Source organism: Paenibacillus hemerocallicola, from assembly GCF_006265175.1.
GTDB classification, from domain to species: Bacteria; Bacillota; Bacilli; order Paenibacillales; family NBRC-103111; genus Paenibacillus_AB; species Paenibacillus_AB hemerocallicola.
This window is the reverse complement of sequence record NZ_VDCQ01000060.1, coordinates 1-57,671: the sequence shown is the minus strand read 5'-3', so window position 1 is coordinate 57,671 and position 57,671 is coordinate 1. Positions and strand designations below refer to the sequence as shown.

Genomic DNA, 57,671 nt, shown 5'->3' with positions numbered 1-57,671 from the left:
CTATCTTTCAACCAATTCCTTAAGTGATTCCCTGAAGTATGATCTTTTAATTCCCATTGTTGAAACACTTTGTTTTATAGCTGCGATATTACTGCTCCTAAAAGTCAGGAACTCCCGTTCAGCTCAATTTTTAGCGCTTGTATTTGTTGTTACCGGTATTACGTTCATGAGTCTTGCAGGTTCGATGAGAGGGGATGCGACTGGTAAACTCTTACTTACAAACTCGCTTATTACTATCCCTATTGTATTTCTTCACTTTCTAATTGTTCTTTATAATGAAAAAGGTGGGTTGTCCTACAAGGAGCACTACTTTAAATACCTGTATTTTATAGTGCTTATAGGCGTTTTTGTTAGAATTAGCTTCTACTACGATTCAACGATAAGTTTCCTTATTTACAGATCGAGCTCCTCGTTGAGTCTTTTGTTATTTTTAGTGGGAATTATTTTGGTATTTGCTTTCTTGCTCAATGTATATCTTCAAAATCGAACTAAAAATTCGTACATCAGAACAATTACAAAATTTGTTTGCGGGTCTTTGTTCCTTTCGTTCTTTCCGATTATTTTCTTTTCTTTTATTCCACATATTATCTATGGAAAAGAATTTATTAATTCTTTATACACAAGTTGGTTTGTGCTTATTCTTCCGCTAGCATTTGCCTATCTTATTGGTACTAAGCAACTCTACGACATTGATATGGCTCTTAGAAGAATTGGATTCACCATCATTTTAGCGTCTGCTCCAAGCATTTTGGTGATAGCTGCGGTCTACTTGCTGTTCCCGCATCAACCGTCTCCCAAAAACTACATTTTGTTGTTTTTTGTTATTTTGTTGATTTTCACATTTTTTCTATACTCTACTGAAAACATCTTTACTCGAATGGAAAGATTTATGTTTCCACGAAAACACATACTGCAGGCGGCACTTAAAAAAATCGCAAAGGATTTGACATCCACATCAAGCTTCAGAGAATTAAAAGACTTGATTCTGGTGGATATAGTAAGCACACTGGAGGTTTACGGCGGAGCCATCGCGTTCAAATACAGAGACAGCATAGAAATCATCAGCGAGGGGGATATTGACGAATCAGCAGTGAAGGATATGATCGGTCGTGAAGCCCAACTCGATCATCCGGACTTTATAAGCTTCGAGATCAATAAGCACGAAGAATATACGAGTTATTTAATCATGACGCACAAACGCTCCAACACGCTGCTCGTTCTCGAAGAGGTGCAGTGGCTCGGCCTGATCGTTTCTTATTTGGCGGTAAGTCTCGAGAACGTGTATTTGATCCGCAAGCTGACGGACAAGATGAACCGGATGTCCTCCCAGTCGATGGGGGAGCAGGACACGCAAGATATGAGTTGGTTCCGGAAGCTGTCGTTTGAGCTGCAGGAGCGGGAGCGGATGCGGATAGCCGCCGATATGCACGATACGACGATGCAGGACTTGTTCCACCTGAAACGGAAAATTGCCGCGTTGGGCGATAAGTACGCACTCCCCGCAGAAGCGAAGGAAAACGTCCGCAGTCTTGTCGAGTATGTCGAGATCATCAATGTTACTCTGCGCCAAAACTGCTTCGACCTGCATCCGTATTTGCTGCAGGAAATCGGTTTTATCCGGACTGTCGAAAAAATTGTCGAGCGAGAATCTTACGCTTGTCCGTTCGAAATTCGTTTCGAGGCGGCCGGGGCATACGCGATCGAGCGCCAACAATTGGAAACGAAACGTCATCTGTTCCGGATCGTGCAAGAACTGCTCAATAACGCCAGAAAGCATTCGGAAGCTTCGGTCGTAAGCCTTCGCTTGTCGATGTCGAACGGCTCGTTTCATCTGCACTACCGGGACGACGGAGTCGGCTTCGAGCCGGAGCGCTTGCAGGCGATGTCCGATATTCGGACGTCCGGCGTGGGCATGGAGCAGCTGCGGAGCCGCATATTGCATTTGCACGGACATTTGGAGCTTGAAGCGCACAAAGGAGAAGGGGTTCGCATGAACATTTCTTTTCCGATGAAGGAAGGCATTTCCGCTTAAAGAATGGCTTGTTGCCGGAAAGGGCGATTGATGGTTGAAAGCGACGGAAGAACGGATGCATGTAACAAAAACTAACCCTACCCCGCACGACGAGGCGTTCAAGAAGCTCCTTCAAACGTTTTTCAAGGAATTTATCGAGTTGTTTTTCCCAGAGCTAGATCAAGTGCTGGATCATGGTCAAACCCGCTTTCTCATGCAGGAGCTGCTTGTCGATATCGTTGGGGAGGAGGCGCGCAAGCTGGATTTGCTGCTGGAAACCCGCTACAAGGCGTTGGACGCCTTCGTGCTTGTGCATTTCGAGCCGCAGTCCTACAAGGAAGCCGATTTCCACGAGCGGATGTACATTTACTTTAGCCGCCTTTTCGAGCGGCACCGGAAAGAGCATAGGCTGATTATTCCGATCGCGATCTTCACATCGGACGATTCGAAGAATGAGCCGGATACGCTTGCAATGACGATTGCGGAGCACGACATCCTGCATTTCCGTTTTCTGAAGGTAGAGCTTAGAAACAAAAATTGGCGTACTTTCGTCGACTCGACCAACCCGGTTGCTGCTGCGTTGCTGGCCAAAATGGGATATAATCAAAAAGAGAGGCGCGAGATGCGGCTGACCTACTTGCGTATGCTGCTGCGATTGCGGCACCAATGGGACGAAGCTCGGTTAGCTCTTATCATGTCGGTGGCTGATTTATATTTTCAGCCGAGCAAAGAGGAAGACGAAGCGATCTTCCGGGAAATTCGCAGTCACGATCCCGAGGAAGGAGAGAAGATTATGGAGCTGATGCCTGCATGGAAGAAATGGGGCATGGAGGAAGGCATTGAAATCGGTTTTGAAAAGGGCAAGGTAGAAGGCAAAGCGGAAGAACGTCATTCAATCATCAGAAAGCTGCTCGATAAGGGCTTCTCGCCGGAGGAAGTGGCCGAGACGATCGAGGTTCCGGTGGATGAAGTACGGAAATTGATAAAACAACAGTAAAGTTACGCCTCTTCACCGTAATTTACGGGAGGTGACGGCTATGAATGGACGTTTACCCAAAAAGATTGGCAGAAGGAGCTTTCTCGGCATATCCGGCAAATTGGGACTGGGGATAACGGGGATTTTGGCCGGGAGTACGGGGTTGTTTTACTATGGAGAGACCCAGCGGAGAAAACGGGCGACACCCAAGGAGCGCCCGGGCAACATCATCGAGCTCGGCAAGCTTGAACGGCTATCAGCCATTGCGGGTATCGAGAAGGTCGAGTACGAGGCGACGATTCAAGACGCTTGGGTCGCGAAATCGATAAAAGGCTTCGTATATATAACTAACGATACAAACGGTCAGCTGCTCATATTGTCCCCTATATGCACACACTTGGGGTGTACGGTAGAACCGACTTCCGATAAGGAGCGAGGCGCAATAGATCCTATAGGTTACCGTTGTCCATGTCATGGCGCCGAGTTCGACTCGATCGGAAATGCAACCGGTAGCGGCAGAGGCTTGCAAGGATTGGCCACATTCAAACCTTTAATCGCCGACGGTAGTGTGTATATCAATCTTTTATCGCCAGTAGAGGGACGAGCCTCTACCAGAAGAACATAGTATAATTGGTGACTGCGGAAGACGAGTTGGAGAAATATGTGCCTCGTTTCCATCCCGCATTACCCGTTTGTAACCTTCCCGAAAACAACAAACAGGCTGCCGATCAACAACGATCGGCAGCCTTCTTTTACCCGCCTTCTACTGCTGCAGCTCCTTCGACGCACCGACGCCGGTATCCGCAACCGGAGCCGAGACGGAGAAGCGGGGCAGGCGTACGATCATGGCCACGCCGAACAGAAACACGCCGGTCAGCACGAAGACGGCGGGGATCGGAAGCTGGCTGCCGAGCAGGCCGCCGAGCAGAGGGCCAGCCATGAGCCCCATCGCATTGGCCGACTGGTTCAGGCTGAACGCCCGGCTGCGGAAGGCGTGGTCCGTATTCTGGGCAATAATCGCATTGAGCGCCGGGAATACGGCCGCGAAAAACAAGCCGTACCCGAACCGCAGCGTACCGAAGCCGAGCAGATTGTGAAACGCGACCTGGAGCACATTGCCGATCGCGCCGCCCAAGAGTCCGATGAACAGCACTTTCTCATAACCGATCCGCATGCCGAGCCTGCCCCAGCGGGGAGCGGCCAGCAGCGTGGCGACGCCGACCGCCGAGAAAATAATGCCGGCATGCAGCGAAGCCGAGGAAGCGCTGGAGCCGAGCTGCAGCACGTAGATCGTAAGCAGCGGCTCGGCGATCATGACCGAGGTCGTCGTAACGAACACGATGGCGATGGCGATCATGAGCCGGCGGTTCCGCGCCGCTTCCCTCAGGTCGCTGATGACCGAGGAGCGTTTGCCTTCCGGCTTCACGAAGGAAGGCTCCTTGACCCAGATCAGAGCGATCAGAAAAGCGATGAACACCATGACTCCAGCGGCGAAAAAGGTCTCGCGGGTGCCGATGATGTGGCTGATGACTCCGCCTGCCAGCGGTCCGATAATGGCTGCCGCCGCCGAGGCGGTCGAAATGATGCCCAGCGCGTATCCGACCTGCTTCTCCGGCGTATTGGTGGCGATCATCGCGATAGCCGACGGAATATAACCCGCGAGCAAGCCCTCCACCACTCTGGCGATCAGAAGCATATAAGGATCGTCTACGATAAAATACATGAAATAAGAGGCCGACAAGCATATGCCCGCCCGCAGCATCATCGGTTTCCTGCCGTATTTGTCGGCCATGGAGCCCCAGAACGGAGCGATCAGGGAGCTGGCCAGAAACGTAATGGCGAAGACGCCGCCGGTCCAAGTCTCGAGGTGATCGGTTACGCCCAAATCCTCTTGAAGAAAAATAGGCATGAACGGAATCGATACCGAATACGCCATGCTGACCAGAAAACAGCCCAGCCATAGAATGAACAAGTTGCGTTTCCAGGAGTAAGTCACGACCGAAGGCACTTCCTAACTGTTATTCTGCGTTCCATCGTCATCATATCATGTAATATCGGATATACCCGATAAGAGGTTGTTGTCGCCTCGATAAAAAGTTGTGATGGATGCGGCTTCACAACGACCCGGATTCTCGATTAAACTGATAGAAGAGAGAGGGGGTGTGGACGCTTGCGCAATCCTTTAATTCAAGATGTCCCGGAGGGTACGCCCGTCGAGGAAGGCTATTCGCGCGTATGGGAGCATTACGCCGACGAGCTTCGCCTGCTGGACCTGAAGCTGAGGCTGATGTTCGTTCGCCGCAGAATGTCGGCGCCGGACCCGCAGGCGGACGCGTTCCGGGGCATGTATGTGTCGGAAGACGAGTTCATGCGGATGGTCGGAGATTGGAATGAAGAAGAGGAGGAAGACGGCGATGACGGCGAGCTGGCCTTCACGGCTGCGGAAATACGCAGGCTGCAGGACGAAATAGCGGCCCGCAAGGCGGCAAGCGCCGAACGGCACGTCTTTCTTCCTACTGTTTACATAAGCTCCGTTTTTGCTTTAAGCGAAGTGGAGCAGCAGGTGGTCATGCTGTGCTTGGCCGTCGAGCTGGATCGCAAATACGAGCGGATGTTCGGATTTTTGGCCGACGATTTGACAGTGCGACTGCCGAATGTAGGGCTGGCGCTTCAATTGGTATGCCGTTCGGCCGACGATATGAGGGCGGCGCGCCTCTCCTTCGTACCGGATGGGAAGCTGGCCCGCTATATGCTGGCGAAGGAGGACGGCGAGCCGTTCGGCCGAACGCTTCTGGCCAAGCCTCTTTCCCTTGACCGCAGAATGGCGACGTTTCTGCTCGATACCGGTTCGTTGGACCAAGCCCTTCAGTCGACCGTATCGATTCATTATCCGGACGGCCCGTTAGAGAAGCTGCTCGTTCATGAAGAAGTGCAGGAGCAGTTGGCCTCGTTCGTTTCGATTATGGGCAAATCGCGAAGAGAGGGCGAGGCGGCGGTCGGAGTTCATCTATACGGCTTGTCCGGATCCGGCAAAAAGCTGCATCTGCGGCATTTATGCGCGAATTGGGGCAAAAGCCTGCTGTTCGCCGACCTGCGCCTGATCGCGGCCGATTCCGACCGTTTCGGGGAGACGCTCTCGCGGGTTTTGCGGGAGGCGATGCTTCACCAGACGGCACTAGCCTTTACGCATACGGAGCTGCTGTATCCGGAAGAGCCCGACAAAGGGGCTGTGGAACGTCTGCGAACGTTTCAGGACATGCTGGACGAATTCCGGCTGCCGCTCTTTTTGCTGTCCGAGACAAAGATCCGGCTCGAATGGCATTCCCGCAAAAGAGTTTGGCTGGAGAAGGAGCTGCCCGTCCCCGACGAACGGGAGCGACAATCGCTTTGGCGCGTCCTCGGCGAGACGGCGGAGCTAACGGCCGGCGGGGGCTGGTCCGGAATGGCCGCCAAATTCCGCTTCACGCCGGGGCAAATCCGCGGAGCCATCGACGATGCGGCGGTTTTGGCCGTCTGGGAGAGCAAAGCGATCCTAGACGTGCTCGAACAGGCATGTTACCGTCAAATCCGGCATAGGCTGGAGCGAAAGGCTGTCCGGATCGAGCCCCGCTATACATGGGACGACATCGTGCTGCCCGATGAGCAGAAGGATCTGTTGAGGAATGCCTGCAACCAGATCAAGTACCGGGCGCTCGTGTACGGGGAGTGGGGATTCGAGCGAAAGCTCGCTTACGGCAAAGGGCTATCGATGCTGTACGCGGGACCGCCCGGCACGGGGAAGACGATGTCCGCGCAGGTCGTGGCCAAGGAGCTGCGCATGGAGCTGTACAAGATCGACCTGTCGCAGGTGATCAGCAAATATATCGGGGAAACGGAAAAAAACCTGCACGAGATATTTCGCGAGGCGCAAAAAAGCGGCGCGATCCTGTTTTTCGACGAGACGGACGCCTTATTCGGCAAACGGTCGGAGGTGAAGGACGCCCACGATAAATATGCCAACATCGAGACCGCCTACTTGCTGCAGAAGATGGAGGAGTACGAAGGGATATCCGTTCTGGCGACGAATTTGCTGAACAATATCGACGAGGCGTTTTTGCGCAGGATCAATTACGTGATCAAATTTCCGTTTCCCGATGCGGAATACCGGGAGAAAATTTGGCAGGCTACCTTCCCCAAGGAAACGCCGTTATCCGACGAGCTGGACTTCAAATGGCTGGCCCAAAAATACGAGATCGCCGGCGGAAATATTAAGAACGTGGTCCTTTCCGCGGCATTTCTCGCGGCGGAAAAGGGAGAAAAAATAAACATGCGCCACATCGTGCATGCCGTACGCCACGAGCTGCAAAAATCGGGAAAAATTATATCCCGCAACGACCTGGAAGACTATTGACAGATAGAAATCTATACCATATTTCCTATAGTCAGTCCGGGAGATTACCAGTATAATATACTCGAGTCGGAAAATGTCAGCCGGGCGGCACCTAGCGTATATTTTCCGACATTCCACCAGCGGGATGGGAGAGATTACCTATAGGCGATTATTCCGTCATAGCCGATGTTAGCGCTTCTCTGATCAAGCTGCTGAGGGAGCAGATGACGCCCGATCCGATTCCCCAGCCCGAATTGATCGGTCTTGGCAATCCGGTCGACAAGGGCGATTTTTACTTGTCCCTGTTTCTGTACAATGTCAAAGAAAGCGGTGACAACCGGAAAACCCAGATGATTTCGCGCGGAACGGGCGAAATCCAGTATCCGCCGATGGCGGTCGACCTGCACTACATGATGACCGTCCAGTCTCCGGCAGACTTGCAGTCCCGCGCATTGGACGAACAGCGCATATTGGGACGTGCCATGCAGGTGCTCTACGACAACTCCGTGCTCCGCGGTTCGACAGTAGTCGGGACGCTGGCGGAACATGGAGAAGAGGTGCGTGTCGTGATGGACAGCATATCCGGTGACGGAATGCTGAACATGTGGAACTTCGCGGACACCCCTTACCGGCTTACCGTCAGCTATATAGTAGGACCGGTCATGATCGATTCGACCCGTATCAAGACGACCAAACGGGTTCTCGAGCGCGACGTTTCGATTCAAGGCTAGCTGGGGGGAGTCAGTATGGAACAACTGCGTGTCGTCCGCATGAAATCGCGGGTTTCGCTCGTAATCGCGCTGCGCGACGGCTACGTTTCCGGACCGCCCTCCGACCGCAATATGGAGGTGCGACTGGTTCAATATCCGAGAAAGCCGATCGGCAAGCCGGACGGCACTTACATATTCGTTGACTTGGATCCGGGTACATATCGTTTGGACATTAGCTCTACTTATTACTTTCGCGAGACCAGGGACATTTCGGTCGGTTCCTCCAATCGCGTCATTCATATTCCTCTAATCCCGATTCCATCTTATCCGTATAAGCCGAACGATACGCTCGTGCGGGCGATCGTGGCGGAAGCTTCCGGCGCCCCTTTGCGGCATGCGGGCGTGACGGCTACCCTGTTATCCGACGACTGCGTCAAAGGGCGCATATCCGAGGACAAAACGGTGAAAGGAAGCGACGAGATTACGGTCGCGTCCCTTACCGGGAAAATCGAGATCGGCGACCGTTTCTTGCTGGTCGGGCGAGGCTCCAAGGAAGGCCGCGAAATCGTATGCATTCGCGAAGTGCTCGAGCATCAGAAACGGTTTCGGCTGGAAAGCGTCCTCACTTCCTCGTATTCGCGGGGATCGCTGCTGTATCCCATATACGCGACGAAGACGACCGAACGGGGCGAGCTGGCAGTCGCCTTTCCGGGGGGGAAGTCGAATTCGTTCAAGGCCGAGCTCCGCATCGAGCGCGAGCCGGGCGTAACGATCGCGGCCCAAGAAATTACCGTAGCAGAAGGCCAAACCGTCAATCTTGGAACATGGACCGTCTAGCATCCGGGCTCATTTCCATTTTGAATACTAAAAACCGAAGCCGAAAGGAGAGAACTGGTCCGAGTTTACGGCATGGCGGACAATGCAAATCGTCCCATGCCGTCGAATATGACCGGGAAACAATGGCAGAATATTTATCGCCAGGCGTGTATGTGGAAGAGTTTGACAGTGGCGCGGCTCCGTTGGAAGGGGCAAGCACAAGCACGGCCGGATTCATCGGCTTGGCGCAACGGGGGGAAATTGAAGGACTTCCTCAACTCGTAACGAGCGTAGCCGATTTCCATCGCATCTTCGGCAGCTATTTGTCCGAGAACGCCTTCGGCGACTATCGTTTCTTGTCCTACGCCGTCGAGCATTTCTTCCTGAACGGCGGAGCGCGTGCATTCGTTATGCGCGTAGCGCCATCCGACGCCAAGCTGGCCAACAACCAGTCCGCGTCGAATAAGGAATCCTCCATCCTGAACATTCAATCCAAAAATCCGGGAGCATGGGGAAATCAAGTTCGCATCGCGGTCGTTCCATCGAGCAAAGCCAAAACCCAAATTTACGAAATATTGGGCGATGCCGAGCAATCCAAGCAATACCGCGTGAAAAACAATGCAGGTTTCAACGTTGGCGATGTAGTCGCTTTCGAAGCGAACGGCGAGAAGCAGTACAATAAAATCGTATCCTCGCAGGACAACATTATCGAGCTGGAAACGCCGCTCGAAGGCGGAGAAGCGGTTATCGATCAAAACCTGCTGCCTGCGAAGGTGTTGACGACCAGCGAGTTTACGATGCACGTGTTCTACGGCGACGAGGCGGAAACGTTCGAAAGAATGTCCCTGAACGTATCGGCCGCCAACCATATCGAGAAAGTGATGGCCCGCTCCAATATCGTCAAGGTGCAGGACATATCCGGCGGCGGCAGCGGCGCGGTAGCTCCGTTCGAAGTCATTTCCGGACAGGAAGAGACGGCAGGCAAATACCAAATCGCACTTTCCGGCGGCAGCGACGGCTCCGTGGCCAACTTGTCCGCATCCGATTTCATGGGCCAGGATCGGGGACCGGGTAAACGGACCGGCATCCAGGCGTTTATCGACAACGACTTCGTCAGCATTATGGCCGTGCCCGGCGTTACCGATCCCAACGTACAGTTGGCTCTCGTAGCGCATTGCGAAAACTTGGGCAGCCGTTTCGCGGTGCTTGACATTCCGCGCGACAAAACGAAGGTAACGGACGTCATGACGCACCGCAACATTTTCGACAGCCAATACGCGGCGATGTACAATCCGTGGCTGCAAGTATTCGACCCGCTCGACAAACGCAACATCTATATCCCGCCATCGGGCTCGATGGTCGGTATCTACGCCCGTTCCGACAATACGCGCGGCGTACATAAAGCTCCGGCGAACGAAGTCGTGCGAGGCGTGGTAGGTCTCGATTGCCAGTACAACAAGGGCGAGCAGGACATCCTGAATCCTCAAGGGGTCAACCTGATCCGCCAATTCGCCGGGCAAGGCATCCGCGTCTGGGGCGCCCGCACTTGCTCCTCCAACGGGCTGTGGAAGTACATCAACGTAAGAAGACTGTTCATATTCCTCGAAGAATCGATCCGCAACGGCACGAACTGGGTCGTCTTCGAGCCGAACGACGAGCAGCTGTGGGCCCGCGTACAGCGGACGATCGATGCTTTCCTGACACGCGTATGGAGAGACGGAGCCCTCACGGGCAGCAGTCCGGGCGAAGCGTTCTATATCAATATCGGACGGAGCACGATGACGCAGGACGATATCGATAACGGCCGCCTCATTTGCGTAATCGGCGTAGCTCCGGTGAAGCCCGCCGAGTTCGTCATCTTCCGGATTACGCAAAAAACGAGAGAAGAATAAATAAAACGTCCTTCATTCTTAACGTTCAGGAAAGGGGTATAGTATGGCAGGCGAACGCAAAGATCCATACCGCAATTTTAGATTCCGCGTCGAAGTGGCCGGTATTCAGCAGGCCGGGTTCAGCGAAGTGTCCGGTTTCGACGCCAGTTTATCCGTAATCGAATACCGGGAGGGCAATCAGGTTATCACTCCCCGCAAGCTGCCCGGGTTGGCCAAATACGGCAATATCACGCTCAAATGGGGCGTTACGGATTCGTTGGATATGTACAACTGGATGGCCGAATCGATTCAAGGCAAAATTACGCGCAAAACGGTTACGATTATCGCCATCAATGAAGAAGGCGCGGACGTAGCCACCTGGCAAGTTATCGAGGCATGGCCTTCCAAATATTCGGCGCCCGGCTTCAACGGCTCGGGCAACGAAGTGGCGATCGAAAACCTGGAGCTGGCTCACGAAGGAATGACACGCACGAAGTAACGATTTGCGGACCAGCGGGAAGCGGCGTCGGGCTACGCCCTGCTCTTCCCGCCTCCGTTTTTCATGGCCTTGGTTGCGAAGCGAGTTTTGCATACGCGATATGTTTAGGAGGACTTTAGAGATGGCTTTTCAAACCGAATACGAATTCGAGCTTCCCCGCGGATATGTCGACGATAGCGGAACGCTTCACAAGCGGGGCGTCATGCGCCTTGCGACGGCTGCGGACGAAATATTGCCGATGCGCGACCAACGGGTGCAGCAAAACCCCGGCTACCTCAGCATTATATTGTTGGCCCGCGTCGTCATCAAGCTGGGCGAGCTGCGTGCGATCGACACCCGCACGGTCGAAGGGCTGTTTACCGCCGATCTCGCTTACTTGCAAAATCTGTATCGTACGATCAATGAGGTGGAAGCTCCGAAGGTTCATTGCATTTGCCCGAAATGCGAGCATGAATTCGATGTGGACGTGTCTTTTTTGGACGAGACGGCGGAGGCATAACCGGATACCCCATTGACAAGATTTACGAGGAGGCCGGCTTTATCGCCTATTATTTTCACTGGCCGCACGAGCAGATCATGTCGATGGAGCATCGGGAACGCAGACGCTGGTGCGAGGAAATTTCCAAAATCAACCGAAATTTGAACGACGACGGTCAGGAGAAGCCGCCCAATCCGTTCGACGTGTTTAACAAGAGGTGATGACGTCTGTGACTACGCAGCGCACGAACGATGCGATCGGAGCTTTCCGTTTCAAGGTGGAGCTCGACGGATTGCTGGTAGGCGGTTTTTCCGAGGTCACCGGCATCCAGTCAGAGACCGAAGTGATGGAATACCCCGAAGGGGGACTGAACACCCATGTGCATATATTGCCGAAGCATACGAAGTACTCCCGCATCGTGCTGAAGAGAGGGATTACCCAATCCAGCGAGCTGTGGGATTGGTATGACGGCGTGGCGGGAGGCACGATCAAGCGGAAGAGCGGTTCCGTTATTTTGCACAATCATGCCGCCAAAGAGCTTTGCCGCTGGAATTTTTTCGAAGCGTATCCCGTCAAGTGGCACGGTCCGGATCTGAATGCGACGAGCGGCAATGTGGCGGTCGAATCGATCGAGATCGTCCATAACGGGTTAAAGACCATCTTCAGCAAGTCATAAGAACGGCGCATCGTTCTTGAAGCCGCATGCGGGAGGGATTCCATATGGCACCACCAAAACCGTATAAGTCCCGAATCCTCGGCGGTCCCTCGAAAACGGCCGGCGTGCAGGCCGATGTCCGTGTCGCGGACAAAGGCATGGCGGGGAATGACCCGGACCGGTTTGCGTCCGGAATTATGAGCAAGTACGGGTTCACGCGGGGCAATTATTTGGGCCGCCTGTCGCTCGTGTTCAAGCAGCAGCGCGAGCTGGTCCGGCAAATCATGCGCGGCGCGAAGAGCTCGGACGTCATGACGGCGCAATGGCTGATTCGTCTGCAGCAGCTGCAGCAAGCGATGCCGGCGACGCCGCGAGAGCGCATGGTCGTCTCGGAAACGACCCGGCTTGTGGAGCGGATCATCGTCGAGAAGGAAACGGCCCAGACGGGTAATGGTCAGTCGGCCGATAAATCGGCCTTAATTCCCGACTCGAAACCGACCGGGCATGCTTCCGAAGAACGCTCGGATGCTCCGAACACCGGACGGAGCGGTCGTTCGGGAGACGAGAAAACGGATCGTTCCGAACGCAGCCGCGACAAACAAGCGAAGACGACCAAAACGCGGAACTCCCGTAAATCGTCCGATCCAGACGGCACGACCCCAGCTTCACCGGACGGGAAATCGAAACGCAAGCGTAAAGCGAATCAGGAAGCAGTCAACAAGGATACGAAAGCCGCCGATCCGGCAACGGAAATTGCGCCGCCGATCAGGGCGGAGGTACCCGGAGGCAAGGGAGTCGTCATCATTCGGGCGAAGCCGTTCGCTGACGGATCGATGTTCACGCAGCTCGAAGCTGCCGGTCCGAAGCACGGTCTGGGCATGCGGACGGGGCTCGGAGTGAAATCGGCCATGGTGCACTTAGCCGGTCGCCGCCAAACCGACGGCAATCCGGGATCGCGACGGGCTCGAAATGAGCAGCCTGGCCGTTTAGGGGCCAAAAGCGTATATTTACACCCTTTCGAAACGATATACCGTTCGACCCGCACGAATACTTATGCGGAATCCGTAATCGACAAATATGCGCGAGCTTCGGATCCTGCCAGCCGCAACACATTAACCCGGAATGATTCGGTTCAGCTTCGCGGAACGCCGCGACTCGATCGAAATTCCTTGCAAGCGAAGCAAGCAAACCGCGAACATAACGAAGGATACTCCGCGGAAACTGTGCGGCCAATGGACCGAGACAGTGGACACCCGGCGGTGGAGAGCCTTTTCCCGTCCAACCGGGCCGCGGATTCGATCCGACTACCATATAAGCTCCCGGCACAAGCGAAAATCGGAGCAGCTCCGGTGGAGCGAAAGCATACGTCTCTAAAACCGTTTCCGTTGTCCGGAAACAACTCGGCTGTCGCGGCAGTAGACGGACACAGTCCGGGGCATACCGTACAACGGCTTTTAAGGAAGCCGATCGGCGGCCGCTCCATAAATCCCGCCATCGATCGGGATTTCTCGTCTTCGCTTGGGAACATGCATGTATTTCGGCGACCCTTGCAGGGAAACGGGCATTCGATTCCCGGAGCACGGGCGATTCGACATGCCATTGTATTTGCGAGGCCGGAGACGGTCGATCCATACATAATGATTAACCGGTTCGCATTCCGTCGTTCTCCGCTGCATGGGAATCAAGCGGTGAGGCCGAATACCCATGGGCCATTTATCGCGCGCAAGTCCGAACGATTGAATAGCCAAGCGTGGTCGTTCGGCCGTCCGGGATCAAGCGATCAAGTAGTCGGCGCGGGACCGGCCAGACGCGGCGTCCAAACATTTGATCATTTCTACGGAGTATCAGCCGGTAGCCGGGTCAGACCGGTTGGCGGGCAATTAACCTTGCTTATGCACCGGCATGATAAGAAAGGCAAGGAAACCGTACATCGTCGTACGATGCATCCGAGCCATGTTTCTTACGACGCTAACGGGCGTCAACCGGTATTTTCGAAGGGCGTATTATCGAACTCGACTCAATCGAGTATACCGCGCTTCCTGAGCATGCGTATCGATACGGCTTTCAGGCCTATGGCGTCGACTCTCCGTTCACGGCTCGATACGCCGGCCGTGCGAGCTTTTGACGACCTGTTAACGGATATTTCGACGGACAATCGACTCTTTGCGGCAATGCTGTCGAGCGCCGGGCACACGAACGCGCTCTCGCGGCAAAGTGGCAATCAGTCGTCTGACGCGATCATTCGCAGAAAACAACGGTTTGAAAAGGAGGAAGATGACAAGCCTTTCCGAACCGTGCATCGATTCGGAAACGAGAGGGAACGGGGCACTGCTTCGATGCCGGGAAGGGTTCCGACCGGACGCCGTTTGACCGGCAGAACGATTATACCGTCAGCGGAGTCGGACGATTCCGGAATGGCGAATACAGCCAGTCCGTTCGCTATCGGTCGGGGATCGACTGCCGGCTTTATCCGGGCACCTTCCATGGAAACGATTGTGGCGCGGGCCCGCAGAGCCGTGACGGCAAACGAAAGGGAAACGTCGATCTTGCCGTCGAGTATGGCGCTTCGCCGCGAGGTAGGGATACGAAGGAATTTGCTTGATCCGACCGCCATGCCGGAAAAAAATGCATGGCAAATGTCCCTTTTCTCCCGGGATTTGCGCATACATCGCGAGAGGGGCGGTTCTCTCCGTTCCATCGGCGATAAGCCGCCGACGGTTCGAAATCGACATATTCGCAACGATGACGTTTCTTCCGATTTTGTCGAGGATGGAGCTATACAAGCAAATCGCTCTCAACCTCGACAGAACGAACGCGGCAAGCGATCGGCCGTGTTTCGTTCAACCATACATAGTTCGACTCAATCGCCAATAGGCTTCAGTTCCGGTCAGTATACCGCAATCCGACAATTTCCGTACGGGATCGGCGCTTCGGAATTCACACCTCCCACATCCCGACAGTTGCGGCGGATGATGTCCGCTGCGGCATACCCGACAATAAAACGGAATTCGCGGCATCCGGAGCCGCGGCATCGATTTGACCGTCTTGCCGGCACGCAATCGGAGGATGCAGTTTACTCGCCTCGCGCCTCCGCTGCGGCTTCGCTAGTGTCGAGACTCGTACTCCGTCGGTCGTCTGCCGACCATGCGGAGTCGGATGCTCCGTCGCGAATAGGCTTCAGTTTCGGTCAGTCTACCGCAATCCGACAATTTCCGTACGGGACTGGCGTTTCGGAATTCGCTCCTCCCACATCTCGACAGCTGCGGCGAATGATTTCCAATGCGGCATATCCGACAATAAAACGGATTTCGCGGCATCCGGAGCCGCGGCATCGATTTGACCGTCTTGCCGGCACGCAATCGGAGGATGCAGTTTACTCGCCTCGCGCCTCCGCTGCGGCTTCGCTAGTGTCGAGACTCGTACTCCGTCAATCGTCTGCCGACCATGCAGAGTCGGATGGAGGGATTTCTTACGGACCTCGTTCCCCGGTGCGAGGGAAGCCGTATACGGAGGAAACGTTTCAAAAGTATGCGACGTCTCGTATGGGGCATGATTCCGGCATCGGCCCTCGATCGGGTCCGTATGAGGAAGATAAAAAGGCGTTCGTGTTCGGCATCAAGCTTCGTCCCGCGATGACATCCATTTCCGGCGGAATTTCAGCCGATCATGCCGACAATGCGGAGGACTTCCCTTCTGCGCGTCGACCGATTAGGCTGAAGCGGACGGCTGCTCCGGGGACACCGATGGGGCATATTCGCGATCCGCTGTCTGTGGAATCGTTCGGTAGGCGATTTCCGTTACGGATACAAGCGGCGCGCCCCCGTCATGTTAACAGTTCCGGATCGAGCCCGGAACCGACGAGCGTTATTCGGATGTTCGTGCAAAGGAGTGACCGAGGGGAACCAGGTCAAGCTCGTATGCTTCGTATGCCGTCGAAGTCTGGCATCATTCCTTCCGCAATGCCGGTCGGCAGCATTTCCCGGCCGCAGGCGGATCGCATGCGTTTGATCTACGGCAATTACGACGGAACGTACGGTTTGGCGGATTTGCGGAATACGTTACGGAAGTATGCGTTAGATGCGGGCAGCGGGGTTGGTTCCACACGAGCTTTCACTCAAGCCGTGCCTAATCGACTTGCAGTCGGCAGGAGCATTTCCGCCGCCTCAGCCATCGACAGGCTTAACGTTCGACTGAATCCGGCCAAACCGCAGACGATTCGAACGATCGAGGATCGATTCATGCCGATGTCGAGCGCTGACAAGGCGTCCGATCGGACTGGTTCCGGTCCTTCTTATCCGGCGACGATTGGCCTTATGCTAAAACGGCTTCTTCGCGGACGGCAAGACCCGGAAGCGGGACCGTTCGGTATGGAACGCGGAGCCCAGTCCGACAAAAGCGGTACGGTACGCATGCGCCCCCTTTACGGATCGGGCGTGGCCGACGGTGCGCGAAGTTATAGCGGTTTGCAATCCGTTCGTCAGAACGGAGTCATCCATAGACGTAACGGATATGGGGCGAGCGCAGCTTCCTCATACGGGCAAAATGCGAAAATGTTTCGTGCGGCAGCGGACATTTCGGGCGCGACGGATCGGAGCCGGAATGGATTCCCGTCTACGGAATCCGGAGCGGTGCGGCATCGGCCCGCATTATTTTCCTCTGCGTCGGATAGGCGCCGGAGCTCGGTACGAGCAAGCCTATCGTTCTTGCTGAAGCGACATGCGGAAATCGAAACGGATGTATCGGAGTCGTGGCCGGAGCTGTCGACCGGAACGATTCGCAGGCAATCGGGCGAATTAAACGTTCTGACGAACCGAATGCCGACATCGGCATGGATACCGGCAGTGGATGATCCGAATGCGGAATTCGCGATTAGCCGCAGCGATGTGAGCAATATATTATCACACTCCCGTAAGCAAACGTCGTCAAGACGAGACGGGCCAGACGCGTTCGTCAATCGTTTATCGGCGTATGGGGATAGCGGCAGCGGGAACGCCGTCGAACGGATGATTCCGATCCGTCGGAGATACGTGCCGACAGCCAATGGATCGGACTTATCGGCGGGAAAAGACGGGCTGACTCCATTTGTCGTCGGAGCCGATTCGCACCGACGTCCTTCAAGAGGAGCGCAGCAAGACTTGGAGCGGTGGACGCGGCCCGGCTCCGACCGAACGTTGTTACGTTATAGGAGTCATTTTACCGATCGGACGGATCGAATACATACGGCAGTTTCATTCCAATCTGGTATTGCCCGGGAGCACGCTTCGGCAGCAAGGAGTAGCGGGGAGATCAGGCGAACGGCGCCGTTGAAGCGGAACGAAACGGCAAGGGCTGCACCTGTTTCGTCGGCCCGTTCTGTCGGAATGACCGGGGAGAAGCTTGTTTTCCCCTATCGCTCCAGGGAGGCCGCAGCGGACGGAATGGAACGGATTCAGCGAAGATGGAGCGGGTCCAACGCAAATGTCCGAACGTCGATCGTTCGCAATGTGAATCGATTCACGTCTTCGCCGGGAATAATCCGCTCCGCGGCCCCTATCGTATCCTTATATACGCTTGACCGGGCGGCGGGCGAGAACGGCGGAGGCTTTGCCATCGTGCAACGAGCGCCGGGCCCGATAAGCGGCACCGCGAATAGTGCGGTGCGCACGATACGCGACGGCTATCAAGCGTGGTACAACTATTACTTTGCCAAAACGGGCACCGCGCGTATGGAAAGCCCGGAAAAGCGACCGCCTGATCGCATTCGTCCGTCTGCGGCGGCGGAGCTCCGTCTCGTGCGTACCGCAATGAACCCGGGTGCCGCGGCTGCGGGAACGCTTCGGATGAATAAATCGGGCGGGAGGAGTCCGGTCCGGTCTGAGCGACGCGGCATTCCGCAGCAGCAGACGGCAATTTCCGCAGCGTCGGAGAACGTTTTGAGGATGAGGCAAAGCGATACCCGGCATACGGATCCGATGTTCCAGCTGGAGCACAAGCTGAAGGCGGCGGTTCCGGGCGCGCTCGGATCGGACCCGGCGGATCTGGACTATCGACGGCAAATGAAGCCGGCCGCCCCGCCCGAACAGGCGCCGGCCGCCGAGCCCGTCCCGCCGCAGGTCGATATGGCGGAGCTTCAGGAGATGGTTAAGAAGCTGCCCCAATTCGATATTAAGAAAATCGTCGATCGCGTCTATCGGGAGATCGAACGAAAAATCCGCTTCGACAGGCAGACGCGAGGACTGTAGGGCGTTATATCGCAGCAAGGGAAAGCGGGGGAGCAGCGTTGGCGCTAAAGAAAGCCAAAATCGTCGTAGACCGCGGCAACAAAAAGGAAGATATCGAGGTGCTGTTCAATCCGACCGAATACGGCATGGAGTCCAGCAACCACTACAATTGGGAGAAAGTACCCGGGCTGTCGATGCCGGTCGGGCAATTCGTAAGCGGCAATACGACGACGCTCACGCTGGATTTGTTTTTCGATACGTATGAGAAAAAGACGGATGTCCGCGATTACACGAAGAAAATTTCCGGCCTGCTCGATGTCGAGAAGGAGCTGCATGCGCCGCCGGTATGCCGGTTCGTATGGGGCTCGATCGATTTCAAAGGCGTCGTCGAGAAAGTGACCCAGACGTTCACGATGTTTCTCGACACCGGAATTCCGGTCCGGGCAAAGCTGAAGGTGACATTCCGCTCCTGGTATACGAAGGAGGAGCAGCTCCAGAACATCCCGCGCCATTCGGCCGATCGGACGAAGCAGAAAATGCTGAAGCAGGGCGAGGAGCTGTGGATGATCGCCGCCGACGAATACCAGGACCCGGGTCTGTGGAGAGAAATCGCCAAGGCGAACCGGATCGACAATCCGGCCAAGATGCAGACCGGGAAACGAATAACCGTACCGAGGTTGGATTAACGATATGGCACAATTGCAGCTCGAGAGCAATTCATTCTCCTACGCCGATCTGGAGAAAAAGTACGGCAACTTCTTCGCGCCGGCCGCCGAAATTTCCGTCAACGGAAGCAAGTTGTCCGATAAAATCGCGATTGCGTCGGTTCGTGTCGATACGACGATCGATTCGACGGCCGACTCGTTCACGATCCGCGTCACGAACGCGTTCGACTGGAAAACGAGCGAATGGCTGTGGAAGAACGTATTCGCCATCGGCAATCCGATCGATATCCAGCTCGGCTATGTCGACAAATTCGCGCCGGTATTCAGCGGATATATTACGGCGATCACGGCCGAATTTCAAGAAGCCGAAGGCGCCACGCTCATCGTGAGCGGCATGGATTTAAGCTTCTTCATGATGAAGGGCACGCGGATGCAGACGTGGAACGAGAAAAAATATAGCGAGGTCGTCCAGGAAATCGCCTCCCGCCATAAAGCTACGCCGCACATCGACGCTACGCCGGATAAGCTGCCGACGATATCGCAAAACATGATGGACGATTTCCATTTTGTCCAGCATTTGGCCAGGCTGATGAATTACGACTTCTTCGTCGTCGGCAAGCATTTGTACTTTCGCAAGCCGCTCACCCAGACGACGCCGGTCGTGACGCTGGCCTGGGGCAAGGAGATCCGCTCCCTCTCCATCGAGCATAATTTGTCAGAGCAGCTGACAGGGGTGAAGATCCGGTTTTGGGACGACAAGGAGCAGAAGGTCGTCTTGAACGAAGCCGGGGCGATCGCGAAGCTGGGGGGCAATTCCAAGACGGGCAAAGACGTATTGGCCAAAATCGGCGATTACACGGAAACGCTGTATATGAACGCGAGCTCCGCGAGCGAAGCGAAAAATTATGCGGACGCCTATATCAATCACAGGTCGATGAAGCTGGTTACGGGAACGGGAGAATGCAACGGCATTCCGGAAATACGCGCGGGCCGTTATTTGAAATTGACCGGAGCCGGCGCTTCGTACAACCAGCCCTACTATGTGACGGCAGCCAGTCACATCTTGGACGGGGAAGGCTACGTGACACGGTTCAGGCTGGGGGGGAACGCCGTATGATGGAATTTCCCATTGACGTCATGACGCATGCGCTCAATCCGCGCATAGACGGTGTCATGATCGGAGTGGTGACGAACAACAACGATCCCGACAAGCTCGGAAGGGTCAAGCTGCACTTGCCGCTGCATGACGAGAAGGCGGAGACGGATTGGGTGCGGATCGCCACGATGATGGCGGGCAAGGAGATGGGCAGCTTGTTCATCCCCGAGGTCGGAGACGAGGTGCTGGTCGCATTCCACTTGGGCCAAATCCGTTACCCGATCGTCATCGGCATGCTGTGGAACAAAAAGCATACGCCCCCTCCGCCCGCCGACAAAAACGACGAGCGAAAAATCATTTCCCGATCGGGCAACCAGATCGTGTTTACCGACAAGTCCGGAGAGGAAACGATTACGGTCAAGACAAAAAAAGGTCAGACGGTCGTGCTGGCGGACAAGGACGACTCGCTCAAAATCGCCGATCAGAGCGGCAACAATACGATTCTGATCAAGGGCGGTTCCGCCAACGAGATTTCGATCACGAGCAGCTCCACCAAAATTACGCTCGACGCGAAAGGAAACGTCGCGATCGAGAGCGCCAAAGAAATCAAAATCAAATCGACGCAGGTCAATATCGAAGCGTCCGCGACGATGGCGATCAAAGCGGGCGCCTCGCTGGATCTGAAATCGGACGGCATGATCAATATCAAAGGCTCGATCGTCAAAATCAATTAAGCAGGGGAGTCGAACGCGAATGTCCAGCGAATTTTTGGGACGGGGCTGGAAATTCCCGGTACAGGTCGATCCGGCGACCGGCCGCATCCGAATGTCCGAATACGAGGAAGATATCGCCGAATCGATCCGGATCATCCTCGGCACGTCCAAAGGGGAGCGGGTCATGAGGCCTGGCTTCGGATGCGACATGAGGGAATTCGTGTTCGGGACGACGGACGATACGACGCTTCGCATGCTGGAAGGCAGCATCGTCGAGGCGATTCGCATCTGGGAGCCGCGGGTGGAGGAAGTGGAAGTCAACGCCATTCCGGACCGGACCGATCCGGGCAAGGTGCAAATCCGGATCCAATATTTGGTCCGGACGACCAACAACCTGTTCAACCAGGTATATCCGTTCTACTTGTACGAAGGAACGAACTGACCGCGAATGAAGGAGCCGGACGCCATGTCGAACGATAAAGACGGAGAGGAGGTGGAACAGTGAACCCTCCGCAGCTTGATACCCGCACAAGGGCGGATCTTATTGCCCGGATGAAGGAGCTGGCGCCTTATTATACGCCGGAATGGAGATTTACTCCGGACGATCCCGATCCGGGTACGGCATTGTTTTTGCTGTTCGCGGACATGTACCACGAGAATGTCAAAAGGTTGAACCGGGTTCCTGCCAAAAACCTCGTCGCCTTCCTGAACATGTTCGACGTATCGCTGCTGCCGGCGCGGCCTTCCGTCAGCTATGTCACCTTTTCGTTGAACGAAGGAACGAGGGAGCCGGTTTTGATCATGTCCGGCACGCGGATCAATGCCGTCGGACCGGACGGAGATATTCCTTACGAGACGGACCGGACCGTGCTTCTTACGCCTTCCCGGTGGCATTCGGCTTATTTGTCGAGCAAGACGCACGATAGCATTGTCCGCATTCCCCAGCGGCTTATGACGGATCCGACGATAGGCAAGGCGGAGCCGACGCCGCTGTTCCGGCTGAAGGGCGAGCCCAATCTGCAAGAGCATGCGCTGTACTTGGCCCATGCCTCCATGCTGACCGTATACGAAACGGCGATCATCGAAGTGGAGATCGGCAATTCCTCACGACGATATGACGAGACAGGCATGTGCAATCAATTGACGGACAGCTCCTTGACGGAATGGTCGTATGCAACTCCCGACGGCGGCTGGCGACCGTTCGATACGGTAACGGCACGCAATAACCGGATCGTGCTCACGAAGTCGGAGCCGGGGGAAATCGCCGAAAGGGAGCTGAACGGAGTCGCCAGCCGGTGGATCCGGTGCCAACTGACCCCTCATATTCCCGGCCGAAAATCGCTCGCCGACGGGGGGCTGGCGCTGGATCGGATCGCGATCAAGACCGACTACGACGATAGCTTGAACCGGGGCGGCTTGGATCCGGATTTGATGTTCTATAACGACATCCAGACCGATCCCGCCGGGTTTTATCCGTTCGGGGACCAGTTCGTGCAGTACGGCACGTTTTATATGGCGAGCCGAGAAGCTCTTACCAAAAGGGACGGCTGGGTTCGCCTCGACTTCACGCTGAAGGCGGTCGAGAACCGGTTCATGCCCGAACCGGATAAGCAGATCGACTGGAAGATGATTATGAAGAAGTCGCAATTCGAGAAATCCAAAGTGCCGATCGTCTCGATTACCCATGTGGCATGGGAATATTGGAACGGGAATGCCTGGGTGCGGCTGAATGCGGGCAAGGATGCGGAGAAGCTGTTTTATCACCCGTCGGTGGAAGGCGCACGGAAAACGATCGCATTTCGCTGCCCGAACGATATGGACTCCGTCTATGTGAACGGGCATGACAACTTCTGGATTCGCGGACGCATTTTGCAGATCGAGAACGCCTATGCGCCCTTGCCGATCTACTTATCTCCCTGGCTGGAGAACGTCAAGGTCACCTACGGCTTCGACGAACGGGTATACGGTTTGGAGCGGTGCCTAACGCTCAACAATACGGTGTTCGAGGATAAGACTCTGCACAGCCGTTCGGGATTGGGCGGCTTCGAACCGTTCGTGCCGCTCGGTGTCGATCATCCGACGCTGCATATCGGCTTCGACGCGCCGCCCGTGCGCGGGCCGATCTCGATATACGCCTCGATCGTGCCGCAGCGGCTGAAGGGTGAAGTTTCGCCGTGGCTCGAATGGGAATATTTGCGGACGTCGTCCGGATCGGGCAGTCGTTCGGAATGGGCTGCTCTGAAAGTCATCGACGGAACGAAGGGATTGACCGAGAGCGGTACGATCCAGTTTGCCGGACCGGCCGATTTTGCGGAGGACACGGTCTTTGGCTCCAGAGGCTATTGGATACGCGCGGTCAACCGGGACGACCGATACGACGATTTGAACGGCCAGGAGGCTGCCCCCAGGCTGAACGGGCTGTTTCTTAATACGGTGCAGGCTATCCAGCAGGAATCCGTGCCAACGGAATATCCGGAGAGCAGGGAGCTGGACGAGGGCGTCTATTCGCTTACGAGAAGGAACGTCGTATCGGAAGAAGTATGGGTGGACGAAACGGGCAGAGTGTCGGAGGAGGATTTGACATCGTTCGAAGAGCTGGGCGATCCTTTGTTCGAAGCGGTCCGGGATAGCGACGGTCAAATCCAGCGCGTCTGGGTACGTTGGTCGGAGGCGCCGAATTTGGCCGACTCTTCGGCCAAAGCTCGTCATTATACGATCGACCGGACGCTCGGCAAGCTCCGGTTCGGCGACGGAATATACGGAATGGAGCCGCCGAAGGACGGGCTCGAGAAAATTAGAGTGTCTTATCGGGTTACGCTCGGGAGGCAAGGCAATACGGAAGCCGGAACGATCAAGAATTTGCAAAACTCGATCGCTTTCGTCGGCGGAGTGACGAACGTCGAGCCGGCTGCCGGCGGGTGCGATCCGGAATCGATGGAATCCGCCGTCCGTCGCGGACCGCAGCTGCTGAAGCATCGCGGCAGGGCGGTGACGGCCGAAGACTTCGAATGGCTTGCCAGGGAAGCTTACCCGAATATCGCCAAAGTGAAATGCATGGCCAACCGGAACGCGTTCATGGAGGCGGCCCCCGCTTCGATGACGATCGTCGTTCTCCCGAAGGAAGGCCGGGCCGGCCTGCCGGCGTTCGGCGAGCTTCGCAAAAAAGTGGAGTCCTACTTGCTTCAGCGCGCCTCGAGTCTAGTCGCCTGGCCGGAGCAAATACGCGTCGTACCTCCGGTCTTTCTCGAAATCTCGATTGCCGCGGTAGTCGCGGTCGAGCAATTCGACGAAGTACTGCCGACGGAGCTTGCCGCGCTCCAAAGGCTGGAACGGTTTCTCGATCCGCTGACGGGCAACTTCGACGGCAAAGGCTGGGAGATCGGCCAGACGATCCATCCGTCCGTTTTCTATGCGCTGTTGAAAACGATCCGTACGATTTCATTCGTGGAAAAGCTGTACATGTCCGTCTATTTGCTGGAAGACGACCGCCGGATCGAAATAGACGGCAGTCGGCCGCTCAACATTCCCCACGGAGTCATCGTAAGCGGCAAGCATAAAGTATCCGTACACGCTGTATAGCCGTAATAAAGAGGTGAAAAGAAGTGCTGCCGCTGCCGAATTTGGACGATCGGTTATACGAGCAAATGCTGCAAGAAGCCCGTAAGGCGATTCCGAAGCTGTTTCCGCAATGGACGGACGAGAACGCCCACGACCCCGGCATGACCATGCTTGAGCTTTTGACATGGATGACGGAGATGCAGCAATATTATTTAAACCGGATTACGGCCAACAACGAGCGCAAGTTTCTCAAGCTGCTGGGCGTCAGACCCCGCGACGAAAGTTCCGCCTCGGTCGTCGTCTCCTTTGCCGGCGCGCCGATCCCGCTTACGATTCCGCGGGGGACGCCGCTTCGAGCTTACGACCAGACATTCGAGACGGATGAAACGCTCCGGTTCGTTCCCGCAGTGCTGGACAAAGTCATCGTCCGTACCGATACGGCGGTCGGAGATTTCACGTCGAACCTGAAATCGGGGATCGCGTTTTACGCTTTCGGACCGGATGCGAGTGCGGGCAGCAGGCTGTTCGTCGGCTTTGACCGCGAGCTGCCGGTCGATACCGATATCGTGCTGTCGATCCGATTGTCGGATCGTTATCCCGTGCCGATCGGCCGGGGCGGCGTCGGAACGGAGGAAGAGCAGCCGATGGTTGCACCGTCATCGGTTTCGTGGAAATTTGCGACAGGCGACGATGGAGACGGTTGGATGCCGATTACGACGGTTATGGATACGACCGCCCATTTGTCGCAAACCGGAGAGATCGTATTCCGGCTTCATGATCGGATGAAGCCGCTGTCCATGTACCCCGCCGACGACAAGAAGCGATACTGGCTAAGCTGTACGCTGGAGCAGGAAGGATACGAGCTGTCCCCGAAGCTCGAGAGCTTGTGCATTAACGCGGTCCGGGCGGTGCAGCGGCAAACGGTTTGCGAAAGCGTGCCGTTCAGGCCGACCGGCGAAGCGGACTTTGCATGCGAGACGATCGGGCACTTGGCCTATACGGGAAATGTATCCGTTCAGGTCATGGACGATAAGGGACGCTGGCGCGAGTGGAAGCGGACGACTAGGCTGTTGGAGGATTGCGGTCCCGGAGATCGCTGCTACGAGCTGGAGCGGGACCCTTCCGCGAAATCTGTCAAGCTGCGTTTCGGCGATGGCGAACATGGGGTCATGCCGGCAAGGGAGCATACGGTCAGACTGATTGCCTGGGATCCGGCAAAGGAAGATCGCTTATGGGTCGGTACAAGCAACGGACTACCGGAGCAGGAATTCGACATCTCCAGATCCGGTACGTTCCGCAGATCCGGAATGGGGCTTCAAGTCGCCGTACGGGACTCCGCAGCTGATGAATGGATGTGGGAAGATTGGGAGCTCGTGGACGATTTCGACAACTCGAGGTCGACGGACCGCCATTATACGTATGACCGGTCGGAAGGGTTGATCCGGTTCGGCAATAACGAGCAGGGCGCCATTCCCGCGAAATGCGGCATCCCCAACATCCGGTTCGTCTCTCTGCAGACGGGGGGCGGCGTCCGGGGCAACGTCAAGAAGGAAATGATCAACGCTTTTGCGGAGTTCGCGCCCGAATGGGAAGGGATATCCGTAGCGAATCCGGCGGCGGCGTCCGGAGGCGACGAGGAAGAGTCGCTGGAGGAAGCGAAGCTGCGCGTGCAGCAGGAGCTGAACGCGCCGACCCGCGCGGTGACCGCGGAGGACTACGAAGCGATCGCGAGCGATACGCCCGGATTGCGGGTCGCCCGCGTAAAAGCGATTCCGCAATATAAGCCCGGATTGAGGGACTACCCGCGGGAGAAGGCGCCGGCGCAGATGACGGTCGTCGTCGTGCCCTACAGCGAGCGGGATCGGCCGAAAGCGGGCCCCGCTTTTCTGGAAAACGTACGCCGGCATCTCGAGCGGCACCGGCTGTTGTCCACCGAGCTGCACGTCATTTCGGCGGCCTATATCAAAGTAACCGTTCACGCGGTCGTCGTGGTAGAGCCGTCGCATAAGGATGACGCCTCTATCATAGCTGCCGTATTGAAGCGGCTGCTTCGTCCGATGGGCCATGGCGACGGCGAAGGCTGGAGGTTCGGCAGATCGGTGCACAAGGGCGATATTTACGGGGCGATCAGCCGGTTGAAGGGCGTCGTATATGTGCAGGATTTGTGGATTGATGCGGAAGGGCCTTCGGTTCGGAAAGACGGTGGCGGAGACATTCATTTGCCGCCCTATGGGCTCGTCTACTCGGGCGAGCATGAGGTCGAGCTGATCGGCGTAACGGATTTGTAGCGGCACAGCACCAAACTGCGGACAGGAGGGACTTTATGCGGCGAACGGCACGGTTTTTCTCATTCAACAAACCGTCGGACTGGGGAGCCGGAACGGCGGCGAACCTGAACATCCGCCAAGAAGGCGTATCGATCGAACGGACGGAGAAATATTCGGTATACCGGACCGTGCAAGCGGGCGAAATCGACGGCGCGGATGCCGTTACCGACTTCGCCGTCGGTCCCGGGAGCAAGCTGTACGTATTGGATGCGAAAGCTTCCTTGTGGGTGCACGATTACGAAAACCGGCATACGGAGCCGTTGTATTCTCCGGGCCACCGGTTGTTTTCGAACCATTCGATGCTTGCGGCCGAAGGAGATTCTCTCTACATCGTCGATACGGTCGGCGAAAGGAGGATCGTTTCCGTGTCTCCGTCTAACGGCCAGCTCCTTTGGGCTGTGCAAGAGTGGGGAGGACTGGAGCTGTTCCCTCTTGCGGTAGCGGTCGACGACAACCGGAATTTGTATACGGCCGTTCCGTTGGACGTTCGGCCGGAAGCCTCCGGGGGCCCGGATATTCCGGCAGGCGGACGAATCGCGGTTCTGCAATGGAATGCATCAGGCGAAGCGGTACAGCTGTATGAGCACGAACCGCTCAGATTGGAGCAGTCCGCCCCGATAGAAGCGCTGCGGAATCGTTTTTTCCTCGCGATCGCCGGCAGCGGGGAGCCCGTACTGTTGGACGCGGACGCCAAGAATGCGGTCGTGTTCCGGAAGGACGGCTCGGTCCGTGACGAATTTGCGGTTGACCGGGAAGGGACCTTTGCCGGTCTGACGGTCGATTCGGCGCGGGGGCTGTATATCGGGGATTCGGGCCGCGGCGAATCCGCCCAAGACGAACGGTTTATTTTAAAATATTCGGAGCGCGGAGAGTTTCTGACGGTCGTATCCGGCTACCGCTCGAGAGCCGACAAGCTCTTGCACGACGGCATAGACCGGATGTACGCGCTCGATTTGGAGAAAGGCACGATAACGCTGCTCGACCTGCAGACGCGGACGATGACGATGGCGGACACCGGGCTGCCGGAGGCCTGGTACGTTTCGGCCGAGCTAGACAGCGCGGAGGATGAGACGGAGTGGCACAAGGTCGAGCTGCTCGCGGCAATTCCCGAGGAAACGCAAATCCGCATCTCTTACTTTGCGACGGACGAGAAGTTCGGCGTGCTGGATGGCAGCGTCGTCGATTACTCCGATTACTTCGCCGACCCGGACATTCCGCTCACGCGAAAATGGACAGCCAGCCGTCACCTGTGGTCCGAGCCGATCGTCAATCCGAGGGATGCGCTGCTGATGAACGCCAAAGGCAGATATTTGCGTTTCCGCATCGAGCTGGCGGGCAGCGACAGAAGCGCCCCGGTCATTCACAGATTGCGCATGTGGTTTCCCAGGCAGTCGCCGATCGTTCATTTGCCTCCGATTTATCAGGAGGATCCGGACGGAACCGCATTTTTGGAACGGTTTCTTGCCATGTTCGGCACGTTTATCGAGGAAATGGAACAGAAAATCGATACGGTCAGCTCCAATTTCGATCCCGATGCGGTGTCAGGCCCGTATTTGAAATGGCTCGGCGGTTGGCTGGCGCTGGATATCGCGGACGGCTGGGACGAGGGCAAGCTGCGAACGCTGATGAAGCAAGCTCCCGAGCTGTATCGATTGCGCGGGACGCGAAGGGGATTGGCGCGCTTGCTGCAAATATACACCGGCGTAGAGCCGCATATCGTCGAGCATCATCAGCTCAAAGCGATGCAGGAAACGTCCGAAATGCGGCAAATGTTCAATCGGCTGTATGGCGACAATCCTTACGGTTTCTGCGTCATGCTGCCTCCCGAGTGCGTGCGGTCCGACAAGCAGCGGCTGATTGTCGAGGCGATTATCGCGGATCAGAAGCCGGCCTACGCGGACGGCAAGCTGATCGTTCTGCAGCCGTGGATGCATGCCGATATGCACACGTATCTGGGCATCAATACGGTACTCTCGGAGCCGACCTTGCTCACGTTGGACCAGCAATCGTCGATGCCTCACCATACGGTATTGATCGATCCGGACCGCGACAAGCGGATGGACATTCATACCCGTCTGGAGCTCGATTCGGAACTGGAATAAGAACCGAAGGGAAGGGAAAACCTCATGAAAAAATCGCGGTATTACCCGTTCGAACGGAACCGGTATTTTTACGGCAAACTCTTGACGGTGCGCGACTTCGAATCGGAACAAAAATATTTCAACGACAAGCGGCGCATGATGAACCGGCTGCTGTTCGGCGCCGGCGTAATTACGGGACTGCAGGTCATTGCGGTCGACGACAAGTCCGTGTCGGTGGAAATGGGTGCGGCGATCGACGCGCTCGGCCGCGAAATCGTAGTACCCGCCCCGGTTACGCTGAAGCTGTCGATGATGGACGGGTTTACGAACAACGAGTATGCCAAAAATGTTTATTTATGCATCGCGTACGACGAAAAGGGCAAGGAGCCCGTACATTCGATCGCCAATTCCTCCGTCCGATCGGACGAAGTTAGCGAGTACAACCGGGTGCTGGAAAGCTACCGGCTCTTTATCCGCGAGGAGGCTCCCGATCCGTCGTCGTTTCCGATGAGCGATTTGACGGAGCAGACCGTCGTGCTGTACCAGGATGCCAACGTCCGCATCCTGCAAATAACGCCGAAATATGTGAATTCGGGTCAGACTTTTCTCGCCACGATCCGTATCGAGAAGTCGCTGCAAATCGGCAAAATCGAGCTGCAATACGAACTGGCAACGAATCGCGCGGAGGCGATCGAAGGCCGTACCGTCCGTTTCATCGAGCCGCAGGACAGCCAAGAGACGGAGTACGAGTTTCAAATAGCGCTTCGCGCGGACGGAGTCGGTTCGGGCAAAGCGCTTGTCGGCGTAAAGTCCGGTTCGGCCGTTTTGCGCGTAGGCGACAAACAGCTCGATTCCGTGTCCAAGGACACGGCTGCGGTGCATATTATTTCCGCACCCGTGCAGGAGCAATTGATGGACGATTTCCTGAAGCAGCCGCTCGAAGCGTCATTGGATTCCCCGTCAGACCCTTGCCTCTATTTGGCGAAAATCGGACTGCTGCAAATGGGTCCGACGTACGTCATCGAACGGGTCGATCAGGTGCCGTTCGGGGAGTACGTATACAACGCCACCGCGTCGCACCGGCTGGCGCTCACCGAAGCCAAACGGCGCCGGAGCATTCCGGCGGCACCCGAGCAGCCGGCTCCTGCCGCCAAGGAAACGATTGCCGTCTCCGAGACGGAGAAGAAATCGTACGACCAGTCGGCCGAGCGGACATCCCCGATCGCCGGAGCGGCGGATATCCAGTCCGGATGGGCCGACATCCCGGTATCGCCATTTTCGAAATCGGCGCTCTCTTTCGGCAAAGCCGTCAAAAGCTTCGTATCGCAAGAAATCGAGCACGGCCTCGGAACAGGCAACGTTCTGATCATGACGAGCCTGGAGGAACGGACGCATGATGCGATCTCGGACATGTTGAGCAGCGGTCAGAGGTCGTACTTCGGAGCGGCGGACGTTTTCACGGGAAGCGAATTCGAATCGGTGCTGCCGGGGTATCAGCTCGGCGTCGTCTCGTATCCGCAGAAGGGAACGTTCCGGATCGGCATCAAGCTCCGGCAAATTTCCGAAGCGCGCACGATACGCGTACGCTGGTGGGCTTACCGCAACGGACAGGAGCAGGAAGGGGATCTCGAATCGTCCCCGGACATCGTCACATTCTCAGAAGCGGCCGCCGGATCGGAGAACAAGGCGGATTGACCCATACGAGCATAGCCGGTTTCGTTATCCTTATGGGCGAACCGGCTTATTTGGCGTTCCGGGATGCTCGCCGGCGATCGAGTGGACGGCAAGTGATCGAATGCTTGCATGCAAAGCGACCCGGTTCGGGTACTGTGTGAAGTGTTTGTATATTGGGTGATATGCGCAACGTTCAACTAAGAAAAGCGTATACGCGGATACGAAAAACCACCGGCAGGTGGTTTTGTCGTTTTCATGTCCGAGCCGCTTGCTGACCGAGCCTGGTTGTAAAGAATATGCAAGAATTTTCAAGGGGAATTTTCATATAATTGGAGGGGCGTTCCTTGCCAAGTGGTCGAGCAGGGGAGCAAGTTTGCGCGAGTTGCTTCCGATTTGACAAATTTAGCGGCAAAAGGGGGCGAAAGCCCCTCGTAAGGCTGCCGATTTTAGTTCCAATTGATCTGGAATCGGCAGCCGATCCGACTGAATATGGATAGGGAGCCCTATTATTACCCAAGTTGCGAGAGGAATGCGAAGATGAATGTAACCGAAGCTTATGTAGACAGTTTGGCGTTGAACGGCAGCGCGATCAAAAACGGCCGCGATTTGGTGAAAAAAAACAGCTTCCCCCTCCTCTGCGAGTCCGAGGACCGTACGGTCCTGTTCGGCGAATGCAAAGGGAGCGGCAAGGACCCTTATCGTTGCTCGGCCGATTTCGCGGTTGAAGGGAATCCGGTGTTCCGGTGTTCTTGTCCGAGCCGGCAATTTCCGTGCAAGCATATACTCGGCCTGATGTATGCCTATGCGGATGGAAAACCGTTCGAGACGGCTCCCATTCCGTCGGATCTCGCGGAGAAGCGGGAAAAGGCGGAGAAGCGGGAGGAGAAAAAGAAAGAAGCGGCAAGCTCGGAAAGCCCGCCCAAACGGAAAACGAACAAAGCGGCGCTGGCCAAAAAAGCGGCCGCCCAATTGGAAGGCCTCGCCATAGCGGAGAAGCTGGTGCTGCACATCGTCCATTCGGGGCTGGGCAGTCTCGACAAGAAAACGTTGCAAACCGCGGAGGAGCAGGCCAAACAGCTGGGCAACTATTATATCCCCGGCGTTCAGGCGTCCCTGCGCGAACTGCTGCTGCAGCTTCGTTCCGACGAAGAACGGGAGAGCCTGTATACGGGCGCGATGGAGCGTCTACTGGTCCTATATGCTCTGCTTAAGAGAAGCAAAACGTATTTGCAGGCGAAAGCGGACGATCCGGATACCCCGGTCGATACGGAAACGACGCTGGAGGAGCGGATCGGGCATGCATGGCAGCTTGCAGAGCTTCGCGATCACGGCCTTGTTCGGGGTGAGCGAGAGCTGCTCCAGCTAGCGTTCCGTTCGTACCCGGATGAGGCGCGCGGAGAATTCGTCGACGAAGGCTACTGGATCGATATGGGCGACGGACAGGTGCATATTACCCGGACTTACCGGCCTTTTCGGGCGGCGAAATACATACGGGAGGAAGACTCCTTTTACCAGATTGTGCAGACGAAGGAACTGATCCGATACCCGGGCGAGCTGAATGCCAGAATACGCTGGGATGAGGCGACGCTGCGCGATGCGGGGGCTGCCGATTACTCGGATATCCGCTCGCGGGCCGTGAGGTCTTTCCCGGAAGCGGTGAAGCGGGTCAAAAATCAGATCAAGAACCCGCTCTCCGACAAGCATCCCGTCATGCTGCTGCATGCCGCCGAAATACGGAAGTCGGAGCAATCGTTCGTTCTTGTGGATGAACAAGGCAAACGGCTGGTGCTTGGCGATATCTCGCACTTGGAGCACCCGACCGTATCGCTGCTGCCGTTATTGAACGGCGAGTGGCTGAAGGGGCAGGCGGTTCTGGTCATGTTCGGGCACGACATGACGCTCAACCGGTTGATTGCACAGCCGCTTAGCATCGTGACGTCAAAAGCCGTCATTCGATTGCTGTATTAGGAACTGTCACGGAAATCGGCCTTTTAGAGACTATGACTAGGAGAATTCAGGAATGAGCATAGACGTTTTATTCGAGCTCCAGCATGAGGTGCGACGCTTATTTATAGCCGGAAGCGGGTTGGCGGCGGGAGATATGCGGCTGCAAAAAACGGTGCCGCAGCTGGAAAAGCTGGGGGAATCCTCGCCCGTCTTCACCCGACTGGCCAAATCGGTCTCCCAGGTTTTGACGGGCGACTCCGGCAGCTCGGCTGTTGCGCTCCTGGAGCTGGGAAATTTGCTGCAATCCGTCTTGTACACGCAAGGAACAACCGAGACGAAGGACGAACTTCGCCCGCTCGACGGGACGGATATGTCGCTGAAGGACCCGGTGCCGTTCCGCAAGCTCCAGCCGCTTCTGCAAGCGTTGACGCAGAAAGGGCAAGGCAGGCTCGAGCAGCTGCAACAAGCCTGCGAAGAACGATTGTTTCGGGACTTCCGGGTGCTGCCCGCGGCGGTTCAGGCGCTGGATGACAGTTATGCGGAAGTTCCGGAATATTTGCATCGTGTCGTGCTGCCCGATTACGGGCTGGAGGCGTTGGACGTATTGAGAAGCCGCTTCCGTCCCGAAGGCGGAAAAGGCGATGCCCGCAGACTCGACCTGATTCATCGTTTGTTGCGCGAAAGCTCCATGGAGCTGCTGCTTCACGCCTCTGCCGAAGGTTCGATGGAAGTGCGCACAACGGCCATCGAGCTGCTGGGACACTATCTCTCTCAAGAGTCGTACCTGTTGGATATGGCGGACGACAAGAAGAAGGAAATCCGCCGAGCGGCTTATACGGCCTTATCGCGGTTGGCGTCCGGACCGGCGATCGACAGGCTGCGCAAGGCGTTGAATTCCAAGGACCGGGAGATCGCCATCGAGCCTATTCAGCAATGCGATGCTCACGAACTGGTCGAATTCGTCATCCAAGACGCAGAGAAGCTGCTGGACAAAATCGTGTCGAAAACCGGCGGAGAGCAGATCGTTCAGCAGCTGCTCGCAAGTTTGCGCAGTCTCGAAGGCAAACGTGTGCCGAAAGTGACCGGATTGCTGATCAAGCTTCTTTCGACGGACGGCTTTATCGTGCCGGAGACCGAAGCCGCGCAGGAGGCGGCCGCGGAGCTGCTGCTCGAGCAGCGGTCGCCCGAGGCCGACCTGTTCGCCGTCTCGTTGCACGAGCCGTACAAGCGCAAATTTATCGCCTACAGCTTCAAGGCGGCGTTGCGGATTTGTCCGGCAGACGAGATTTACGAGAAGTACGCACCCGATTTGAAACAGAAAAAGCAGCCCTACGCCAAACCGCTGCTGCGCGCCATACATGAAACCGTACCGACGCTCGCCGAACAGTTGCTCCGGGAACCGGAAGAAGACGAATATCCGGACAACTGGGATCCGAGATGGGTCCGGCTGTTCGCCGAGATCGATGAGGAAGAGCTCGTATGCGGTCTGATCCGGGAGCCGGACCGCGATATCGAGTCGTATTTGGTCAAGAAGTGTATGGAGAAACCGAATTTCGGCCACTACAGAACGATCAATTTGCTGCTGGCTCTTTTCCGAATCGGATATCGGGATGCGCCGGAGCTGATGATGAATGTGTTGGAGAGCGGCGGAAAGAGGCAGCTCTATTATTTGGACCGGACTCAGCATGAACTGCTGTCGATGCTGCCGGGAGCTTATGCCGACAGGCTGAGGACTTTTGCCGAAACATTGACTTACGACAGCGTGAAGAAGCAGGTGCTGGACGTTGCGGATTCGCTGGCGCTTAAGCCGGCGGAAACGGATGTACCGGAACACGACAAGAAGGGAACGGGGATATGGGGATGGATCAAAAACAAAATGCGGTAAGATTGCCCTCCGAATTGCTGTACGAAGCGGAGCTGGCCGCTCTGAAGGAAACGGATCGGGACGCCAAGCCGGCGGGCTGGCAGCTGTCGCCCAAAGCGGTGCTTACCTACCTGATCGGAGGCAAAGCCGGGGGCACCGTCATTACCCCCAAATATATCGGCAACAAGCGGCTCGTCGAGATGGCGATTGCGACGTTGCTGACGGATCGGGCGCTGCTGCTCATCGGAGAGCCGGGTACGGCGAAGTCGTGGCTGTCTGAAAATTTGACGGCGGCGATTCACGGCGATTCGTCCAAGGTGATTCAGGGCACGGCCGGAACGAGCGAAGAGCAGATCCGCTATTCGTGGAACTATGCCATGCTGCTGGCGCAGGGACCGTCGGACCAGGCGTTGATCAAAAGTCCGATATTCCGCGCGATGGAAACGGGCGGAATCGCCCGCTTCGAGGAAATTTCACGCTGCGCGTCGGAAGTGCAGGATGCTTTGATCTCCATTTTGTCCGAAAAAACGATATCCGTCCCCGAGCTGGGCAAAGAAATATCGGCCGTACGCGGCTTCTCCGTCATCGCCACCGCCAATACACGCGACCGGGGAGTAAACGACATGTCGGCCGCTTTGAAGCGACGGTTCAATATCATTGTGCTCCCTTCGCCGGCCGATATCGAGACGGAGGTCGAGATCGTCCGCAAGCGGGTCGGTGAAATATCGGGAAGCTACGAGCTGAAGGCGGCTTTGCCGGATGACGAAGCGGTGCGCAAGGTCGTCACCATTTTCCGCGAGCTTAGGGGCGGCATGACGCTGGACGGCAAAGAAAAGGTGAAAGGGCCGAGCGGAGTCATTTCCACGGCGGAGGCGATATCGCTGCTGACAGGCAGCATGGCGCTGGCGGCCAGCTTCGGCAACGGGACGATCAACGACGAGGATATCGCATCCGGCCTGCAAGGGGCGATCGTCAAGGATGAGGAGAAGGACCGCATCGTTTGGAAGGAATATTTGGACAATGTAATGAAGAAGCGGGGAGCGACATGGAGAAACCTGTACCACGCATGCTCGGAGATGAACAAGTAAGCTTCGATCAGCCGTTTCATGTATTCGGTATCCGGCATTTGTCTCCGGCGGGGGCGCATCATTTGCTTGCCTATTTGGATGAAGTGAAGCCGACGGCCGTTCTTGTCGAAGGACCGAGCGATGCCGGCGGTTACATCGCCCAGCTTACGGCCAGAGGAGTCGTTCCGCCTGTCGCTCTGCTCGCTTATACCGATCGACTGCCCGTGCGGACGATCCTGTATCCTTTCGCCGAATATTCGCCTGAATATCAAGCTTTCGTATGGGCGGTCCGGAATGGCGCTCATGCGGATTTTATCGATCTGCCTACGGAAACGACTCTTGCGCTTTACGATCGAAAACGGAAGGTACCCGAAGCCGGTCAGGACGATGCGGTCGGGCACGAAAGGGCGAACCGGAAGAGGTATGCAAGCGAGCAAGGGAAGCTGTACCGCAGCATTGCCGAACAAGGCGGAGAGCCGGATTACGAAGCATTCTGGGAAAGACGGTTCGAGCATAATTTGCATAAAGACGCATATCGAAAGGCGGTTTACCGGTTTTCGGCGCAAATGAGGCAGGAAACCGAATCATTGGAGTGGAGTATGGCTCCGGAGGAGGCCGCGTATAACGACATACGCGAAGCTTATATGAGGCGGCGCATTCGCGAAACGATCGACGCTGGACATTCGCCCGATCGCGTCGTCGTCGTGACGGGAGCGCATCACGCGTCGGCGCTCGATTTCCGATTGCCGGTCATGAGCGATACCGAAGCAGCGGCTCTCCCGAGAACGTCGACCCGTTTGACATTGATGCCTTATTCCTACTACAAGCTGTCCACGCATTCGGGATATGGCGCCGGCAACGAAGCGCCTGCTTATTTCGAGCTGCTGTGGAGCTGCTTGCGGCAAAACGACTTGGGCAAGCTCCCGTCCTTGTATTTCTCCCATGCGGTCGCCCATCTTCGCGAGCAGGGGACATTCCGCTCGACGGCTGCGCTAATCGAGGCAGTCCGCATGGCGGAAGCGCTGGCCGCCCTTCATGACGGCAGTCAGCCGACATGGAGAGATTTGCAGGACGCTGCCGTCGTTTGTCTCGGATTCGGGGAGTTGTCCGTCATTGCGGAAGCGCTGGCCCGGACGAACGTAGGGACGGCTATCGGACGTCTGCCGGAAGGCGTCAGCCAGACACCGGTTCAGGACGATTTGAACCGGGAGCTGAAACGGCTGAAGCTGGAAAAATACAAGTCGGCGGTAGCGAATTCGTTGGAGCTGGACTTGAGGGAAAACCGCAGGGTGCAGTCCGAGGAAGCCGCTTATCTCGATTTGAACCGTTCCGTGCTGCTGCACCGGTTGGAGCTGCTCGGAATCGGCTTCGCCAAGAAGCAGGGCGTACGGCGGCAATCCGCCTCGTGGGCCGAGCAATGGGTGCTGCAATGGACGCCGGAAGCGGAAATACAGACGGTGGAATCGACGTTGAAGGGCGAGACGATCGAGCTGGCCGCTGCTTTCGTGCTGAAGGAACGGCTCGAGGGCTGTGGGGATATAGCCGAAGCTTCCCGTCTTATCCGCGTCGCCTGCGACTGCTCGCTGCACAAGCTGATGGAGGAGGCGACATCCGCGCTGCAGCGTCTGGCCGTCGATGCGGGCAATTTCGAGCAGATCGCGACAGCGGCGTACGAATTGTCCGTCCTGATCCAATACGGCTCCATCCGCAAGATGGAAACCGCGTCGCTCGTTCCGTTGTTGCAGCAATTGTTTCTCCGCGGCGCCCTGCTTCTGATCGACGCCTCCGCGTGCAACGATGAAGCGGCCGCAGGCGTGTCGGCGGCGATCCAGACGCTGCATACGGTTGCGCAGGAGCATTTCGAGGCGGTGGACGGGGAACTGTGGCTGGAGCGATTGCAGGAGCTCGCTTCGAGGGACGACCGCAATGCGAAGCTGTCCGGGCTGTCGTTCGCCATTCTGTTGGAGAGAAATGCGGTTTCCGACGAACAGTGCGCGCAGGAAGTGTCGCGTCGTCTGTCGCCGGGCGTGCCGGCGGATCTCGGCGCGGGATGGTTCGAGGGCTTGTCGCTGCGCAACCGGTATGCGCTTTTGTCCAGAGTTTCCTTATGGAAGCAGCTGGACGACTACATCGGTACGTTGGAGAAGGAATCGTTCCATCGTTCGCTCGTTTTTCTCCGCAGAGCTTTCGGATCGTTCGAGGCGAGAGAGAAGGCGGCCGTCGCCGAAATGATGGGAGATATATGGGGAATTCGGCCGGACGAGGCGGGAATCGCGCTGCAGCGCCCGCTCAGCGACGAAGAAAAGGAGAAGCTGGATGAGCTCAATGAATTCGATTTTGGAGATTTGTAGCCTATGACCGCGGTCGATCGGGATAAAATGAAACGATGGCGGTTGATTCTCGGCACCGCTTCCGACGAGAAGCTTCAATCGTTCCATGACGGGCCGTTATTGGATGATGAGACGAGGATCATGGACGAAGCGTTGGCCTCGATATACGATGAAACGACAGGTGGCGGAGAAGCGTCGGGCACCGGAACGGGGAACTCCAGATCGGCGGGCATCGGTTCGTCTTCGCCGAAGCTGGCCAAATGGCTGGGGGACATTCGGACGTTTTTTCCGGCCGATATCGTCTCGGTCATCCAAGCGGATGCGATCGAGCGCAAAGGCTTGAAGCAGCTGCTGTTCGAGCCGGAGCTGCTGGCCCAAGTGAAGCCGGACATTCAAATGGTCGCGACGCTCATGGCGCTGAAAGGGAAAATCCCCGAGAAAACGAAGGAAACGGCCAGACAGTTGGTCCGCACGGTCGTCGACGAAATCATGAAGCGGTTGAGCCAGGACTTGCGACGCGCCGTCACGGGCGCCCTGAATCGCAGGCGGCATTCGCCGCTCCCCAACCTGACCGGTCTCGACTGGAATACGACGATCCGCAAAAATCTGAAGCATTACGACAGGGAACGGCAGCTGCTCATACCGGAGAAAGTGTATTTCTTCGACCGTGCCCGCAAAAGCAAAGAATGGACGGTCATTCTCGATATCGACCAAAGCGGCTCGATGGCCAACTCGGTTATTTATGCGTCGATTGTCGGTTCGATTTTTGCCAGCATGCCTTCGCTGGACACCCGGGTAGTCGCCTTCGATACCGAGGTCGTCGATCTGAGCGAGCAATGCGCGGACGATCCGGTCGATATGCTGTTCGGGATTCAGCTCGGCGGCGGGACCGATATTAATAAATCGGTCGCTTATTGCGAGACTTTTATCGCGGAGCCGAAGAAGACGATGTTTATCCTCGTCTCCGACCTGTACGAGGGCGGCAACCGTTCGGAAATGATCCGGAGGCTGGAAGGAATGCACCAGGCCGGGGTGAAGGTCGTCTGCCTGCTCGCTTTATCCGATCAAGGGATTCCGTCCTACGACGAATCCGTCGCGAAGAAGCTGGCCCAGCTCGGCATCCCCTCCTTCGGCTGCTCGCCCGACAAGCTGCCTGAACTGATCGAGGGTGCTTTGAAGGGATATGATCTGACGATGCTCGCGGATCGGGTCAAGTCCTCGAACCCGGGACTTTGATGATTTTTGAGTATGGCTTTCGCATCAAGCGCCGGGAGCTGCAAACGGTGCGGAGTTGCATGGCGGCGGTATACCGCATGATTTTTTGTCTTTGGGCGGTTTTCGAGCGTTGGAGCTGGTTGCGCCAGCGCTTTTTGGACTTGGGAGCCTGTTTTTATATGGCTTTCGCACGATCAGTGAGCCTCCTAGTAACTGTTAAGGTAGAGAGAAACGGACGTTCGGATTAACGGACGCCATAAAACTTTTGAAAAAAATGGCTACCTTCGAAGACTAACGGACACCGTAGACCTGATAGCATGACACAAGGCTCTTCCATCTACTTTTCCCCACCTATCAGAGGCTGCTGTCCGTTATATCGCTAATTTGCGGTTTTAGGCGGGATTGCGTCAATGATGAACACGATTTATCAAATGGGGAACGCGTGTTCGCAAATGATGCAGATTGGTTAAAGAAGCTCATCGCGTCAGCACTGAGGAGTTGCTCGGGCTGCAAAGAATACAGGGGCAGTAGGCCGAATTATTTCCCGGAAAATGATTCTTATTTCGTGAAGATAAGCTTTCAATATAGAAAAATAGGAAATAAGGCGGAGTCATAATTTGATGAAATAAATGACTTTTTTAGGACATGTCAAAGGATTGGGAGGAATGTTGTCGAATAATGGAAAATGAAGCCGGGATTTTGTACAATTCGATGTCAAGGAGAGAGGTCAATTGAAAAAAACGATTGCCGCAATTTTCATTTTCGTCGTACTGCTGGTCGCTGCACCCCTCGCGTATGCTCAGGAGCCGGTAATTAAAGTGTACATCGATGAGCGCCAAGTCCAATTTGCGGAACAGCCCGTCAATGTCGAAGGCGTTACGATGGTGCCGTTTCGCCCGATATTCGAGACATTCGGCATACAAGTTTCTTGGGACGAAGAGAAGCGAGCAGTTACAGGCACTAAACAAAAATGGTCGATTTCCCTGACGATTGATCAAGAGCAAGCGATCGTAAACGGCGAGACGATCATGATGCCCGAGGCGGCCCGAATGATTAACGGACATACGTTCATTCCGCTGCGTTTTGTAGGTGAAGCTACAGGTCGGACAGTCGGATGGGATGACACATCGAAGACGGTCAAGATCGTCTCGACTCTCAGATCCGATCTGATCGATATTCTGTACTCGAACGATTTGAAGTACGAAGGAGACATGAAGGGCGATAATAAAGAAGGTAAAGGAAAGTACTATTACCGGAATACACTGTGGTACGAAGGCGATTTTAAGGCGAACAGGATGGAGGGAATCGGAAAGCAATACGATCCGCAAAATCCGAAATCTTACTATGAGGGTCATTATTTGGATAATTTATCCAATGGGAAAGGGAAGCTCGTTTTCGATGACGGCTCGTATTATGAGGGCGATTTTAAGGAAGGAAGCAGGGAAGGAATCGGCAAGCTTTACGACAAAACAGGCAAGCTGAAATACGAAGGCGGATATGCGCACGATTCGCGGGAAGGGAAAGGGAAATATTACAATACCGACGAAACGCTGTTTTATGAAGGGGATTTTAAAGCAGGCGTACAGCATGGCGTCGGCAAGTTATACAACAAAGGCAAAATGATTTACGAGGGCGATTTTTACGAAGGCAAGCAAACCGGGAAAGGTAAAATATATCGCTCGGACAATACCGGGATATTGTGGTACGAAGGAGAACTACGGGACGCGAATCGTCACGGACAAGGGAAAATGTATGACAACACAGGGCGTCTGGCATACGAAGGACAGTTCAAATCCAACAATCAGACGGGTAAGGGAAACGTTTATTACAGCAACGGCCAAACGTACGAAGGAGAAGTATACGGCGGGAAACCGGAGGGAATCGGAACGTTGTCGGACGTTTCCGGAAAGGTCGTATCGGCCGGGTACTTCGAGAATGGAGCCTACAAGTCGCCCAGACCGGATGAACAAGCCGAACATTATAAAGTGATGACCCTGAAGAAGCAATTTACCCAACAAGTGATAGACGGCCTGATGCCGAATTCGTATGGATTGGATTCGTCCGAGGCGATTATGGTTATGGAACTGCCTACGAAGGAGGCGTTGCTTCAGTTCCAGCAATTGTCCGACAGTGCCAAGAAGCAAGTAATCAACAGCTATGCTCAGGATAACTGGGGGAATGTTCTGGGCGTCAAGCATTGCTACGCGAAAGTTAAGTATCAAGGACTCGTATACGCCGAAGCGGACATCAGCTACAAAATGGTCGACGAATCGGTTAAGCTTGACGTCTATACGGAAGGCAAATAAGCCGCCCCTCCCGTACGGACGGTCGACGGAAGTTATGCAACGCCACACCGAGCGCCGGGAGCTGCGTGCGGTACGAAAAAGCGCCAACGCTTCATTGCGATTGATTATCGGAGCATCAGTGCGCAAGTGAAGTTAGCGTGTCAACCTACCAAAGCATGAAGCAAAACTACCAAAGCATGAAGCAAAACTACCAAAGCATGAAGAAAAACGACCAAAGCATGAAGAAAACTTACCAAAGCATGAAGAAAAACTACCCATAGCATAATTCGCGAGAGGGGTGCATATAACGCATGATCGGTGAACGCAAGCTGCCTAGCCGATACCAGCGAGGCCGCGAATCCATCCATTAGCGGAACTGGAGTATGCTATTGACCCGAGTCCCGATGTCGATCGCAAGATAACGGAAAAATATTCCGTTATCCCGCTGTTTTCGACCATTTTTACTCCGAAAAACCCAATTAACGGAAGCCGGTTCCTTTATTTTCAAGGGTGTCATGGAATTCGGGACAATAACGGAATCCAGTTCCTTAATTTACGGCAATAGGTGGCACATGCCTCGGCAAGAGGCCCCGCGTTGGATGCCGCTTATGCGATCGGGAACAGGAGCTGTTCCTAAGCGTTCTTGAGACAAGAGCATCCTGGATATGCATGCGCAAAAAAGACCTCAACCTCCACCGTAAGGTGGGGGAGGAGGTCTTCCCTTTTGCGAAACCCGACTATAGCGGCACTACGGCTTGATCCGTTCGATCGCGATGATCTCAAGCTCGTGCGCCGCTTTCTCGCCGGCGAAAAAAGTGAGCGAATACAGATTATCGTCCCGGTAATACCGGTTGATCCTCAAACCTCCGGGGAACGGAGCTTGAAGCTCCAGTACGGTAAAGCCCTCGGCATTCGTCTTCTCCGTGTCCTTGAACGTTTCGATGGCGGGCTGCAGTACGGAAAGCGGCTTGCTGCCCCAAATGGTGAGCTCGGTCACGACCGCTTCCTTCGGATTCGACTTGGACGGTTCCACCAAAAACGAATATTGAAGGTCCGAGTAGATCATCTGGAACTTCATGCCTGAGGCTGCCGAAACGGAGGAAGCTGTATCGGAAACCGTGCCTGAAGCTGTAGCGGAAGCGCCGGAACCGGTTCCGGCTGCCGCACCGTTGCTCGGTCCGCCTGCATTCGTGGCGCCCCCTGCACCCGCACCCGCTCCCGTTGCAGTCGACGACTCCGTCGTGTCCGTGATTTCCGCGCCGAGCGGCTGGGGTTGATCCAGCAGCGTGATCTCGGCGGGCTTGCCAAGCAAGTCCTCGAGCTTTTTGCTCGGAAGGCCGATAAACTTTTGCAAACCGATCCGGCCCTTCTCGAAAAACGATTTCAGCACAATCCCGCCGTCTTTGTCGTAAAGGGTACCTATGCCGTCATATAGGCCTCCTGCAAAATCGCCCTTATATACGAGCTTCCCCGTCTCGTCGAATGCTTCGCCCAGGCCTGTCATGACGCCGTTCTGGAACGAGCCCTTGAAGCGAAGCATGCCTTTGTCGTCATTTAATTCCCCGACACCACCGCCGTAGCCGCCTGCAACGAATGCGCCTTTGTATTTCACGAAGCCGTTCGGATAATATTCCGTCCCGTCGCCGGCGTAGCGGCCGGCCTTGAACGCCCCTTCATATTGAAGCTTTCCCTGATCGTCGTACTTTTTGCCCGCACCGTTATATTCATTGGCGGCGAAGTCGCCTTCATAGACGATTTGACCGTTTTGGCCGAACAGCTTGCCCGCGCCATGGTACATGCCTTCGAGAAAAGCGCCTTCATAGATGAGCGCTCCATTGTCGTTGTACAGCTTGCCCGGTCCGCCGAATTTGCCGTTCTGGAATTGTCCGGTGAACCGGATTTTACGGTCCTTCTGGAACAGCGTCCCTTCGCCGTTATACTGATCAGCGGTGAATTGGCCTTTGTACACAAGCTTGCCGCTGTCGTCGTACAAGGAGCCGGCACCTGCTTTCATCCCTTTGTCGAATTCGCCCTCGTATACGAGCGTGCCGGTTTCGTTGTACAGCTTGCCCGTGCCCATGTAGAGGCCGTCGGCCAATCCTCCGACATAGCGGGACTGTTTTTTGTCGGTGCTTACGATTTTGGCATCGCCCGAGAAAGAGACCGCCTTCGGCGTGTTTTCCACCACGACGGGAACCCGGTTGATCCATTTGTTGACGAAGGCGGGAGGCTTTATGAATATGAAATAGACGAGGAGGAGGATGACCAGGGCTACGACGAGAAGCAACCTTTTCGATACGTAATAAGCGCCGATCGATACGTAGTTTTTCAGCGTGGTTTCCTTCGTGTTCACGAAGCTGTTCACAAGCGCCTGGAATTTCTTGATCAGGATGCCCGGGAGCTTGGTGGCTTCCCGCAAAGGCTTTAGAACTTTGAACACCATCGGATTGAAAATCGGCCTGAATACCGATTCCAGCGTCTTCACGGGGTTGAACGACAAGCTTGTCACGTCCTCGCCAAAAAAATAATAAATAAGGCTTCTGATCGAAATGTTTCGATGAAAGTGCGTCCGTGTCCGGACAGTTGTCTTTCTTGGTTCGGAATGTCTGTTGTTCGCATTATCAAAGCATCGCTTCGCAGCTGTATCGCTTTAGCGAACGCAATCATGCCGGAATGAAAAAAACGAACCGGTATAAACTGTCGTATTAGGGCCAACGGTTCATAAGTATGTATAAAGACGATCAATGATGCGCAGGTGTCAGGGGACTTGGATCGTCATTTGTCCGGGCTGAACGACCTGGATGACGCCGCCCCAGTTGCACATGCATTTCGACGTATTGTTCAGTGCAGGCATGTTGGCGACGAGCACCGTCGGGGAGCCGGGTGCCCAAGGGGCAGCCGTTACGGGCACGCAAGGCATCGGGGTCAAGGCTCCGAAAGCGGCGGCGGTAGCGGCCGCTACCGTAGGGTTGGCCATCGATTGACACATGCCGAAGGGCAATATGTTGACCATGGGCTTGTTATCCATAATGTTGGCTATCGGCATCGACGTCATGACCCGATTGGCCGGCAGCACCATCAGCGAGCTTGGCGCGGCTCCGAAGCTGCATTGAAGCATGGCTCCGCCGCAAACGACATTTCCCATTTCGACATTCTTCCAATCTTGTTTATCAATTTATACTCGATAAATGGTATAATTAGTTTCATAGTACTAGAAAAAATGGCAGTCAGCAATATGTCCTAAGGTAGAAGATGCCGATAGGACGGCGTTAAAACAAGAATACATAGCGAATGATTTAGGTTTGGGAGTTGCGGACGCAAGAGGAGGAGCCTTTCTTGAATGTTTCTGCAAGCCGAATGAAGCTAGGGCTGGCCGTGCTGTTGGCGGTAATATCGCCGATGGCGGCCGTCTCGTCCGCATGGGGCGCCAATCTGAAGTCGCTTACGATGCGGGAAGCGGTGGACATGTCGCTCGGACGCAATCCGGACCTGCGTGAGGCGCGCACGAACGTAAGACAGAAGCAGGTGGAGCTGGAGCAAGCCCATTATGCCAAAAAAAGCGAGGACGAAAAAGCGTCCGGGCTGTTTGCGAAGCCGAAAAATTTAAGCCAGCAGCTGCAAGTATCGATGAAAGTGCCTGAAGCGCAAATGCAGCTCACTTTAGCCGCGGAGAAGCTCCGGCAAAAGTCGGTAGAGGTCAGAGCCGATGCGGAGAAAAATTACTTGCAGGCATACCAGACGATGCAAGCGGAACAAGCGGCCCGCGCGAAGCGGGACGACGCGCAGAAGGAGCTTGACTCGGTCAAGCAAAAGCTCATATACGGGCTGGCGAAGCAGCCGGACAGGGAAGCCGCCGAGCAGGCGCTGGAGCAAGCCGCTTCCGCATACAAGCAGGCGCAGTTAACCGCCAAAAGTACGCGCATCGCCTTCGGAGAACAGCTCGGTGCCGGCACGGAGCAGCCGTTCTCCATGACGTTCGACCCCGTATATGCGGATTTGTCGCAGGGGGCGCTTCCCGGATACATAGCCGACGCCTTGAAGACGAATTTGTCCCTGATCCAGGATATGCAGACGCGGCGGCTGGCTGACGAGAAATTGAACGTTACGCGCAATCTGTACAGCTCCAAGTTCGGTGCGGGACGGATGAAAGTGTTCGACAGGATGTACAATGGCGGGCCGATCGACCTGGATTTGTTCACGGCGAACTATGAAGCGCTGCTGGAGCAGGTGCGCCAAGATTGGGAAGGGTACTACTGGATCATATTCCCGATACCGAAAAATCTGTTCCAGGGCGAATTCGGCGGTCTTCGTTATTTGGACGATTTGCGCAACGGATTGCCGATCGCGACGATGGAGCAAAGCAAAGCGGCGATCAAGGAGAAGGAAACGAGAAGCGCGGTCATCGCGGCGGTCAGACAATCTTATCTGGATGCCAAAGGGGCGGAGGAAGGGTACGCTCAGGCGCTGCGCACGCGCGACGCCGCTTTTGATGCGATCGGCAAAGTCGAGAGCAAGCGGAAGCTAGGTCTGTCGCCCCCCGAAGAGCTGGCTGCGGCCAGAGAAGCATACGAGCAGACGGGCGCGCTGGTGCTGTCCGCGCAGATCGCCTACATGAACGCGATCGGCAAGCTGAACGCGGACACCGGGGGAGCGTTGGAGCGGACATACAGACGGGGAGTGCTCCCGTACAAGGAAATAGACGACGGGCTAGGTCCGGTAAAGCCCGCGCAGGAAAAACCCGCCTCCGGCAAATGGACGCTGAAGCCGGCGGTCGGCGAGCTGCTCAGCCATTTTAGCCCGACCCCCGACAAAAAGCTGAAGGCGACGGAATATGCGTTGTTCGATGCGAAAGGAAAACGGATCGGGAAGAAAACGAAGATCGGCAAGCCCGTCCGGGCGTTAACTTTATTTTTCGCCAAGCCGGATCAACTGAAGATCGTGTTGTACCGGGGAAAAGACAAAATCGGCGAAGCGCCGCTCGAAGGAAGCGCGACAATGGGGGCGTTTACATTCCCTTCGCCAGAGCCGGCCCCTTCCGCTACGGATTCAGCCCCGGAGAATATCCCGTCTGCCGCCATCATTATCGGCACGATGAAGGTGAAGCTTGAAGCGTTGAGGCCGGAAATATTCAACGCTGCGTCCGCGACTATGAAGGCGTCGGGGCAGGGAATGGTTTTCAGCCCGGACGGCGCGGCTTGGTTCGCACTGGACCGTATCACGGACGCGGACGCTTTGGACGATCCTCAAGGAAGCGCGGCGTTATCGCCGGAGGATATATTGTCGCTCAAAGTGACGATGGAGGTTCCAGGAGAGGGCGAGTTGAAATCGCTGCTTACCCCGGCTGAGCTGGATAAGGAAATCTCCATTCTCGCAGCAGACGTGAAGCGACTGGAGGAAGACAAGCAGAAAGCTCTCGATAGCGGGAAGACGGATCAAATCGCCGATCTGACGACGCAAGCCGAGGACGCGAAAGCGCAGCTTGCCGTCCTGGAGGCGCTGAAGAAGGGCGACACGAAAACGGCGCTGCAGAAAATGTCGCTGGTCAACAATCCCGAAGCCATTATGGCGGAGCTTGCGGAAGAGCAGGCGGAAAGCGGGACCGGCAGCGGCTCTGGTACCGGAACCGAAACTGGCTCCGGTACTGGCACAGGAACGGGAACTGGAACCGGCACAGGAACCGGATCTGGAACGGGAACTGGGACTGGGACCGGAACCGGAACCGGAACCGGAACCGGCTCCGGTACTGGCACAGGAACGGGAACGGGAACCGGATCTGGTACCGGGACCGGAACTGAAACTGGAACTGGAACTGGAACTGGAACCGAAACTGGAACTGGAACTGGAACTGGAACCGGATCTGGAACTGGAACTGGAACTGGAACCGGATCTGGAACCGGATCTGGAACCGGAACTGGAACCGGAACTGGAACTGGAACTGGAACTGGAACTGGAACCGGAACTGGAACCGGAACTGGAACCGGCACAGGAACAGGTGCAGCGGGAAGCGAAAATCTGGACTCGTTAAGCGCCGACGAGCTGGAAGCGTTGGGCGAGAGCCAGCAAGCCGCCGTACAGTCCGCTGTTGAGGCTGGAGATGCCGCGGCTGCGCTTAAAGCGATAGAAGCGCTCATGCAGACGAATGCGAAGGCGGCCGACGTCGCAAACGGCATAACGGAAGGTCTGGCCGTTCTCGCCCAAGCCGAAGCGGCGATGAACGCGGACAAGAAAAAAGCGGAGGCAGCCGGAGATCAAGAAAAAGCTGCAGCTATCGCCCGCACGCTTGATGCGGTGAAGGCAGCAGCACTGCAAATGGAAAAGGAGCTGCTCTTCGCCGAAATGGAGTCGATCGTCGTTTTGATCGACGCGCTTGCGACAGAGCCCGCTCCGGAGCCGGGAAGCGCTGCAGCCGCTGTGCTGGCGCAATTGACGGAGCAGCTCGAGACCAAGCAAACGGATTTGCTCGAACAAATCGTGGAGAAGCAAAAAGCGGCTTACTCGGAAGAACAATTGCAGACGCTCGCACAGCTCGCCGAGCAAATACAAGCTGAAACAAGCGGTCAGGTCGAGACGCTGCCGGCGCAAAATCTGATCTCTCCGACGATAGCGATCAAGCTGGACGTCCCGCCCGTCATTCGCGACGGCAATGCTTTCATTCCGCTTCGCGCGGTTTCCGAGTCGTTCGGCGCCGCGGTGGATTGGGATGAAGATACGATGACGGCAACCGTGAGTACGGAATACGGGACGATCGAGTGCACGATCGGAAATCCGGTCGCCTATTTGAACGGCGAGCCGGTCATGCTGGAGAAGCCGCCCGAGCTGATCGCGGAACGCACCTTTGTGCCGCTCCGGTTTTTGGCCGAGTCGATCGGACTCGAGGTCGTCTGGAACGATAGTACGAAGACGATCGAGCTGTATTAGGTAAAGATTCATTCTCCCGGGATCGGCTCCATAAGCGGTTCCGGGGGATCCAGTTTACAAACGAGAGGATTCCATCCCATGAAGAAGTCCGTAGCGGCCTTGCTGCTCGTGCTGCTGCTCGCCGCCGTAGCCGGGACATTCGTGTTCCAAGAAAGGCGCTTGCTTGCGCAAAACCCGCTGAATCGCGAACTTCCATTTGTCAGTCTGTCGAAAGCGATCGCCGACAAAAACGACAACCTTTATTTGATCGATAACGCCAAGAAGACGATTCTTAAGCTGAACGGAACCGGGACGCTTCTGTACTCGATCCATAGCGAGATCGGAAAAAACGGGGAACAATTCCGGTTCAACGACATGGCCGTCGATAACGAAAACCGTCTCTATACGGTACGGACGCTGCTCGATCCTTACGGACTGACAGTCAAATCGGAGCAGATTGCCCGCTACAATCCGGACGGGACGTTCGACCGAATCATTTTTGCCCAGGATTACAACGATTCCAAAAACAGGTGGTACCGGATCGGGAGCTTGAAGAGCCCGCAGCTGAAAGAAGGAAGCTTGCATTTCTTCAACGACGAGATGACGAAAGTTACCGAGTACCGCCTAGGACCGGGAGAGACGGAGCCCAAGCCCATTTTCAGCTTCGAGCTTCCCCCCAACAAATTTTTGGCGGAGATTGACGGCTATGTCCCCGGACAAATTTATTACTCTACGCGAAGCGGAGAAATATACAGCGTTGCCATGAACGGAGTATCGTCCATGACGTATCCTCTTCCCGGGCTGGACCGGACGCGCCGTAACTTTCCGGAGAGCTTGAGATTGGATGCTGGCGGCAGCCTCGTGTTCATCGACTATAATTCGAAGGCGGTCAGCCGGGTCGATCCGAAGCAGCCATATATCGTCGAGGAATTGGTCCATGCGGGCAATGCGAAGGCGAGCGGCATTACGATTCCTTACGAGAAAACCGATATCAGCCTAAGTCCCGACGGCGATATCATTATCGTGGACGATACGCAGCTGAACCGTCGGTTGATGGACGGAACATTCGCTCCGACATTGGAAAATGCGAACTATTCGAACCGTTATATTGCCTGGAGATGGTTCGTATGGGGGGCGGCGGCTTCGGGCGCTCTGCTGCTGCTGCTTGCCGGCCGATTATTATACGTCAATGTGCTGAAACGCCGAACGTCGCTAGTATTCAAGCAGATTGTCGTATTTGTTCCGGCGGTTGCCGCAGCGATGATTTTGCTGTCCACGGTCGTGTACAACAATTTTGTCGCCAAAATGGAGCAGGAGACGTTCCGCGAGCTGTCGCTGCTGGCCGCCAACGGGCAAAATCTGATTGACGGCGACAAGCTGGAAGCAATCGCCTCCCCGTCGGAATACAGGGGAGAGACGTTCAACGAGTTCCGCAAGAAGATCAATGCGGTATTCGACAACAGCGCCAACTCCGAAAACCGCGGCTTCTACAAAGCGGTCTACAAAGTGGAAAACGGGCTTATTTATCGCATATTGGAAGATGACGACGAGATGCATATGTTCAATCCTTTCCCGCTTACCGAGGAGAACAAGCAAGTGGTCCGCGAAGGAAAAGTGGTGAACGGAGGCTGGACCGACGACACGGGGAGCTGGAATTACGCGATCGCGCCGATCATGAACTCCTCCGGCAAAATCGTCGGCATTTTCGAGACGAGCAAAAACATGGAATCCTTGCTGGCGCATAGACGCGGGGTCATGCAATCGATCGTATACAATATCGCAATCATATCCGGCGGGCTGCTGATCGTGCTTCTGCTCATGACATTCATCCAGCTTTCCTCGCTCCGCAAGCTTCGCAAAAGCGTAGGAGATATTGCCAAAGGCAACTGGGAAACGGTCGTCAAGATCCGCTCCCGGGATGAAATCGCCGATCTTGGTGAAAGCGTCAATACGATGGCCGCCCGGATTCGGGAATATATTATGAAGGTCGAGGCATTCAGTCATGCCTATTACCGGTTCGTACCGCAGCAATTTTTGCGCTTCCTGAACAAGGACACGATATTGGACGTCGAGCTGGGCGATCAGGTCGAGCAGAACATGAGCACGATGATATGCAATATACGCGGCTTCTACGCGATGTCCAAGCGGCTGACGCCGGAGGAGAACTTCAACTTCGTCAACTCGTTCCTGAAACGGTTCGGACCCTATGTGCGCAATCATAGCGGCATGATCAACAAATATTCGGGCGCAGGCTTCATGGCGTTGTTCCCCGGCTCCGCCGACGACGCGTTGATCGCTTCCGTGGAGATGAGAAAGGAACTGGAGCTGTACAATTCGCATCGCGACAATTCCGGCTACCGTTCCGTCGATATCGGCATCGGACTTCACAAGGGCCCGTTAAGGCTCGGCATTATCGGCGAAGAGCAGCGTCTCGAAAGCAATGTGATATCCGACAACGTGAACGTCTCCAATATATTGGAAAGGCTGACGGAACCGTTGGGCGCTTCCATTCTCATTACGGACAGCGTCGTGAAGGCGATCGGGGACCCGGGCAAGTTTCAATTCCGCAATCTGGGCTTGATTCAGGTCGGCGGCATGAAGGAGCCGCTCCATTTGTATGACGTGTATCAAGGCGATCCCGATACGGTCCGGGCGCTGAAGGAGCGGACGAAAGCGCGTTTCGAGGAAGCTGTCACGTATTACCAGGTCGGTCGTTTCTACGACGCCCGCGAAGCGTTCTTGATGGTCATCAAGCAGAATCGCCAAGATAAGGCGGCGCAGCTTTACTTCTATTTATGCGACGAATATTTCCAGAACGGCACGACCGAAGATTGGAACGGAACCTTGTCCGTATCTTGATCTCAGGGGAACAAGCATCGAGGGGCTGTGTCGCATTTGGGAGACGATACGACAGGGGGAAGTTGGATGAACGCCGAATGGAAAGCGGAGTCGATAAGCGAAATCCGGGTGAAGCTGATGAGAAGCGTCGAAGAAGCCGGGCGGATCAGCGCGTTTTTCTTATCCGAATGGTCGTTCGACGACCAGAGACATACGCCGGGCGAGCTGGAGCATTTTACGAACGGCCCGTTCGACAGCTTGAAGCAGCAGCATCATATGTATTGGTATATCGAGGACGACTCGGGGGCCATTGTCGCGGTGACGAGCTGCAAGGAGAACGAGCATCGCACCAACGGTTATTTATGGGATTACTTGGTCGTTCACAGAAACTACCGCCGGCTCGGCTTGGCTGCCGTTTTATTCGACTCGCTGGAGGGCTACATCCGCTCGATCGGCGGAAGATATATATTGACCTACACATGCGATTTGCCGGAATATATACCGATTCAACGGATGTTCAAGGCTCGAGGCTTCGAATTGATCGGCCGATATCCGCACTATTACTACGACGGCGAGGACCGGATCGCTTTTTACAAAAAGCTCGATTGCGAAGCAAAGCCCGAAATCGCCCTCGTTGAGAACGCGAATTCAGGCATAGACCAAACGGATAGGACTTGATTGCATGCAGGCTGCTTTAACTCGGTGGTTCGGACTGCGCGGGGAGGATACCCGCAAGCTGTGGACGATGCTGCCGATCTTTTATTGCGGAGGAATCGCCGAATCGCTCAATTACACCGCATTCATGGCCTTTTTTAATCAAAGGTTCGGCGTCCAGTTTTTGCCTTACGTTTATATCGCGGAAGCCGCGATCATTCCGCTGGAAGGCTGGCTGCTCTCGAGGCTGGCCGGACGGACGGCAAAAGACCGGTTTATGCGGGTTTTGTATTTGATCATGCTGTCCATTCTGGTGTTGAACGCGGTCGTGCTTCTAATCTTTATGGCAGGCGGTTTTTCATTCCGGTACTACTATCCGTTTCTGTTCATTTCATCCAATTTCGTCGTCAGGCAGCTGACACTGCTGCTGTGGAGCACGGCGTTCGACTTGTGCCCGACCCAGCAGGCGAAGCGGCTCATGCCGATTTTCATCGGCTCGACGACGACCGGCGGAATTACGGCCGGCATTTTGGCCTATTTCGTAGGCAAATGGTTCGGTACGGAAGCGGTATACGCGCTTGCTCCGGTTCTTCTGCTGATCGGTTACCGGTTTTTCCGTAAATCGCTGTCCCGCTACTTGACGCCGCTCATGATCAAGGATGCGGCCCGCAGGCAGGAGATGCCCGCTGTTCATGAAGAGGAACGGCGCGGCGGCTACTTTTTGAAAAAAATGATGCGAAGTCCGTTCATACTAACCGCTATCGGGTTAATGACGCTGATGCCTACCTTGTATTTCATGATGGAGTACCAGTACTTTAACGCGGCGGAGGCCAGATTTGCCTCGGAGGGAGAATTGACCGCCTATTACGGACTTATAACGGCGCTCCAGTTCACATTCTGTCTCGTCCTGCAGACGGTATCGGGCAAGCTGATGAACAAGCTGGGCGCGAGCAATGTGCTGCTGGCCGTATCGGTCCTCTTTCTGGGCGGCTTCGGACTCGTCTCGCTATTCATGAACGGCCCGCTCGGGCTCGGGGTTGTCTCCGGCTCCTATGCCGTGCTTTACATTTTGCTGTATTATATCGCCGAGCCTTGCTACCAGCTGTTTTTCAAAATGATGCCGATTTCGGAGCGGGACGGCTTCCGGTATTTCGCCCAAGGGCTGGCGGCTTCCGGGGGCATCTTGCTCGGATCGTTCCTATCGATGACGCATTCCATGAAATGGCTCGGACTCGCTCCGCTCGCTTGGATCGGAATCGCATTAAGCGCAGTTCTTATGATCGTGGCTTGGTACGGAAGGCATCTGTACATCAAAGAGCTGGTAGGAAGCGTCCAATCGCTGTTCTCCGACTTGTCCGATAACGCCGTATCGTTCCTCGGGGCGATGCGCAACTCCAAAGCGCTGTCAGCCGTTCTCGTCTATTTGAAGCATCCGAACGATTATGTGCGGGAGCTGGCGCTCGAGCTGGTCGGCAAAGTGAAAGACTCTTCGTTCTTTCCGCATCTCGTCGGTTTGATCGGAGACGGCAGCGCCCGAATCCGGGTCGCATCGCTCAGGGCGATGAATCTGCAAGCCGCCACGGTGCAGGAGCTTGTACAAGTAGCGGCCTTCCTGGAGGACGAAGACGAGGAGGTCCGAGCGGAATGCGTCAAGCTGCTGGCCAAGGCGAAGCATATGAAGAGCCAGGTGCACTTCTTTCTGCGAGTCAAATTGCTCGATTCGCGTCCTCAAGTCGTCTATGAAGGAATCAAGGCCCTGTACGCGCTGGAAAGCGAGGAGAGCTATCCCGCTTGCGAGGAAGCGTTGGTTACGATGCTCGATAAAGGCGGGGAATGGGCGATATGCGGCTGTCATACCGTCGCGGATCTGAAATTGGCGTCTTATGCGCCTTGGCTTATGACGCTGCTGGAAGACCCGAAGCCGGCCGTCAAAGTCGCCGCTTCCTACGGACTGGGCAAGCTCGGATTTTCCGACGCGGCCCCGGTCATGCTGGACATGGTCCCTGCGGCCGATAAAGAGGTGCGCAAAGCGATCCTTGACGCGCTTGTCGATATCGGCGAGCCGTGCGTTCCGCTATTGAAGAAAAACGCGGTGAACGGAAACCCGTTTATATGGAATATGACCGTATCCGCACTGGCGCGAATTATGGATGAATCGGCAATCCGCAACGAGCTGGTCGACCTGTGCATTCAAAGGATTTCCGTCTCCAGCCGGGAAGGCGCCCTGCCGGAAGCGCTGAAGCGGCTCGATAAGCACGAGCTGGCGGAACTCGCGGCACAGCGGTGCGTTGAAATCCATCAGTCCTTGATTGACGGAGTATGGTCGGTCCTTGCCCAGCTGTCCGACGAGCGCGTCGTGGCGTCGCTTATGGAAACGGTGCGGGACGACAACGACGAAGTACGGGAAAACGGCATGGAGGTGCTGGCGGAAGGAATCGGCGATCGCAAGCTGTCCGCAGCGCTGCTGGAGCTATACAAACAGTCGGAGTCGCAAGGTGGCTCCGGTCATCCGAAGGCGATCGTCGAGGATGCGCGGAGCTGGCCGGACGAATGGCTGAATCGAATTGCCGTCTTTGCGCTACAGGAGGGACCGAATATGAAGGAAGAGCGGAAAATATTGTCCATGCTGGACAAAGTCATTTTTCTGAAGCAGGTTGCGCTGTTCTCCAATTTGTCGGTGGACGAGTTGGGACATCTGGCCGGTATTTCGCAGGAGGAGCTGCATCCGGAAGGGGCCGTGCTGCTTCGCCGGGGAGAACCGTCCCCGAGCTTGTACATTATGATCGAAGGCAATGTCGAGCTGAGCAACGAAACGGCGGACGGTGGCGGCGGTACGATCGGAGTGCTCGGTGCGAAGCAGTCGTTCGGCGAAACGTCGGCGCTCGACGGTGCACCGTCGTCGGTTACGGCTCAAGTCATTTTCGACGAGGCCCACGTGCTTGAGCTGCATGGCGAACAACTGTCCCGCCTCATCAGGCTGTATCCGGAAATCGGAATCGGGCTGCTGCATGCGACGAGCGCCCGCGTCCGTCTACTGGAAAATATGCTGCTGAAGATGGCATGACGAACGTGTACGGGAAAACGGGCGGAGGGGGAGTCCGGGTGACGATCAAAAGCGTAACGCTGACGAACGAGCTTCGGGAGCTGGAAAGGCTGCGTCTGTTTCTGAAGGACTCGGCCGAATCGTTTCAATTCGACGAACGTACGCAATACAGATTGAATCTCATTTGCGATGAGCTGGTGACGAATATTATTTCATACGGCTTCGGCGACCGCGCGGACACGGACATACGTCCCCGCATCGAAATCGTACTGACCGACAGCACGGATCGAATGGTCATCCGCATAACGGACGACGGCGTTCCGTTCAACCCGTTAAATCGCCCCGAGCCGAACGTGAGCGCGGGGATCGAGGAGCGGGGCATCGGAGGACTCGGCATCCATTTCGTCAAAACGTTGACGGACGAAGCGATATATGAGCGAGATGGAGAACGGAACGTATTGCGGTTAACGATAAACCGGCTACAGCTGCCGGAGGAGGAACAAACGGGATGAAGATCGAACATAAAATACAGGACGGCGTAACGGTAGTAGCGATCGGCGGGAGATTGGACGGGAATACGTCCGGGAATTTGGAGACCGGGTTTTTACGGCTTGTCGAGGAAGGAGCGACCCGGTTCGTGTTCGATTTGTCCGCGCTGGAATACGTAAGCAGCGCAGGGCTGCGCAGCTTGCTGCTTGCGGCCAAAAAGGTGAAGTCGATCCAAGGGAAGCTTGCGCTGGCGCATATGAACGAGCATGTGAAGGAAGTGTTCGATATGTCCGGGTTCAGCACCATTTTTACGATTTGCGCAACCGAGACCGAAGCCGTTCAAGCCGTAGGCTGAACGTGGAACGGACCATAAGGAAAACGGGGAGGGGGGGTTCACGATGATGTCACTCCCTTTTGCGCTGCTGGCTGCCCTGGCGATAGCGGGGTGGGTATGGAGCGAACGTAGCCGCCGGGTTCTCGACAAAGAGCTTCGGCGGACGATGCAACTGTTCGATGTGAGCCTGGAGATGAATTCGACGATCCGGAAACAGGATCTGCTGCAGCGGATTATGGATACGAGCGCCCAAATTATGAATGCGGAAGCTTCCTCCGTTATTCTCGTCGATCCGGAGACGGGCGATCTGTTTTTCGAGCTCGCTACTGGTGAAAAAGGGGAGAAGCTTCGCGAAATCCGCTTGAAGATGGGGGAAGGCATCGCGGGATGGGTTGCGGAGAACGGGCAGCCTTTAAAAATCGACGATGCGTCGAAGGATCCGCGCTGGTCGTCGAAGGTGGCCAACCGGGTCGACTATGCGACGCGCAACCTGCTATGCGTGCCCATCTTCAGCAAAGGCTCGATCATCGGCGTGCTGCAGGTGTTGAATAAACGGAACGGAAAGCCCTTTACGGATCGGGACGTACGGCTACTCGAATCGATTGCGGCGCCGACTGCGGTGTCGCTGGAAAATGCGATGCTGGTCGACGCGCTGGAAAAATCGCTCGAGGCGTTGAAAAACACGGTGGCGGCCAAAGAGCGGATGGAGAGCGAGCTAAGAATCGCCCAGCGGATTCAGATGGGATTTTTGCCGATGGAGCTGTCGCACCGCAGGGCGGCATCCGCCATATGGCACGAGCCGGAGGAGAAGGATGCGACTGCGTCACAAGCGGGAGGCTCTCTCCGTCTCGATCGTGGAGAGTCCGGAGCAACGGCGGTTTTTCCCGTCGAGGTGCACGCCATGCTGAGGCCGGCCAGGGAGGTCGGCGGCGATTTTTACGACTACTTCATGCTCGGGGACAACGAATTGTTTTTTGCGCTTGGCGACGTTTCGGACAAAGGCATTCCGGCAGCCCTCTATATGGCGATGATTATGACGCTGATCAAAGGGCGCATGTCCCGGGGGATAACTCCCGGCGAGCTGCTGACGGAAGTGAACCGCGAGCTGTACAAGGACGATTCTACGATGTTCGCGACAATCATATGCGGCGTGCTGGACGTCGTTACCGGAAAGCTCGAATTCAGCGACGGGGGCCATTGTACCCCATACATTTTGAGGAGCGAAGGCGGGGTCGAGCCGCTCGTCGGCAAAAAAAACTTGCCGCTGGGCGTAATGGACGACACGTTCTATTCCAATCATGGGACGTTGCTCAAGTCCGGCGACCGCATCGTGCTATATACCGACGGAATAACCGAAGCGGAGGATCTGGCCAGGCGCCAATACGGCTCCGCGATGCTGCAGAGCATGCTGGATCGCGGGCGATCCGCAACGGGACCGGACATGCTGCGCCTTCTGATCGAGGATGTGGACCGGTTCGCCAACGGCGCGATGCAATCGGACGATATTGCAGTCATGACCGTCGAAAAAAAATAAAATTTATCCGAAAATAGTCCCGCGGCCAGATGGCGATTTGTGGTATATTTTGAATAGAAGGCAAGACGGGATTTGCGTTCCCGATTGATCCATGAAGGAGGTCGTTCCCATTGACTACCCGCCATACAAGCATCCATAGACGCCCGGACGGCGAGTTGACCAAAAAGGCTACACCAAGCACGAAACAGCCGCAAACCGCCGAAGCCCATCCGATGATGCAGCTGCAGCGATCGTTCGGGAACAAGGCGATAGGAAACATGCTGTCGGGTACCCAGCAACAGGCCGCATTGCCCGAAGGGGTACAAGCGAAGCTGACGGTCGGTCCCGCCGGGGACGCCTACGAGCAGGAAGCCGATCAAGTCGGCAAGCTGGTCGCCGACAGGATCACCTCTGCTCCGGATGGCGGACAATCGGTACAGCGCGAGGAGATCGAGGAAGAGTCGGAGGAGCTCCAGATGAAGCGCGCCCCCGAAGG

Annotated in this window: 37 protein-coding genes; 34 read left to right on the top strand and 3 right to left on the bottom strand. The window is 55.8% G+C overall.

The features are described from left to right. Positions 1-988: 988 nt before the first annotated feature. From FE784_RS41220 to FE784_RS30990, 3 genes are read left to right on the top strand one after another with little or no spacing between them, the layout of a single operon-like run. A complete protein-coding gene (locus FE784_RS41220) occupies positions 989-2,032 on the top strand; it encodes a sensor histidine kinase (RefSeq protein WP_246132274.1) in 1,044 nt (347 codons plus the stop codon). A gap of 55 nt (positions 2,033-2,087) precedes the next feature. After that, positions 2,088-3,008: an Rpn family recombination-promoting nuclease/putative transposase gene (locus tag FE784_RS30995; RefSeq protein ID WP_139606143.1), complete on the top strand. Its 921-nt coding sequence runs from the start codon at positions 2,088-2,090 to the stop codon at positions 3,006-3,008. Positions 3,009-3,048: 40 nt separating this feature from the next. Then, positions 3,049-3,612 carry a QcrA and Rieske domain-containing protein gene (locus tag FE784_RS30990; protein WP_139606142.1) on the top strand — a complete coding sequence of 188 codons (564 nt, stop codon included), beginning with the start codon at positions 3,049-3,051 and terminating at the stop codon, positions 3,610-3,612. A 138-nt stretch (positions 3,613-3,750) separates the two neighbouring features. Here FE784_RS30990 and FE784_RS30985 read toward each other — a convergent pair whose 3' ends face one another. Then, positions 3,751-4,983, bottom strand: coding sequence for an MFS transporter (locus FE784_RS30985; RefSeq protein WP_139606141.1), 1,233 nt, complete (start codon positions 4,981-4,983; stop codon positions 3,751-3,753). Positions 4,984-5,157: 174 nt separating this feature from the next. Here FE784_RS30985 and FE784_RS30980 point away from each other — a divergent pair, with 174 nt between their 5' ends. The 23 genes from FE784_RS30980 to FE784_RS30870 all read left to right on the top strand — a co-directional run bounded on the left by FE784_RS30980 (position 5,158) and on the right by FE784_RS30870 (position 41,428). Then, on the top strand, positions 5,158-7,377 hold the full coding sequence (locus FE784_RS30980; protein WP_139606140.1) for an ATP-binding protein: 2,220 nt from the start codon (positions 5,158-5,160) through the stop codon (positions 7,375-7,377). A gap of 98 nt (positions 7,378-7,475) precedes the next feature. Beyond that, complete coding sequence (locus FE784_RS30975) at positions 7,476-8,087, top strand: Pvc16 family protein (protein WP_342779149.1); 612 nt, start codon at positions 7,476-7,478, stop codon at positions 8,085-8,087. 15 nt (positions 8,088-8,102) lie between these two features. Next, positions 8,103-8,903, top strand: coding sequence for a hypothetical protein (locus FE784_RS30970; RefSeq protein ID WP_139606138.1), 801 nt, complete (start codon positions 8,103-8,105; stop codon positions 8,901-8,903). Positions 8,904-9,025: 122 nt separating this feature from the next. Then, entirely contained in the window at positions 9,026-10,774 is a 1,749-nt protein-coding gene (locus FE784_RS30965) for a phage tail sheath family protein (RefSeq protein ID WP_139606137.1), read from the top strand. Positions 10,775-10,817: 43 nt separating this feature from the next. Further along, positions 10,818-11,252: a phage tail protein gene (locus FE784_RS30960; protein ID WP_139606136.1), complete on the top strand. Its 435-nt coding sequence runs from the start codon at positions 10,818-10,820 to the stop codon at positions 11,250-11,252. Between the two features lie 121 nt (positions 11,253-11,373). Further along, positions 11,374-11,751, top strand: coding sequence for a phage tail assembly protein (locus FE784_RS30955; RefSeq protein WP_139606135.1), 378 nt, complete (start codon positions 11,374-11,376; stop codon positions 11,749-11,751). Beyond that, the gene (locus tag FE784_RS42695; RefSeq protein WP_342779148.1) at positions 11,706-11,951 is read left to right on the top strand and encodes a DUF6760 family protein; all 246 of its coding nucleotides are present in this window, start codon (positions 11,706-11,708) and stop codon (positions 11,949-11,951) included. The genes FE784_RS30955 and FE784_RS42695 overlap by 46 nt, the downstream gene beginning before the upstream one ends. After that, on the top strand, positions 11,951-12,406 hold the full coding sequence (locus tag FE784_RS30945) for a phage tail protein (RefSeq protein ID WP_139606133.1): 456 nt from the start codon (positions 11,951-11,953) through the stop codon (positions 12,404-12,406). The genes FE784_RS42695 and FE784_RS30945 overlap by 1 nt, the downstream gene beginning before the upstream one ends. A 44-nt stretch (positions 12,407-12,450) precedes the next feature. Further along, positions 12,451-18,606 carry a hypothetical protein gene (locus tag FE784_RS30940; RefSeq protein ID WP_139606132.1) on the top strand — a complete coding sequence of 2,052 codons (6,156 nt, stop codon included), beginning with the start codon at positions 12,451-12,453 and terminating at the stop codon, positions 18,604-18,606. Between the two features lie 38 nt (positions 18,607-18,644). Continuing rightward, complete coding sequence (locus tag FE784_RS30935) at positions 18,645-19,271, top strand: CIS tube protein (protein WP_139606131.1); 627 nt, start codon at positions 18,645-18,647, stop codon at positions 19,269-19,271. A 4-nt stretch (positions 19,272-19,275) separates the two neighbouring features. Beyond that, positions 19,276-20,367: a phage late control D family protein gene (locus FE784_RS30930; protein ID WP_139606130.1), complete on the top strand. Its 1,092-nt coding sequence runs from the start codon at positions 19,276-19,278 to the stop codon at positions 20,365-20,367. Further along, positions 20,364-21,080, top strand: coding sequence for a phage baseplate assembly protein V (locus FE784_RS30925; RefSeq protein ID WP_139606129.1), 717 nt, complete (start codon positions 20,364-20,366; stop codon positions 21,078-21,080). The genes FE784_RS30930 and FE784_RS30925 overlap by 4 nt, the downstream gene beginning before the upstream one ends. A gap of 19 nt (positions 21,081-21,099) precedes the next feature. Beyond that, entirely contained in the window at positions 21,100-21,501 is a 402-nt protein-coding gene (locus FE784_RS30920; RefSeq protein WP_139606128.1) for a GPW/gp25 family protein, read from the top strand. Between the two features lie 59 nt (positions 21,502-21,560). Then, positions 21,561-24,638, top strand: a complete 3,078-nt coding sequence (locus FE784_RS30915) for a putative baseplate assembly protein (RefSeq protein ID WP_139606127.1) — start codon at positions 21,561-21,563, stop codon at positions 24,636-24,638. A gap of 23 nt (positions 24,639-24,661) precedes the next feature. Further along, entirely contained in the window at positions 24,662-26,905 is a 2,244-nt protein-coding gene (locus tag FE784_RS30910) for a putative baseplate assembly protein (protein WP_139606126.1), read from the top strand. A 35-nt stretch (positions 26,906-26,940) separates the two neighbouring features. Beyond that, positions 26,941-29,046, top strand: coding sequence for a phage tail protein (locus FE784_RS30905; protein ID WP_139606125.1), 2,106 nt, complete (start codon positions 26,941-26,943; stop codon positions 29,044-29,046). A 24-nt stretch (positions 29,047-29,070) separates the two neighbouring features. Continuing rightward, complete coding sequence (locus FE784_RS30900) at positions 29,071-30,720, top strand: hypothetical protein (RefSeq protein WP_139606124.1); 1,650 nt, start codon at positions 29,071-29,073, stop codon at positions 30,718-30,720. A 516-nt stretch (positions 30,721-31,236) separates the two neighbouring features. Then, positions 31,237-32,667, top strand: coding sequence for an SWIM zinc finger family protein (locus tag FE784_RS30895; RefSeq protein ID WP_139606123.1), 1,431 nt, complete (start codon positions 31,237-31,239; stop codon positions 32,665-32,667). A gap of 52 nt (positions 32,668-32,719) precedes the next feature. Beyond that, entirely contained in the window at positions 32,720-34,531 is a 1,812-nt protein-coding gene (locus FE784_RS30890; RefSeq protein WP_139606122.1) for a HEAT repeat domain-containing protein, read from the top strand. Further along, positions 34,507-35,598, top strand: a complete 1,092-nt coding sequence (locus tag FE784_RS30885; protein ID WP_139606121.1) for an ATP-binding protein — start codon at positions 34,507-34,509, stop codon at positions 35,596-35,598. The genes FE784_RS30890 and FE784_RS30885 overlap by 25 nt, the downstream gene beginning before the upstream one ends. After that, entirely contained in the window at positions 35,556-37,928 is a 2,373-nt protein-coding gene (locus FE784_RS30880) for a DUF5682 family protein (protein WP_246132272.1), read from the top strand. The genes FE784_RS30885 and FE784_RS30880 overlap by 43 nt, the downstream gene beginning before the upstream one ends. 3 nt (positions 37,929-37,931) lie before the next feature. Further along, entirely contained in the window at positions 37,932-39,143 is a 1,212-nt protein-coding gene (locus FE784_RS30875; RefSeq protein WP_139606120.1) for a VWA domain-containing protein, read from the top strand. Positions 39,144-39,853: 710 nt separating this feature from the next. Continuing rightward, positions 39,854-41,428 carry a copper amine oxidase N-terminal domain-containing protein gene (locus tag FE784_RS30870; protein WP_139606119.1) on the top strand — a complete coding sequence of 525 codons (1,575 nt, stop codon included), beginning with the start codon at positions 39,854-39,856 and terminating at the stop codon, positions 41,426-41,428. A 727-nt stretch (positions 41,429-42,155) separates the two neighbouring features. Here the strand turns inward: FE784_RS30870 and FE784_RS30865 are convergent. Continuing rightward, entirely contained in the window at positions 42,156-43,907 is a 1,752-nt protein-coding gene (locus FE784_RS30865) for an MORN repeat-containing protein (RefSeq protein ID WP_139606118.1), read from the bottom strand. 258 nt (positions 43,908-44,165) lie between these two features. Further along, positions 44,166-44,552, bottom strand: a complete 387-nt coding sequence (locus FE784_RS30860) for a DUF4280 domain-containing protein (RefSeq protein ID WP_139606117.1) — start codon at positions 44,550-44,552, stop codon at positions 44,166-44,168. A gap of 191 nt (positions 44,553-44,743) precedes the next feature. On the opposite strand from FE784_RS30860, the gene FE784_RS30855 reads away from it, so the two are divergent. From FE784_RS30855 to FE784_RS30820, 8 genes are all read left to right on the top strand, one after another. After that, entirely contained in the window at positions 44,744-48,325 is a 3,582-nt protein-coding gene (locus tag FE784_RS30855) for a stalk domain-containing protein (protein ID WP_139606116.1), read from the top strand. Positions 48,326-48,403: 78 nt separating this feature from the next. After that, positions 48,404-51,163 (top strand): adenylate/guanylate cyclase domain-containing protein, encoded by a 2,760-nt coding sequence (locus tag FE784_RS30850; RefSeq protein WP_139606115.1) that lies wholly within the window; start codon positions 48,404-48,406, stop codon positions 51,161-51,163. Between the two features lie 66 nt (positions 51,164-51,229). Then, a complete protein-coding gene (locus tag FE784_RS30845) occupies positions 51,230-51,820 on the top strand; it encodes a GNAT family N-acetyltransferase (protein WP_139606114.1) in 591 nt (196 codons plus the stop codon). Positions 51,821-51,824: 4 nt separating this feature from the next. Continuing rightward, positions 51,825-54,860: a HEAT repeat domain-containing protein gene (locus FE784_RS30840; RefSeq protein ID WP_139606113.1), complete on the top strand. Its 3,036-nt coding sequence runs from the start codon at positions 51,825-51,827 to the stop codon at positions 54,858-54,860. Positions 54,861-54,898: 38 nt separating this feature from the next. Next, entirely contained in the window at positions 54,899-55,351 is a 453-nt protein-coding gene (locus FE784_RS30835; protein ID WP_176706648.1) for an ATP-binding protein, read from the top strand. Beyond that, on the top strand, positions 55,348-55,683 hold the full coding sequence (locus tag FE784_RS30830) for an STAS domain-containing protein (protein WP_139606111.1): 336 nt from the start codon (positions 55,348-55,350) through the stop codon (positions 55,681-55,683). The genes FE784_RS30835 and FE784_RS30830 overlap by 4 nt, the downstream gene beginning before the upstream one ends. Before the next feature lie 43 nt (positions 55,684-55,726). After that, positions 55,727-57,196 (top strand): PP2C family protein-serine/threonine phosphatase, encoded by a 1,470-nt coding sequence (locus FE784_RS30825; RefSeq protein WP_139606110.1) that lies wholly within the window; start codon positions 55,727-55,729, stop codon positions 57,194-57,196. A 110-nt stretch (positions 57,197-57,306) separates the two neighbouring features. Then, positions 57,307-57,671: hypothetical protein (locus FE784_RS30820; protein ID WP_218103838.1), on the top strand; the 365-nt coding region annotated here is incomplete at its 3' end.

Coding starts and splice junctions, on each gene's coding strand:
- FE784_RS30885 (WP_139606121.1), top strand. CDS start 34,507: ATGGATCAAAAACAAAATGCGGTAAGATTGCCCTCCGAATTGCTGTAC.
- FE784_RS30860 (WP_139606117.1), bottom strand. CDS start 44,552: ATGGGAAATGTCGTTTGCGGCGGAGCCATGCTTCAATGCAGCTTCGGA.
- FE784_RS30940 (WP_139606132.1), top strand. CDS start 12,451: ATGGCACCACCAAAACCGTATAAGTCCCGAATCCTCGGCGGTCCCTCG.
- FE784_RS30895 (WP_139606123.1), top strand. CDS start 31,237: ATGAATGTAACCGAAGCTTATGTAGACAGTTTGGCGTTGAACGGCAGC.
- FE784_RS30875 (WP_139606120.1), top strand. CDS start 37,932: ATGACCGCGGTCGATCGGGATAAAATGAAACGATGGCGGTTGATTCTC.
- FE784_RS30960 (WP_139606136.1), top strand. CDS start 10,818: ATGGCAGGCGAACGCAAAGATCCATACCGCAATTTTAGATTCCGCGTC.
- FE784_RS30840 (WP_139606113.1), top strand. CDS start 51,825: ATGCAGGCTGCTTTAACTCGGTGGTTCGGACTGCGCGGGGAGGATACC.
- FE784_RS30850 (WP_139606115.1), top strand. CDS start 48,404: ATGAAGAAGTCCGTAGCGGCCTTGCTGCTCGTGCTGCTGCTCGCCGCC.
- FE784_RS30955 (WP_139606135.1), top strand. CDS start 11,374: ATGGCTTTTCAAACCGAATACGAATTCGAGCTTCCCCGCGGATATGTC.
- FE784_RS30945 (WP_139606133.1), top strand. CDS start 11,951: ATGACGTCTGTGACTACGCAGCGCACGAACGATGCGATCGGAGCTTTC.
- FE784_RS30920 (WP_139606128.1), top strand. CDS start 21,100: ATGTCCAGCGAATTTTTGGGACGGGGCTGGAAATTCCCGGTACAGGTC.
- FE784_RS30900 (WP_139606124.1), top strand. CDS start 29,071: ATGAAAAAATCGCGGTATTACCCGTTCGAACGGAACCGGTATTTTTAC.
- FE784_RS30995 (WP_139606143.1), top strand. CDS start 2,088: ATGCATGTAACAAAAACTAACCCTACCCCGCACGACGAGGCGTTCAAG.
- FE784_RS30905 (WP_139606125.1), top strand. CDS start 26,941: ATGCGGCGAACGGCACGGTTTTTCTCATTCAACAAACCGTCGGACTGG.
- FE784_RS30925 (WP_139606129.1), top strand. CDS start 20,364: ATGATGGAATTTCCCATTGACGTCATGACGCATGCGCTCAATCCGCGC.
- FE784_RS30970 (WP_139606138.1), top strand. CDS start 8,103: ATGGAACAACTGCGTGTCGTCCGCATGAAATCGCGGGTTTCGCTCGTA.
- FE784_RS30830 (WP_139606111.1), top strand. CDS start 55,348: ATGAAGATCGAACATAAAATACAGGACGGCGTAACGGTAGTAGCGATC.
- FE784_RS30845 (WP_139606114.1), top strand. CDS start 51,230: ATGAACGCCGAATGGAAAGCGGAGTCGATAAGCGAAATCCGGGTGAAG.
- FE784_RS30825 (WP_139606110.1), top strand. CDS start 55,727: ATGATGTCACTCCCTTTTGCGCTGCTGGCTGCCCTGGCGATAGCGGGG.
- FE784_RS30880 (WP_246132272.1), top strand. CDS start 35,556: ATGGAGAAACCTGTACCACGCATGCTCGGAGATGAACAAGTAAGCTTC.
- FE784_RS30890 (WP_139606122.1), top strand. CDS start 32,720: ATGAGCATAGACGTTTTATTCGAGCTCCAGCATGAGGTGCGACGCTTA.
- FE784_RS30990 (WP_139606142.1), top strand. CDS start 3,049: ATGAATGGACGTTTACCCAAAAAGATTGGCAGAAGGAGCTTTCTCGGC.
- FE784_RS30930 (WP_139606130.1), top strand. CDS start 19,276: ATGGCACAATTGCAGCTCGAGAGCAATTCATTCTCCTACGCCGATCTG.
- FE784_RS30965 (WP_139606137.1), top strand. CDS start 9,026: ATGGCAGAATATTTATCGCCAGGCGTGTATGTGGAAGAGTTTGACAGT.